At 71.5% G+C, this 53,229-nt stretch carries 51 protein-coding genes, 1 tRNA gene and 1 pseudogene; 30 read left to right on the top strand and 23 right to left on the bottom strand.

Annotated elements, in window-relative coordinates; genetic code table 11:
• The 3 genes from FYW95_RS25670 to FYW95_RS25660 all read right to left on the bottom strand — a co-directional run.
• On the bottom strand, positions 1 to 122 hold a 122-nt coding region (locus FYW95_RS25670; protein ID WP_159945637.1), incomplete at its 3' end, for a biotin carboxylase N-terminal domain-containing protein.
• 250 nt (positions 123 to 372) lie between these two features.
• A complete protein-coding gene (locus FYW95_RS25665; RefSeq protein ID WP_159944508.1) occupies positions 373 to 1,959 on the bottom strand; it encodes an acyl-CoA carboxylase subunit beta in 1,587 nt (528 codons plus the stop codon).
• A 317-nt stretch (positions 1,960 to 2,276) separates the two neighbouring features.
• Positions 2,277 to 2,549: a hypothetical protein gene (locus FYW95_RS25660; RefSeq protein WP_159944509.1), complete on the bottom strand. Its 273-nt coding sequence runs from the start codon at positions 2,547 to 2,549 to the stop codon at positions 2,277 to 2,279.
• Positions 2,550 to 3,034: 485 nt separating this feature from the next.
• On the opposite strand from FYW95_RS25660, the gene FYW95_RS25655 reads away from it, so the two are divergent.
• The 10 genes from FYW95_RS25655 (at position 3,035) to FYW95_RS25610 (ending at position 11,095) form a co-directional block, all read left to right on the top strand.
• Positions 3,035 to 3,379 carry a hotdog fold thioesterase gene (locus FYW95_RS25655; RefSeq protein ID WP_236567989.1) on the top strand — a complete coding sequence of 115 codons (345 nt, stop codon included), beginning with the start codon at positions 3,035 to 3,037 and terminating at the stop codon, positions 3,377 to 3,379.
• A 43-nt stretch (positions 3,380 to 3,422) separates the two neighbouring features.
• Positions 3,423 to 4,454, top strand: a complete 1,032-nt coding sequence (locus FYW95_RS25650) for an AvrD family protein (protein WP_159944511.1) — start codon at positions 3,423 to 3,425, stop codon at positions 4,452 to 4,454.
• Entirely contained in the window at positions 4,451 to 5,452 is a 1,002-nt protein-coding gene (locus FYW95_RS25645; protein WP_159944512.1) for a beta-ketoacyl-ACP synthase III, read from the top strand. Before FYW95_RS25650 ends, FYW95_RS25645 begins: the two co-directional genes overlap by 4 nt.
• 66 nt (positions 5,453 to 5,518) lie before the next feature.
• Entirely contained in the window at positions 5,519 to 5,761 is a 243-nt protein-coding gene (locus tag FYW95_RS25640) for an acyl carrier protein (protein ID WP_159944513.1), read from the top strand.
• Position 5,762: 1 nt separating this feature from the next.
• Positions 5,763 to 6,443 (top strand): histidine phosphatase family protein, encoded by a 681-nt coding sequence (locus FYW95_RS25635; protein WP_159944514.1) that lies wholly within the window; start codon positions 5,763 to 5,765, stop codon positions 6,441 to 6,443.
• Entirely contained in the window at positions 6,440 to 6,733 is a 294-nt protein-coding gene (locus FYW95_RS25630) for a putative quinol monooxygenase (protein WP_159944515.1), read from the top strand. Before FYW95_RS25635 ends, FYW95_RS25630 begins: the two co-directional genes overlap by 4 nt.
• A gap of 10 nt (positions 6,734 to 6,743) precedes the next feature.
• Positions 6,744 to 8,336, top strand: a complete 1,593-nt coding sequence (locus FYW95_RS25625; RefSeq protein ID WP_159944516.1) for an FAD-dependent monooxygenase — start codon at positions 6,744 to 6,746, stop codon at positions 8,334 to 8,336.
• A 103-nt stretch (positions 8,337 to 8,439) separates the two neighbouring features.
• Positions 8,440 to 8,982, top strand: a complete 543-nt coding sequence (locus tag FYW95_RS25620; RefSeq protein WP_159944517.1) for a carboxymuconolactone decarboxylase family protein — start codon at positions 8,440 to 8,442, stop codon at positions 8,980 to 8,982.
• Positions 8,983 to 9,083: 101 nt separating this feature from the next.
• Positions 9,084 to 10,064, top strand: coding sequence for an aldo/keto reductase (locus tag FYW95_RS25615; RefSeq protein ID WP_159944518.1), 981 nt, complete (start codon positions 9,084 to 9,086; stop codon positions 10,062 to 10,064).
• An 80-nt stretch (positions 10,065 to 10,144) separates the two neighbouring features.
• Positions 10,145 to 11,095 carry a 3-oxoacyl-ACP synthase III family protein gene (locus FYW95_RS25610; protein WP_159944519.1) on the top strand — a complete coding sequence of 317 codons (951 nt, stop codon included), beginning with the start codon at positions 10,145 to 10,147 and terminating at the stop codon, positions 11,093 to 11,095.
• A 52-nt stretch (positions 11,096 to 11,147) separates the two neighbouring features.
• Here the strand turns inward: FYW95_RS25610 and FYW95_RS25605 are convergent, their stop codons facing one another.
• Positions 11,148 to 12,002 carry a helix-turn-helix domain-containing protein gene (locus tag FYW95_RS25605; RefSeq protein ID WP_201295039.1) on the bottom strand — a complete coding sequence of 285 codons (855 nt, stop codon included), beginning with the start codon at positions 12,000 to 12,002 and terminating at the stop codon, positions 11,148 to 11,150.
• A 244-nt stretch (positions 12,003 to 12,246) separates the two neighbouring features.
• On the opposite strand from FYW95_RS25605, the gene FYW95_RS25600 reads away from it, so the two are divergent.
• The 5 genes from FYW95_RS25600 (at position 12,247) to FYW95_RS25580 (ending at position 18,031) form a co-directional block, all read left to right on the top strand.
• A complete protein-coding gene (locus tag FYW95_RS25600) occupies positions 12,247 to 13,692 on the top strand; it encodes an MFS transporter (protein WP_201295038.1) in 1,446 nt (481 codons plus the stop codon).
• Positions 13,693 to 13,740: 48 nt separating this feature from the next.
• On the top strand, positions 13,741 to 14,718 hold the full coding sequence (locus tag FYW95_RS25595; RefSeq protein WP_159944521.1) for an aldo/keto reductase: 978 nt from the start codon (positions 13,741 to 13,743) through the stop codon (positions 14,716 to 14,718).
• 407 nt (positions 14,719 to 15,125) lie between these two features.
• Positions 15,126 to 15,899 carry a class I SAM-dependent methyltransferase gene (locus tag FYW95_RS25590; RefSeq protein ID WP_159944522.1) on the top strand — a complete coding sequence of 258 codons (774 nt, stop codon included), beginning with the start codon at positions 15,126 to 15,128 and terminating at the stop codon, positions 15,897 to 15,899.
• Positions 15,900 to 15,930: 31 nt separating this feature from the next.
• Positions 15,931 to 16,812 carry a menaquinone biosynthetic enzyme MqnA/MqnD family protein gene (locus tag FYW95_RS25585; protein ID WP_159944523.1) on the top strand — a complete coding sequence of 294 codons (882 nt, stop codon included), beginning with the start codon at positions 15,931 to 15,933 and terminating at the stop codon, positions 16,810 to 16,812.
• Positions 16,796 to 18,031: a cytochrome P450 gene (locus tag FYW95_RS25580; protein ID WP_370463248.1), complete on the top strand. Its 1,236-nt coding sequence runs from the start codon at positions 16,796 to 16,798 to the stop codon at positions 18,029 to 18,031. The genes FYW95_RS25585 and FYW95_RS25580 overlap by 17 nt, the downstream gene beginning before the upstream one ends.
• A 397-nt stretch (positions 18,032 to 18,428) precedes the next feature.
• Here FYW95_RS25580 and betT read toward each other — a convergent pair whose 3' ends face one another.
• From betT to cysS, 6 genes are all read right to left on the bottom strand, one after another.
• The gene (betT, locus tag FYW95_RS25575; protein ID WP_159944525.1) at positions 18,429 to 20,555 is read right to left on the bottom strand and encodes a choline BCCT transporter BetT; all 2,127 of its coding nucleotides are present in this window, start codon (positions 20,553 to 20,555) and stop codon (positions 18,429 to 18,431) included.
• Between the two features lie 402 nt (positions 20,556 to 20,957).
• A tRNA-Thr gene (locus FYW95_RS25570) sits at positions 20,958 to 21,030 on the bottom strand.
• A 112-nt stretch (positions 21,031 to 21,142) separates the two neighbouring features.
• Positions 21,143 to 22,168, bottom strand: a complete 1,026-nt coding sequence (locus FYW95_RS25565) for a DNA topoisomerase IB (protein ID WP_159944526.1) — start codon at positions 22,166 to 22,168, stop codon at positions 21,143 to 21,145.
• A gap of 16 nt (positions 22,169 to 22,184) precedes the next feature.
• On the bottom strand, positions 22,185 to 22,496 hold the full coding sequence (locus FYW95_RS25560; protein WP_159944553.1) for a DUF8129 domain-containing protein: 312 nt from the start codon (positions 22,494 to 22,496) through the stop codon (positions 22,185 to 22,187).
• Between the two features lie 163 nt (positions 22,497 to 22,659).
• Positions 22,660 to 23,619: a 23S rRNA (guanosine(2251)-2'-O)-methyltransferase RlmB gene (gene rlmB, locus FYW95_RS25555; RefSeq protein WP_159944527.1), complete on the bottom strand. Its 960-nt coding sequence runs from the start codon at positions 23,617 to 23,619 to the stop codon at positions 22,660 to 22,662.
• Positions 23,620 to 23,752: 133 nt separating this feature from the next.
• On the bottom strand, positions 23,753 to 25,153 hold the full coding sequence (gene cysS / locus FYW95_RS25550; RefSeq protein WP_159944528.1) for a cysteine--tRNA ligase: 1,401 nt from the start codon (positions 25,151 to 25,153) through the stop codon (positions 23,753 to 23,755).
• Positions 25,154 to 25,458: 305 nt separating this feature from the next.
• Here cysS and FYW95_RS25545 point away from each other — a divergent pair, with 305 nt between their 5' ends.
• Positions 25,459 to 27,237 carry a DUF2637 domain-containing protein gene (locus FYW95_RS25545; protein WP_160050922.1) on the top strand — a complete coding sequence of 593 codons (1,779 nt, stop codon included), beginning with the start codon at positions 25,459 to 25,461 and terminating at the stop codon, positions 27,235 to 27,237.
• A gap of 106 nt (positions 27,238 to 27,343) precedes the next feature.
• Here the strand turns inward: FYW95_RS25545 and ispF are convergent, their stop codons facing one another.
• The 3 genes from ispF to phoU all read right to left on the bottom strand — a co-directional run bounded on the left by ispF (position 27,344) and on the right by phoU (position 29,423).
• A complete protein-coding gene (gene ispF, locus FYW95_RS25540; protein ID WP_201295040.1) occupies positions 27,344 to 27,814 on the bottom strand; it encodes a 2-C-methyl-D-erythritol 2,4-cyclodiphosphate synthase in 471 nt (156 codons plus the stop codon).
• 35 nt (positions 27,815 to 27,849) lie between these two features.
• Positions 27,850 to 28,332, bottom strand: coding sequence for a CarD family transcriptional regulator (locus FYW95_RS25535; protein ID WP_026129182.1), 483 nt, complete (start codon positions 28,330 to 28,332; stop codon positions 27,850 to 27,852).
• Positions 28,333 to 28,760: 428 nt separating this feature from the next.
• On the bottom strand, positions 28,761 to 29,423 hold the full coding sequence (gene phoU / locus FYW95_RS25530; protein WP_159944531.1) for a phosphate signaling complex protein PhoU: 663 nt from the start codon (positions 29,421 to 29,423) through the stop codon (positions 28,761 to 28,763).
• 124 nt (positions 29,424 to 29,547) lie between these two features.
• Between phoU and FYW95_RS25525 the strand changes: the two genes are divergently transcribed.
• Positions 29,548 to 30,741, top strand: coding sequence for a sensor histidine kinase (locus FYW95_RS25525; RefSeq protein ID WP_159944532.1), 1,194 nt, complete (start codon positions 29,548 to 29,550; stop codon positions 30,739 to 30,741).
• Entirely contained in the window at positions 30,738 to 31,433 is a 696-nt protein-coding gene (locus FYW95_RS25520; protein WP_159944533.1) for a response regulator transcription factor, read from the top strand. The genes FYW95_RS25525 and FYW95_RS25520 overlap by 4 nt, the downstream gene beginning before the upstream one ends.
• A 140-nt stretch (positions 31,434 to 31,573) precedes the next feature.
• Here the strand turns inward: FYW95_RS25520 and dtd are convergent, their stop codons facing one another.
• Positions 31,574 to 31,999, bottom strand: a complete 426-nt coding sequence (gene dtd, locus FYW95_RS25515; protein ID WP_159944534.1) for a D-aminoacyl-tRNA deacylase — start codon at positions 31,997 to 31,999, stop codon at positions 31,574 to 31,576.
• 65 nt (positions 32,000 to 32,064) lie between these two features.
• Entirely contained in the window at positions 32,065 to 33,912 is a 1,848-nt protein-coding gene (locus FYW95_RS25510; protein WP_159944535.1) for a DUF2207 domain-containing protein, read from the bottom strand.
• A 153-nt stretch (positions 33,913 to 34,065) separates the two neighbouring features.
• On the opposite strand from FYW95_RS25510, the gene FYW95_RS25505 reads away from it, so the two are divergent.
• The 3 genes from FYW95_RS25505 to FYW95_RS25495 all read left to right on the top strand — a co-directional run bounded on the left by FYW95_RS25505 (position 34,066) and on the right by FYW95_RS25495 (position 38,588).
• Positions 34,066 to 34,947, top strand: coding sequence for a neutral zinc metallopeptidase (locus tag FYW95_RS25505; RefSeq protein ID WP_159944554.1), 882 nt, complete (start codon positions 34,066 to 34,068; stop codon positions 34,945 to 34,947).
• 75 nt (positions 34,948 to 35,022) lie between these two features.
• Positions 35,023 to 36,027, top strand: a complete 1,005-nt coding sequence (locus tag FYW95_RS25500) for a neutral zinc metallopeptidase (RefSeq protein WP_160050921.1) — start codon at positions 35,023 to 35,025, stop codon at positions 36,025 to 36,027.
• A 98-nt stretch (positions 36,028 to 36,125) separates the two neighbouring features.
• Positions 36,126 to 38,588, top strand: a complete 2,463-nt coding sequence (locus FYW95_RS25495; RefSeq protein WP_159944555.1) for a hypothetical protein — start codon at positions 36,126 to 36,128, stop codon at positions 38,586 to 38,588.
• 13 nt (positions 38,589 to 38,601) lie between these two features.
• On the opposite strand, the gene FYW95_RS25490 is transcribed toward FYW95_RS25495, so the two are convergent.
• The 3 genes from FYW95_RS25490 to FYW95_RS25480 all read right to left on the bottom strand — a co-directional run bounded on the left by FYW95_RS25490 (position 38,602) and on the right by FYW95_RS25480 (position 40,388).
• Positions 38,602 to 38,901: a DUF2516 family protein gene (locus tag FYW95_RS25490; RefSeq protein ID WP_159944537.1), complete on the bottom strand. Its 300-nt coding sequence runs from the start codon at positions 38,899 to 38,901 to the stop codon at positions 38,602 to 38,604.
• Between the two features lie 174 nt (positions 38,902 to 39,075).
• Positions 39,076 to 40,020, bottom strand: coding sequence for a M56 family metallopeptidase (locus FYW95_RS25485; protein ID WP_159944538.1), 945 nt, complete (start codon positions 40,018 to 40,020; stop codon positions 39,076 to 39,078).
• A 5-nt stretch (positions 40,021 to 40,025) separates the two neighbouring features.
• Entirely contained in the window at positions 40,026 to 40,388 is a 363-nt protein-coding gene (locus tag FYW95_RS25480) for a BlaI/MecI/CopY family transcriptional regulator (protein ID WP_159944539.1), read from the bottom strand.
• A gap of 267 nt (positions 40,389 to 40,655) precedes the next feature.
• Here FYW95_RS25480 and FYW95_RS25475 point away from each other — a divergent pair, with 267 nt between their 5' ends.
• Positions 40,656 to 41,186: an O-acetyl-ADP-ribose deacetylase gene (locus tag FYW95_RS25475; RefSeq protein ID WP_159944540.1), complete on the top strand. Its 531-nt coding sequence runs from the start codon at positions 40,656 to 40,658 to the stop codon at positions 41,184 to 41,186.
• Positions 41,187 to 41,228: 42 nt separating this feature from the next.
• Here FYW95_RS25475 and FYW95_RS25470 read toward each other — a convergent pair.
• Positions 41,229 to 42,056: pseudogene (locus tag FYW95_RS25470) on the bottom strand (deoxyribodipyrimidine photo-lyase).
• 92 nt (positions 42,057 to 42,148) lie between these two features.
• On the opposite strand from FYW95_RS25470, the gene FYW95_RS25465 reads away from it, so the two are divergent.
• From FYW95_RS25465 to FYW95_RS25445, 5 genes are all read left to right on the top strand, one after another.
• A complete protein-coding gene (locus tag FYW95_RS25465) occupies positions 42,149 to 43,132 on the top strand; it encodes a YbgA family protein (protein ID WP_159944541.1) in 984 nt (327 codons plus the stop codon).
• 179 nt (positions 43,133 to 43,311) lie between these two features.
• The gene (locus FYW95_RS25460) at positions 43,312 to 44,307 is read left to right on the top strand and encodes an alpha/beta hydrolase (RefSeq protein ID WP_159944542.1); all 996 of its coding nucleotides are present in this window, start codon (positions 43,312 to 43,314) and stop codon (positions 44,305 to 44,307) included.
• Between the two features lie 110 nt (positions 44,308 to 44,417).
• Positions 44,418 to 45,716 (top strand): D-inositol-3-phosphate glycosyltransferase, encoded by a 1,299-nt coding sequence (gene mshA / locus FYW95_RS25455; RefSeq protein ID WP_159944543.1) that lies wholly within the window; start codon positions 44,418 to 44,420, stop codon positions 45,714 to 45,716.
• A gap of 18 nt (positions 45,717 to 45,734) precedes the next feature.
• On the top strand, positions 45,735 to 46,247 hold the full coding sequence (locus FYW95_RS25450; RefSeq protein WP_159944544.1) for a YbjN domain-containing protein: 513 nt from the start codon (positions 45,735 to 45,737) through the stop codon (positions 46,245 to 46,247).
• A gap of 52 nt (positions 46,248 to 46,299) precedes the next feature.
• On the top strand, positions 46,300 to 47,046 hold the full coding sequence (locus FYW95_RS25445; RefSeq protein WP_159944545.1) for a phosphoglyceromutase: 747 nt from the start codon (positions 46,300 to 46,302) through the stop codon (positions 47,044 to 47,046).
• A 98-nt stretch (positions 47,047 to 47,144) separates the two neighbouring features.
• On the opposite strand, the gene FYW95_RS25440 is transcribed toward FYW95_RS25445, so the two are convergent.
• Positions 47,145 to 48,299: an erythromycin esterase family protein gene (locus FYW95_RS25440; protein WP_160050920.1), complete on the bottom strand. Its 1,155-nt coding sequence runs from the start codon at positions 48,297 to 48,299 to the stop codon at positions 47,145 to 47,147.
• A gap of 90 nt (positions 48,300 to 48,389) precedes the next feature.
• On the opposite strand from FYW95_RS25440, the gene FYW95_RS25435 reads away from it, so the two are divergent.
• Positions 48,390 to 49,154, top strand: a complete 765-nt coding sequence (locus FYW95_RS25435; protein WP_159944556.1) for a TioE family transcriptional regulator — start codon at positions 48,390 to 48,392, stop codon at positions 49,152 to 49,154.
• Here the strand turns inward: FYW95_RS25435 and FYW95_RS25430 are convergent.
• Positions 49,148 to 49,510, bottom strand: coding sequence for a DsrE family protein (locus tag FYW95_RS25430; protein WP_159944547.1), 363 nt, complete (start codon positions 49,508 to 49,510; stop codon positions 49,148 to 49,150). The two genes, FYW95_RS25435 and FYW95_RS25430, sit on opposite strands and share 7 nt — an antisense overlap.
• A gap of 14 nt (positions 49,511 to 49,524) precedes the next feature.
• On the bottom strand, positions 49,525 to 50,292 hold the full coding sequence (locus tag FYW95_RS25425; RefSeq protein ID WP_159944548.1) for a hypothetical protein: 768 nt from the start codon (positions 50,290 to 50,292) through the stop codon (positions 49,525 to 49,527).
• A gap of 208 nt (positions 50,293 to 50,500) precedes the next feature.
• On the opposite strand from FYW95_RS25425, the gene FYW95_RS25420 reads away from it, so the two are divergent.
• Together FYW95_RS25420 and FYW95_RS25415 are read left to right on the top strand one after the other, a co-directional pair.
• Entirely contained in the window at positions 50,501 to 51,040 is a 540-nt protein-coding gene (locus FYW95_RS25420; RefSeq protein WP_159944549.1) for a nitrobindin family protein, read from the top strand.
• A gap of 322 nt (positions 51,041 to 51,362) precedes the next feature.
• On the top strand, positions 51,363 to 52,385 hold the full coding sequence (locus FYW95_RS25415) for a CAF17-like 4Fe-4S cluster assembly/insertion protein YgfZ (protein WP_159944550.1): 1,023 nt from the start codon (positions 51,363 to 51,365) through the stop codon (positions 52,383 to 52,385).
• A gap of 17 nt (positions 52,386 to 52,402) precedes the next feature.
• Here the strand turns inward: FYW95_RS25415 and FYW95_RS25410 are convergent, their stop codons facing one another.
• A complete protein-coding gene (locus FYW95_RS25410; protein ID WP_236572306.1) occupies positions 52,403 to 53,074 on the bottom strand; it encodes a DUF4352 domain-containing protein in 672 nt (223 codons plus the stop codon).
• Between the last annotated feature and the right edge of the window lie 155 nt (positions 53,075 to 53,229).

Here is a 53,229-nt window from a genome sequence, read left to right as displayed (position 1 = left end):
ACGTGCAGGGCGTCCAGGTCGGGTTCGGCGTAGACGGCGACGCTGGTCAGTCCGGCGTCGCGGCAGGCGCGCGCGACGCGCACGGCGATCTCGCCGCGGTTGGCGATCAGAACTTTACGCACGGTGGAGACCCCTTCCCTCCCGGCGCCAACTCGGGCCGACCCGCACACCGCCCTCGCGGTCCGGCCTCCGCCAGCGGACCTGCGGGCCCCGCCGCCTTCCCTGCGGCACCGGCGGGGGCGTGCCCGTCAGCACCGCCGCGAGGACCACCGCCACGGCCGCCTCCTCCTGGTCGGTCAACCCTGCGGCCTCGACCGTCGTGTCCGGACGCGCTCCCAGCGCCATGGGGACCGGTTCCATGCTTCCTCCGTATCACTGGGGCGGATTGCCGTGCTTGCGTTCGGGCAGGTCCGCGTGTTTGCCGTCCAACATCTCCAGACCGTCGATGAGCGCTTGGCGGGTGTCCCGAGGGTCGATGACGTCGTCCACCAGTCCGCGTTCCGCTGCGTGATAGGGGTGCGTCAGCGCGCCGCGGTACTCCCGGACCTTCCGCTCCCGGGTGGCCTCCGGGTCGTCGGAGGCGGCGATCTCCTTGCGGAAGACCACGTCGGCGGCTGCCTCCGCACCCATCACCGCCACTTCGTTGGTCGGCCAGGCGTAGGTGAGGTCCGCTCCGATGGCCTGACTGTCCATCACGATGAAGGCGCCCCCGTAGGCCTTGCGCAGAATGACCGATATCCGGGGCACGGTCGCGTTGCAGTAGGCGTAGAGCAGCTTCGCGCCGCGCCGGATGATCCCCCCGTGCTCCTGTTCGACGCCCGGCAGGAATCCCGGTACGTCCTCCAGCGTGACCAGCGGGATGTTGAAGGCATCGCAGAACTGGACGAAGCGCGCGCCCTTCTCGGAGGCGCCGATGTCCAGGACGCCGGCGAGGTGCCGGGGTTGGTTCGCGAGGATCCCCACCACCCTGCCGCCCACACGGGCAAGGCCGACGACGAGGTTGGGAGCCCACCTCTCGTGCAGTTCGAAGAGGTCCTCGTCGACGAGCTCTTCGATGACGGCCTTCATGTCGTAGGACTGGTTCGGGTTCACCGGAACCAGTTCGAGCAGGCGCTCGGGAGACCTCCCGTCCGCGAGGGGGGCGGTAAGGCGGGGAGGGCTCTCACGGTTGTTCGACGGCAGCAACGAGAGAAGGTAGCGCACCTCGCTCAGGCAGGTCTCCTCGTCCTCGAAGACGCGGTGACAGACCCCGGACGCCTCCGCGTGGACGTCCGCTCCGCCCAGGCCCTCGTGGGTGATGTTCTCACCGGTCACCGCCCTCACCACGTCCGGTCCGGTCACGAACATCTGAGCCGTGGACCGGACCATGAACACGACGTCGGCGAGCGCGGGAGAGTATGCGGCCCCTCCCGCGCACGGTCCCAGCATGACCGCTATCTGGGGGACGACCCCGGAAGCGCGCACGTTGCGCCGGAAGATGCCTCCATAACCCGCGAGCGCGGTCACACCCTCCTGGATGCGCGCGCCGGCACCGTCGTTGAGCGACACCACGGGAGCGCCCACGGCCAGTGCCCGGTCCATCAGCCGGTGGATCTTCTGGGCGTGCGCCTCCCCGAGCGAACCCCCGAAGACACGGAAGTCGTGGGCGTAGACGAAGACTGTCCGACCGTCCACGGTGCCCCAGCCCGTGATCACGCCATCTCCGTAGGGGCGGTTGGACTCCAGTCCGAACCCCTGGGCCCGATGTCGGCGAAGCGGCTCCAACTCCCGGAACGAGTCTTCGTCCAGGAGGAGCTTGACACGTTCGCGCGCGGTCAGCTTGCCCCTGGCGTGCTGGGCCGCTGTGGCCCCGGGACTCGGGCCCGAGACCACCTGCTCCCGGATACCGCGGAACTCACGGAGGAGCGGCTCGACGGTGTTCCGGGACTGGGAGGGACTCTCCGAGGAAGCGATCACCATGGTGCACCTTCCGTGGGCGGAATCGGTGGGAGAGGGGCTGGGGAAGGGGTCTTGGGAGTGCCGTGCGCGGTGGCGGGTTCCGGAGAGGTGCCCGGTATGCGGTTCCGGTCGGGCGGCACGCGGGGGGAGCAGGGGGGAAGGGGCCGGGCATCACGAGAGGAGGGTGGCCGGAGGAAGGTAGGGCGGGGGAAGGAGCGGGGAGAGGGCTCGGTCGCCGGGTTCGCGGCCCGGGGTGAGGCGCCCCGGAGGGTGTGGGGATAGCGGGGGCAGGGCTACGGCTGTCCCGACATGGGCTGTACCGGGTCCGACGGCCACCTCTACCTGGCCGCCCCCACGAGCGTTCTGCCGGTTCCCGACCGACGGGCGACCAAACCGAGGCCGCACGCGGCGACGCCCAGCGCATAGCGGTTGTTGACGGAGAGCAGCTCCATGAGTCTGGCGACCCTGCGCCGTACCGTCCGCACGCTCATGAGGGCGCGGCGGGCCACCTGCTCGTCGTTGGCGCACTCGGCCAGAAGGACCAGGAGGGTCCGGTCCTCCTCAGTGAGAAGCTCCGCGGCCGCCCCACCGCCGTTCACAAATTCATTCACGTGAGCAACTTTCGGAGATGTGCTTCGTAAATTAATTATGAAAACTGCGTTAAACACGGAGATTGGCCGTCCCTTCCAATGCAACCGCACCTGCAGACCCCGTGTGACTTGGATCACTCATTCGGGGCTGTTGGCTCACACGCATGCCTTGGCACACCCGGGCCAACGGAACCTGTCTACCTCACGCAAACCCGGTGCACAAGCAGATGCAGGACACATCAGAAGATTGGCATCATTAGGCCACATTCCCACGCGAAGCTTGACACCCCAACTGGCCGCATGCTCGACTGTATATGGATTAAGTGGGAATTTCTCATCGGAGCACCGAGAAGCCGACTGGCTAATCCCGTTCCAGAAAATTCCGCCCTCTTATTTCCCTTCCCTTTCCTTCCGCCTGACCCGGAATGAGGAAAGCCGTGACAAGCGCAACGCTGGAAGACTTTCTCCCGGCATCCAACGGTGCACACGACCATCTCGTGCGGCGTATGGGAATTGACATCCACGACTGCCGACCCGGGTACGTGTCCGGTTCGATGCCCGTCGAGGGCAACCACCAACCCCTCGGCATCCTCCACGGCGGCGCGAACGCCGTCCTTGCCGAGACTCTGGGCTCCCTGGCGGCCCTCATGCACGCCGGCGACGGAGGCAACGCGGTCGGGCTCGACCTGTCCTGCACCCACCACCGGTGGGTCTCCTCAGGGCGCGTGACCGGCGTCTGCACCCCACTGCGCGAAAGCAGAACCACGGCCACCTACGAGATCGTCATCAGCGACGACACAGGAAAGCGCACCTGCACGGCCCTGCTGACCTGCGCGATCCGAAGCAGGTAACAGCGCAAACCAGACCGCCCTGCCCCCAGAGAATGGAGCAGAAGTGCCCCCATATCTCACTGCACAGAAATCAATTTCCACGGTAGACGAAATACTGGGACCCGGAGAAAAAAGGTTCTTCGGCTCCGGGTTCCGCAGGGTCGACTACCGGTACCATGACACGAAGGTCTCCGCAGAACCCGACCAGCAAAAGGTCGAGGTAACTTCCGGAATGACGGTCCGGTATCCGGAGGACTGGTCTAGGAAGGGGACCGAGAGAAAAATAGTCCCCCACTTCAGCACCATCGACGCCCTCGTCGCGGCCGCCGAACTGAGTGAACTCTGTGTCACGGGCCGCAGCGGGAACGGTGACCCGGAGACGTCCTCGGCGTGGTTGCGGAGTGTACGGATCCTCGCGGGCGGCACTCCCATGGAGGAGCTGGACCGCATTCCGCTCCGGGCCGTGCGGCGCTCCCTCGCCCCCCTCGCGGAGGATCCCTCCTGGTCCGTCTCCGTCGTCGACGGCACGGTCGGCAACATGAGGGTCGGCTGCGAGGTGATCCACCGCACCGGAACGGGTCCCCGGGGAGAGCACGTCTACTCCTCACCGGACGACGTCCTGGGCGAGGCCGGCGACCGCTACTTCGGCAAGGGGTTCACGTCCAGGCGCCAGGAGATCCGAAACGTCGTCGTGGACCCCAACGGCCTGCGTGCGCGGGCCGACCTCTCACTGCATCAGGACGGCCCGTACGCCCGGAGCGGTACAGGCCTGGAAGCTGACTACCAGCCCTCGGTGAGCATGGTCGACGGTTTCGTCACGGCCCTGCAGTTGGCCCAGATCATGCTCTACGACCTCGACGGCATACGGCGCGAGGACAGCAACACCCTCTGGATGCGGCAGACGGTCCTGCGCGCGGCACGGCCGAACCGCCCGGCGGGCGCCGACAGGGTCGGGGTCACCACGACCATCACCGAACCCGCCCTGATCCGTATGGGCGGTTTCCCCTGGCGCACCGGTGACATCGTCGGCGAGTTCGACGGACTCCGCGTCACGTGCTCGGTCGCCCACCGCCTGAACGAAGGAGAGGACCGATGAGACGCACCGCCGTCATCGCCGGGGTCGGGGGAGCCGTCCCGTCCAGGATCGTCACCAACCACGAACTCAGCCGGAGGCTCGACACCTCGGACGAGTGGATCAGGACCCGAACCGGCATCCGCCAACGACACGTGGTGGAGCCCGGTGTGTCCACCGGTGACCTCGCGACGGAGGCGGGTTCCCGGGCCATGAAACAGGCCGGAATGACCTCGACCGACCTGGTCGTGGTCGCGACGACCACACCGGACCGACCCTGCCCGGCCACCGCGCCGACCGTGGCCACACGCATGGGGCTGGTGGACACGACCGCCTTCGACGTCTCCGCCGTGTGCTCCGGATTCGTCTACGGCCTGCAGGTCGCGACGGCGGCCGTCACCGCGGGCATGGCCGACTCCGCCGTGGTCATCGGCGCCGAGTCCTTCACCACGATTCTCGATCCCGACGACCGCACGACCGTCGCGATCTTCGGTGACGGCGCAGGGGCGCTCGCGCTCCGGGCAGGGCGCCGGGACGAGGACGGCGCGGTGCTGGACTTCGACACCGGTAGCGACGGGAGTCTGCGGGACCTGATCACCGTCCCGGCGGGCGGGTCCGAGCAGCGCGCGACGGGAATGCCCGCGCAACCCGACCAGGCCTACTTCCGCATGGAGGGACAGAGCGTGTTCGCCCACGCGGTGCGCAGGATGGCCGACACCTCGCGCAGGGCCCTGTCCACCACGGGGTGGGGCGTCGGAGAGGTCGACAGGTTCGTCGGCCACCAGGCGAACAGGCGCATCCTCCAGGCGGTGGCCGAACAGCTGGGCATCGACCCCGACCGGGCCGTGTCCAACATCGAGCGGGTCGGCAACACGGCGGCGGCCTCCATCCCCCTGGCCCTGGCCGACAGCGCGGCCTCGGGCCTCCTGGGCCAGGGCGACCGCGTGCTGCTCGCCGCCTTCGGCGGCGGCGCCACCTGGGGAGCGGCCACCCTCACCTGGCCGGGGCTTCCCGGCATCTGACCGCCGGAAGGCGGAGCACCACCCACCACCGGCACCACCGCAGAGACCGACTCCGAGGAGATGAACATGTCCGCGGCCATCACCGCTCTCATCACCGAGATCCTGACGAGCAAGTACGAGGTCCCCGCCGAGGAGATCTCCAACGAGTCCAGATTCGAGGAACTCCATCTCGACTCCCTGGCGCTGATGGAGATGGCCCTGGTCCTGGAGAGGGAACTGGGCGTCCGGATCGCGGAGGGCGTCATCACACCCGAGCAGAGCCTCCACGAAGCGGCGTCCACGCTCGTCTCCCTCAGCACGGGGGACTGACATGCGGTTGGCCCTGGTACGGCACGGACGCACCGCCCTGAACGCCGGGAACCGGTTCCAGGGGCAGAGCAACGCACCGCTCGATCCGTCCGGCGTCTCCCAGGCCCGGGGCATCGCGCGCTCTCTGACCCCGCACCGGTGGTCCGCCGTGTACTCGTCCACGATGCTTCGGGCCGAGGCGACGGCCGACATCATCGCCCGCCGCCTCGGGCTTCCGCACACCTGTCTCCCCGAACTGCGGGAGCGCGACTTGGGCGTCCTGGACGGCACCGACCGTGAGGAGTTCGCCCGGCGCCACCCCGACGCCGTGCGCAGGCTGCTGGCTGACCCCGGATTCGCCCCACCGGGCGGAGAGAGCGGCGAGGTCGCGCTCGCGCGCCTTTGCCGGGGCCTGGACCGCGTCGTCCGCGCCCCCGGGCACCCCCCCGACCAGACCGTGCTCGTGGTGACGCACGGGGGCGTCCTCGGCCTGCTGGCCCGGGCGCTGCCCGGTCCGCACGACGCGGGCGTGGTCGGCAACGGCCGTGCCGCCTGCGTGGACGTCGAGCCCACGGGGGACGGCGACCTGTCGGCCGCCCTCCTCCTGTGGGACGTGGAGCCCTCGGACTGCGAGCACCCGCCCGGCACCCCGCCCGTTCCCCCCTCCCCCCTCCTCATCCCGAAGGGAAACGCACTCACATGAGCATCCAGATCGTCGTGGTCTTCGACGTACTGCCCGAGCGGTTCGACATGGCGGTGGACGCCTTCCGCGAGCTGGCCTCGCGGACCTCCGAGGAGGAGGGCTCCCTGCGGTTCGACGCCTTCGTCTCCGCGGAGCGGCCGAACACCGTCGTCCTGGTCGAGGAGTGGGCCGACCAGGACGCGATCGACCTCCACATGAAGGAGGACTGCGTACGGGACTTCCTCGGCAAGGTCGAGGGCGCCTTCCGCGGAGAGCCCCAGGTCCACCGGCTGAGCCCCATCGACGGTTGACGGAGGTCCGATGAACGAGGACACGGAACACCCGAGGATCCTCATCGTGGGAGCGGGTCCGGTGGGTCTCGTGCTCGCGTGCGAACTCCTCCGCTGCGGCGTGGACGTGGAGATCATCTCCAAGACCAAGAGGGAGAGCCCGCACTCGCGCGCGACGATCCTGTGGCCCCGCATCCTCGAGCTCCTCGACCGGGTGGGCGTCGCCGAACGGCTCGTCACGGGCGGCCACTACTTCGACCAGATGAACTACTACTCCGACAAACGCAGGATCGGGCTGATCCGCTTCGACCGCCTGCGCGGGGTCGGCTACCCGTTCGCGATCACCATCCCCCAGTGGCGGACCGAGAGGATCCTGGAGGACCACCTCGCCTCCCTCGGCGGAGCGGTCGGCTACGGCCGCACGTTCCTCGGGGGCGCACAGGACGCGGACGGGGTCACCTGCCGCGTGGCGGACCCGGACGGCCGTGAGCGGACCCACAGGTTCGACTGGGTGATCGGCGCCGACGGGTACAACAGCACCGTCCGCGAGGTCTTCGGCTTCCGGTTCGCCGGCAGGTCGATGCGCACCCGTCTGGCCATCACCGACGCCGAGCTGGTCGGTGAGGCCACCAGCAGCGAGGTCGGCTACTACCTGACCCGGACCGGGAACATGGTGCTCGCCCCCCTGGGCGACGGGGTGTTCCGCGTGGGGGCCAGCGTGCCCGACGGACACGAGGGGGACACGGCGGACCGGGCCTTCTTCGAACGCCTGCTCAGGGAGCGGGTGCCCGGCGTCCACGGACTCGGCGCGATGCGGTTCAGCGGGATCTTCACCGCCCACGTGCGGTCCGCCGACAGCTACCACCGGGGGCGGGTGTTCCTGGTGGGAGACGCCGCGCACGCGATGAGCCCGTCCGGGGCCCAGGGGATGAACACCGGGATCCAGGACGCTGTGAACCTGGGCTGGAAACTCGCCGGGGTGGCGGGCGGCCGGTACCGGCGGCACCTGCTGGACACCTACGACAGCGAACGCAGACCAGCGGTGAACGAGGTCGCCGCGCTGTCGACCCGGCTCGCCAGGATCGGCCTGTACTCCACGTGGAGCCAGACGGCCATCAGGGACACCGCCTACCGGATCGGCACCGCGACCCGGCTGTTGGAGAACGCGCTCGCGCCCCGGCTCGCCCAGCTGGACACGCACTACGGACGGCGCGGACGGGGACGGCGGCGACTCCCGACTGCGGGAGAACGCCTCCCCCTCGGGTGGCGGCCGTCCAGCACCACGCCCTCACTGGCCGTGGAGCGGTACACCGTCCTCCTCTGGCCCGGACTCCAGTACCAGTTCGACCAGTGGACCGCCTTCGTCGCGCGGATAAGGGACGAGGTGGCCGGGGTCACCGTCACCGACCTGGGAGGGCGGCCCCCCGGACCGCTGTCGGACCGGTTCTCCGAGGAGCCCCTAGCCCTGCTCGTGCGGCCGGACGGGCACCTCGAATCGCTCCTCCGGCTGGGGAGCGGCCCCGCGGAGCACCACGTGACGGAGCTGGGACGCCTGGTCTCCCAGTACACCGCGGAGACGGCCACACCCGACCCGCACCCGCTTCCGGCGGCCGTGGGCTCGTGAGCACACGCGCACCGACCACCCGCCCGCCCGACGCACGGGTCCCGAGGGCCCGGGCACGTACGACCGCCAGCACACCGAACACACCATCCGAAGGAGAGTGGGCATGTCCCAGCGCGTAACCCTGACCGAGGTCTCCGACATGTCGGCCGAAGAGCTGAACGTGTACGAGAAGTTCCAGTCCAACCTGACCCGTGCGCTCCTGCTGACCAAGGGCTCGGCCGCACCGCACCTGGCGCTGGGGGCCTCCTTCACCGTCGGGCTGCTCAGCGACCTGGACCGGGAGGTCATCGTGATGCGGGTGGCCAAGCTCCGCGAGAGCGCTTTCGAGCGGCAGATCCACTATCCGTTGGCGCTGAAGGCGGGACTCGACGAACTGGAGATCGAGGCCATCGAGGAGGGCGACTTCGCCCGCATGGACGACAAGCGCGCGGCCCTGGTCCGCTACGTGGACGAGTGCATGCTGCGGCACCGGGCCAGCGAGGCCGCCTTCCGGGCCCTCAACGAGCACTACTCCCAGAACGAGATCGCCGAGGTCACCCACCTGGCGGGCCACTGCGCCATGACCGCCATGTACCTCGACAGTCTCGCCATCCCCCTCGACGAGGAGAACGCCTCCTGGGGGCGGCTGACCGAGATCCAGAACTGACCCCCTCCGCCGCGGAGTACCCCGAGGCGAACGGACGCCCGGGTGCTCGCTCCGACCGGTGCGGGCACCCGGGCGGTCCGGGGTCGCCGGGAAGGAACAGAGTGCAGTACACGAGACTGGGCACGTCCGGCCTCAAGGTGTCACGCCTGGCGCTGGGGTGCATGAGCTACGGCGACCCCTCCCTGGGGACCCACCCCTGGTCCCTTCCGGAGAAGGAGGGCGCCCGGTTCATCGCCGAGGCCCTGGACCTGGGAATCAACTTCTTCGACACCGCCAACATCTACTCCCTGGGAAGCAGCGAGGAGATCCTGGGCTCAGCGATCAGGCGTTCGGCCAGACGTGAGGACGTCGTCATCGCCACCAAGGTCTACGAGGCGATGCACGAGGGGCCGCTGGCCAAGGGCCTGTCCCGCGGAGCCATCCTCAGGGAACTGGACGCGAGTCTGCGCAGGCTCGGCACGGACTACGTCGACCTCTACATCATCCACAGGTGGGACTACGAGACGCCCGTGGAGGAGACCATGCAGGCCCTGCACGACGTCGTGCGGTCCGGAAAGGTCCGCTACATCGGCGCCTCCTCGATGCACTGCTGGCAGTTCGTCAAAGCGCAGTACGTCGCCGACCTGCACGGTTGGACGCGTTTCGTCAGTATGCAGAACCACTACAACCTCCTCAACCGCGAGGAGGAACGGGAGATGCTGCCCTACTGCCTGGAGGAGGGCGTCGGCGTGACCCCCTGGAGCCCGCTGGCCCGAGGCAAGCTGACCCGGGACTGGAACGCGCGGTCGAGGCGGACCGAGGGCGACCCGATCCAGGAGCGCTTCTACGGGCCCACGGAACGGGCGGACCGCGAGGTAGTGCGGGCGGTGGCCGAGGTCGCCAAGGCCCGGGGCGTGCCGCTTGCCCAGGTCGCCCTGGCCTGGCTGCTCCAGCAGCCCGCCGTTGCCGCGCCCGTCATCGGGGCGACCCACAGCCAGCACCTCTACGACGCCGTTGCGGCGCTGGACCTGGCCCTGGAGGAAGACGAGATCGCTCGGCTGACCGAACCCTACGTCCCCCACGCGGTCGTGGAATACGTCTGAAACGTCTCCGCCCGCCCCATCCGCCACGACACACTCCCGGCCCGCCCCAGAGCGTCGGCCGCCCCCCATCCGGAGGAAACATGGGAATAGCCGGTTTCACCATCGAGATCCCCACCAGCACACGCGGTGTCGACGAGATGAGCCGCCAGTCCGGACACAGCGTCGAGAAGCTCACCCGCATCATCCCCGCCGGACGGATCTCCGTCCTGGCCGACGACCAGACCTCCTGGAGCATCGGCCGGGACGCCGCGGCCAAACTCCTCGCCCAGAACCCGGTACCGCGTGAGGACATCGGACTCGTCATCTACGCCGGGTCCAGCGAGTGGGGAACGCCCTTCTGGTCCCCGGCCGCCAAGATCGCGCTCGAACTCGGCATCCACCGGGCGCACTGTTACGAGCTGTCCAACTTCTGCAACGCGGTCACGGCTGCGCTGGCGGTGGCCGACGCCCAGGTTAGAGCGGGCACGCACAGGTACGCCCTGGTCGTGGTCGCGGACCCGCTGAGCCGGCTGGTCGACTACGGCACCGGTTACGAGGAGCTCTTCAACTTCGCCGACGGCGCGGCGGCCGTCCTGGTCTCCGCCGAGGACGCACGGTACGAGATCCTCGCCTCCGCCCTGCGCACCGATCCCGTGTGGGTGGACTACTACTACGGCGAGATCCACGACGGCGGGGTGAGGGTGGAGAGGACCGAGAAACGCGAAGGGCTCGGGGAGGCCTTCACCGAGAACTTCACGGAACTGACCCGGTCGGTCCTGGCCGAGGCGGGCACCACCGCGGACGAGGTCGCCTACTTCCTCGTCACCCACGGGAACCAGGACCTGCACCGCGACTACCTCGCCGCGATGGGGGCGGGCGCCGACAGGAGCGTGTTCAACTACGACGTCGACGGCCACCTGGGCGGTGTGGACCCCCTGCTTGCCCTGGAAGGGCTGGAAAGGGAGGGCAGGCTGTCCGCGGGGGACGTCGTGGTGGTCGCGACCGCTGGTTCCGGATTCAGCTGGGGGGTCATGGCCATCCGGGTCACGTGACCGCCACCGCTCGTCCCGTGCGGGGGTGCGCACGGGACGAGCGGCACCGGGGTCAACGTGACGGGGCCCCGTCCATCCCGGGGTCCATGGTGAGCAGCCTCAGCCTGGCGTCGTTCGGGGAGTCGGGCTCGGCGAAGTAGAGCTTGAGGAAGTGACCGCCCTGGAGGTCCGCGGTCTGATACATCAGCTCGACGCAACCGACGGCCGGATGGTTGAGCACCTTCACCCCGTCGGTGCAGTTGGCGACGTGCTGGTCCGTCCACAGGTCGACGAACTCGCGGCTGCCGATGGTGAGCTCACCGACCAGTTCGGCGAACCGGGGGTCGTCGCGGTGCTCCGCCGCGATGAAGCGCAGGTAGGAGACGTTGTGCAGTGACTCTGTCTCCCAGTCGTCGTACAGACCACGGACGTTCTCGTCCAGGAAGTTGAGCTTGATGACGTTGGGCCGGGTGGCGGGGTCCTCCGGAGCGCCGAAGTCCAGGTGCGGTGCCATGAGCCGGTGGTACAGGGGGTTCCACGCGAGGATGTCGCACCGGTAGTCGAGTACGGCGCCGGCCGTGTTGCCCAGTGAGGAGAGCAGGGCCCTCGTGCGCGCGTCCAGCCGGTCGGGAGGCGCTGCCCGTACCTTCCGGGCCTGTTCGGGTGTACCGATCCGCAGCAGGTACTCCTGCTCGTCGGGGCTGAGCTCCAGGGCCCGGGCGATCGACAGCAGCACGGAAGAGGAGGCGTGCCGTACCTGGGACTGCTCCAGCCTCGTGTAGTAGGGCTGGCTCACCCCCGCGAGAGCGGCGACCTCCTCACGGCGCAGGCCGGGGACCCGGCGCGAGCCCCTGCGCACCAGACCGATGTCCTCCGGCTGGATCCGCTCGCGCATATGCCGTAGGTAGTTTCCCAGGTCAACTTCCATGCGATCGTCCACGCCGCTCATTCTCGCACGCCGGCTTTCCTTCCAGAAGGAACTTCGGAGATTTTCTTTTCTTTCCGGCAGGTTTCCACTGGGTTTCTCCCGACTTTAGTTTTACTATGGGAACGGAACCTTCTCCCGCCTCCCATGTCAATCAGCGGAACTGACCACGCTAGGGTTACCCATGGCATGGCTATCCACGGTTGAGGGATGGCTGACTCCCGCGTCTTTGGCCGAACCTGGGGGTATGACCACCCAACAGTCGACGGCGGCCGCGCCGTCTCCCACCATGACCCCCCGTCAGGTCGCCGTCCTCGTCGTGCTGCTCGCCTCGCAGTTCCTGATGGCCGCCGACTTCTCCATCCTCAACGTCGCCCTGCCCCGTGTCGGGCTGGAACTGGGATTCAACGCCGGTGACCTGCAGTGGATCACCACGACCTTCGCGCTGTGCGCGGCGGGGTGCACCCTGGTGTTCGGCCGGATCGGCGACTACCTCGGACGCAGGCGCATCTTCGTCTTCGGCATGGTCATCCTGGCCGTGGCCTCGGTCATCGGGGGTCTGGCCACCGACCCCGCCCTGCTGCTCGTGGCCCGTACCCTCCAGGGGCTGGCGACCGCAGCGGTCACACCCGCCGCCCTGGCGCTGCTGACCACCACGTTCACCGAACCCGGCCTGCGGGCCAAGGCGCTCGGGCTCAACGGCGTCATGATGAGCTCGGGCTTCAGCGTCGGCGCGGTGCTCGGCGGTGTCCTGACCGACGCGCTCTCGTGGCGCTGGGCCTTCTTCATCAACATCCCAGTGGCCATCCTGGCAGTCATCGTCGTGCTCCTCGTCGTACCGGAGAGCAGGGCGGACAAGCGCGGACGGATCGACGTGCCCGGGGCCGTCCTGATCACCCTCGGCCTCTTCAGCGGCATCTACGGCGTCACCCAGGCCGCCGAGACCGGGCTGGGCACCGTCCCGGTACTGGCTCTGGTCGCCTCGGCGGTACTCCTGGGCGGATTCTGGGTCGTGGAGAACCGCACCAAGGACGCGCTGGTCTCCACACGTATCCTGCGTCGGCGGGAGGTCGCGTTCAGCAACCTGTCCGCGCTGTTCATCTTCGGCGGTGAGACGGCGCTGATCTTCTTCACCGGCCTGTACGTGCAGAACGTCCTCGGGTTCACGCCCTTCCCGGCGGGCCTGGTGCTGCTGGCGATCGGCATCGGCCAGATCCTCGGCGGGATGGTCGGTCCACGCGTCATCAAGAAGGTCCCCGCCCGCGTCCTGCTCGGGCTCTCCCTGGCCGGCCAGGGAGCCTTCATGCTGCCGCTGCTCCTGCTGCCGCCCGCCTCCGGCTGGGTCCCGGTGCTGCTCGCCACCCAGTTCGTCAACGCGATCTTCTCCATGCTGGCGATGCTGGCGTTCATGGTCATCGCGACGTCGGCCGTGGACAACGACGAACAGGGCATGGCGACCGGTATGGCCACGCAGAGCCAGCAGGTCGGCATCGCGATCGGCATCCCGCTGATGAGCGCGGTCTTCACCGCCGTGGTCGGCGCCGACGCGGTCGGCACCGAGCAGCTGCCCGGCATCCACACCGCGGTCGGGGCCGACGGCCTCCTCCTGGTCGCCATGGGCCTGCTGCTGCTGTTCGTCCTGCGCCGCCGGAGTCCGCGCGACACCGAGACGGCCCCCGCACAGGTCCCGTAGGCATCCAGGCCGCGGACCGGAAGAGAACGAGGAAAGGACCCGAAACTGATGCGCAGAGCCGTACTGGCGGACCTGGAGGTCGGACGCATCGGCCTCGGCGCCATGTCGATGTCGGACTACTACACCGGAGCGGGTGCGGACGAGGCCGAGGCCGTGCGCACGATCCACCGGGCCCTGGACCTGGGCGTCACCCTCATCGACACGGCCGAGATCTACGGGCCGTTCGTCAACGAGGAACTGGTCGGCAGGGCCGTGCGCGACCGCCGCGACAGCGTGGTCATCGCGACCAAGTTCGGACTGGTCTCGCACGCGGGAGGAGGGCCCAACACCCTCGACAGCACGCCTGGGAACGTACGGGCGGCGGTCGAGGGGTCGCTGCGGCGCCTGGGCACGGACCGGATCGACCTCTACTACCAGCACCGGGTCGACCCGGACACCCCGATCGAGGACACGGTGGGTGCCCTGGCCGAACTGGTCAAGGAGGGCAAGGTCGCCCACATCGGCCTGTCCGAGGCGGGAACGGAGACGATCCGGCGCGCACACGCCGTCCACCCGCTCACAGCGGTCCAAACGGAGTACTCCCTGTGGAGCCGGGAGCCCGAGGAGGAGCTGCTCCCCCTGCTCCGCGAGCTGGGCATCGGATTCGTTCCCTACTCCCCCCTCGGCAGGGGGTTCCTGACCGGCGGGATCCGGTCCACGGAACAGTTCGACGCGGACGACTTCCGGATGTCGATCCCGAGGTTCGCGAAGGAGAACTTCGAGCGCAACCTGGGCCTCCTCGAAGAAGTGACCGACGTGGCCGCGCACGTGGGAGCCACACCCGGCCAGGTCGCGCTCGCGTGGCTGCTGGCCCAGGGCGGGGACATCGCCCCTATTCCCGGTACCCGGCGGGTCGCCCGGGTGGAGGAGAACGCCGCGGCCGACGCGGTCGAACTGCCGCCGAAGGCACTGGAGAGGCTCAACGCCATGGCGCCCGCCGTCGGTGCACGCTACGCACCGGGGGACCTCGCCCGCGTCAACCTCTGAGGCGACACACGGAACACCCGTACCAGAGCAGGCCCAGGTCACACCGTCCCGGGGCCTGGGCCTGCTCTCGTGCGGGTGTTTCGCTTTTTCCGGGCCTGTCAACCGGCAAACGTGGTCCCGTTTTTGTTATTCACGCCGGAACCACCAACAGGCCGGGCTGGTTCCGTTCGGTGGAAAAAGAAAGAATGTCATTGCTGGACGACGGTGTTCCGACCGTCGCGTCCTCCGTTTTGCACGGCGGAACGGAAGAAGTTTTTCCAGCGGGTCCGGGTGAGCTCACCCATATGGAGTCCCCGGGCGGGTTTTCCACCGCCGTGGCCCCGCGTTCGGAGAACACCGCCTGCGCCGGTTCGGCGCGGATTCCGCGCCGAACCGGTGCGGTCCAGGCACAGCGAGGAGAGGTCCGAATGGAGAAATACGGGGAAACCCTGTTCGTACGCGACGACCGCGAGGCCCACCGCTTGGAGGTCCTCTGCGAGGTGTTCGACCCCCTGACCACGTCGGCGTTGGAACGGCTGGGCGTGGGTCCCGGCTCCCGCTGCCTGGAGGTGGGCGCCGGTAACGGGTCGATCGCGCGCTGGATGGCTCAGCGCGCGGTGGACGGGGAGGTCGTGGCGACCGACATCGACGCCTCGGTCCTGGACGGCCTGCGGGACGACCGCGTCACCGCCCTGAGGCACGACGTGACCAGAGACGGGTTCCCGGACGGCTCCTTCGACGTCATCCACGCGCGCCTAGTGCTCAGCCACCTGCCCCAGCGGGACGAAGTCCTGCGACGGATGAGGACCTGGCTGGCCCCGGGCGGAGTCGTCCTGATCGAGTCCTTCTGCTGGTTCCCCATCGACAGTTCCCCGCACCCCGTTTACCGGCAGGCCCTCCGGCGCTGGAGCGACCTCGTCCGCCAGACCCTGGGCACGGACAGCTGGTGGGCCCGATCACACCCCGCCTCGTTCACCCGGTTCGGTTTCCGTGACGTGGGGGCGAACACGGTCACGCACAACCTCCGTGGCGGTACGCCGCTCGCCGACTTCTGGCGGCTGACGATCAGCATGTCCCACGAACAGCTCGTCCGCAGGGGTTACCTCTCGGCGGCGGAGCTCAACGCCGCCTACCGGTTGCTGGAGGACCCCGACTTCTGGGACCTGTCGCCCGCGCTGGTCCAGGCCTGGGGCCACAGGTAGACACTCGACTACAACCCGCAGGAGCCCAGCCATGCCCCCCTCCTCCCCCCGAACCCTCGTCCGTACCGGGCACATATCCTTCCTCAACTGCTATCCGCTGTACTGGGCGCTGAACCGGATGGGTGCCCTCAAACACATGGAGATCCACCCCGGTCCGCCCCAGATCGTCAGCGACCACCTCGCGGAGGGCGCACTCGACCTCGGTCCGATCTCCCTCATCGAATACCTCCGGAACGCGGACGACCTGCTGCTGCTCCCCGGTCTGGCGGTCGGCTGCGACGGTCCCGCCATGTCCTGCAACCTGGTCAGCGCCGTTCCGCTCGCCGACCTCGCGGGACGCCCGGTCGCACTGGGCTCCACCAGCAGGACGACGGTGGAGCTGGCCCGCTTCCTGATCGAGGAGGAGGCGTCGGGCCTACCCCGTTACCACACCTCGGTCCCGGACCCGACGGCCATGCTGGACCGGGCCGACGCCGCGGTCGTCATCGGCGACGTGGGCCTGAGCGTCCACTTCCACCGCGGTGCCCTCGTCGGCCACCGCGTCCACGACCTGGGCGAGCTGTGGAAGAGAAGGACCGGCCTGCCCATGGTGTTCGCGGTCTGGGCGGTACGGCGCGAACTCGCCGAGCGCGAACCGGAGGAGGTCGCCTTCGTCCACTCCCTGCTCACCTCGGCCAGGGAGTTCGCCGTTCGTGAGGTGTCCGCGATCGCCCGCGAGGCGGCCCGGTGGTCACCGTTCTCCCCGGAGCAGCTCGAGGTGTACTTCCGTACCCTGCGCTTCGAGCTCACGGGGTCGATGTTCCGGGCGATCCTCGAGTTCGGCGGCGTGGTGGCCGGACGCGGCCTCATCGACGCCGCCCCGGTTCCGGTGGTGTTCCGAGGACGGGAGGGGGACCGTGGACACGGCGGCTGAGCGGATACTCTCCCCTGAGGAGCGTTCGTGCCCGTACCCCCTCTTCCAAGAACTCCGGGACAGCGGCCCCCTGTGGGTGGAGGGACGGCCCGTAGTGGTCCTCAGCTCCCACGCCGCGTGTGAGAGCGTGCTCCGCGACCCGCGAGCGAGCAACGACCGCGGCCACGCGCTCATCCACGCGGGTTCGGAGACGGCCGAGCTGCCCTCCTTCCTGTTCATGGACCCTCCCGAGCACACACGGCTGCGGCGCGCGGCGGCGCACGCGTTCACGCCCCGCTCGGTCCGCTCACTCGAACCCATGGTCAGGGAACTCGTCGACGACCTGATCGACGCGGTCGCGGACCGCGGAAGCATGGACGCGATCGACGACTTCGCCTCCCCCCTGCCGGTCACCGTCATCTGTCGGATGATCGGCGCGGAACTACGGGACCACACGTGGTACCGGCGGCGCTCCTCGCGGTTGGGAAGATCGGTCGACCCCTACCTGGCGCTGACGGGGGCACCGGCGCCGGGATTCCGCGAGCGGTCACGGTTCGAGGCCGAACTGGAGGGCTTCTTCACGGACCTGGCCCGGCGGCGTCGCGCCGATCCGCGCGACGACGTCATGTCTGCGCTCCTCGCCGCGGAGGAGGGTGGACTGACCGAGCACGAGATCGTGACCACATGCCGACTCCTCCTCAACGCGGGCCATGAGACCACCGTCAACCTCATCGGTAACGGGCTGCTGGCACTGCTCAGAACACCGGAGCTGCTACCAGCCCTGGCACACGGCGGGGCCGCCGCCGAGCAGGTGGTGGAAGAGGTGCTCCGGTACGACCCACCGCTGCAGCTGGTGCACCGTCATGCCGCGGAGGACATGGACGTGCTGGGTATGCCCGTTCCCAGGGGCACGACGATGGTCCTCATCCTCGCCGGAGCGAACCGGGACAGCAGTCGCTTCGACGACCCCGAGCGCTTCCGCCCCGGACGGGATGACGCGAACGGCCACCTGGCCTTCGGCCGCGGAACCCATGTCTGCCTCGGAGCGCACCTGGCGAGGCTGGAGGGGCGCCTGGCCTTCTCCCGGTTCGCGCAGCGCGTCATCAGACCCCGGCTGTGCGACGCTCCCCTCGGCTACCGGGAGAACGTCGTCCTGCGCGGGCTCCGGGCCCTACCCGTCAGAATGGAGGGTGTCCGGCCCCGTAGCGTGCCCTGGGGCCCGCCAGCGGCCACGCCCTGAGGCCTGCGGACACAAGCGCTCGCTCTCCGGTCACGCGATCGGACCGCCGGGATGATCGCGCCCGGAGGCATCACAGATCAGGCCATGGGAGAGCTGGCGAGGGGAATCGGACCCCCGGCTCGTTGACGGGGATTCGGTGTCCCGGTCAGTGCCCGTGAGCGATCAGCGACCGCTGGACCGGGGTACCGGTCAACCGGTCGTGCCGGATCGCGGGGCGTTGAACGCGCAGAAGAGGGAACGGATTCAACGCCGACGGTCAAGATCCTCGGCTCCCCCGGCACGGCGGCCAGGTCACGGACGTACAGGAGGGGAGCAGCCAGGCGTTCGCCTCGGATGAGGACTGCCACCGCGACCGGCTCCGTCAGCGCGTCGGGAACCCGTAAGGCCCCTCCCCGGCTCAGCCCCCTTCCTCGCCCTGGATCTCGGCCGTCCCGGGGCCGTGGTCGGGCAGTGCGGAACGGGCCGACGCCTCCCGGTGCAGGCGCAGGAACTCCAGGTGCCGCTCGTACTCGTCGAGGATGTTGCCGATGAGCTGTTCCCTGGTGTAGCCCATCACGTCGTAACCCTGGCTGCCCTCGGTGAGGTAGACCTCGAAGCGGACGTAGGTGTCGTGTTCGGCGAGCGACCGCATGGCGAAGGCGGGTGTGGGGACCTCGACCGGCCGCACGCGGTAGGTGAAGTCCTCCTCCGAACCCATCGGCACCCTCAGGGTCAGGTACGGGAGCCCCACCTCCTCGTCGGCCCCCTCCGTGACCGCAGCCTCCACGCCCTGTCGGCGCAGCTCCTCCACCACGTCCCGGAACGCGGGGCGGCACACCTCCTGGACGAACCTGTCACCCGCGCGCCTGCCGGGGAAGCTCACCGCCCGGGTGAGCCGCTGGCGCCAGTTCCTCTCCACGCTCGGGCGCTCCGCCGTGGTGCGGTCCGACAGCGACGACGTCAGGGTGGCCCGGAACGCGTCCTCACGGAAGCGTTCGACCCGTAGCGCCTTGTACAGCCCCCAGATGACCAGCAGCATCACGAACGAGAACGGCAGGCCCATGATGATGGTCGCGTTGGTCAGCGCGTCCACCCCGCCGACGATGAGCATGGCCAGGGTGAGCAGACCGGTCACAGCGGCCCAGAAGATGCGCAGCCAGGGTTTGGCGTCGGTGATCGGTGTCGGCAGGTGGGAGCTGAGGTTGCCCATCACCAGCGCACCGGAGTCGGCGGAGGTGACGTAGAGCAGCAGCCCGACGAAGGTCGCCAGCCCGGCGCTGAACCACACCCCCGGGTACTGCATGAGCAGCGTGTAGAAGCCCTGCTCGGGCACGTTCATGGCGACCTCGCCGAACGCGGTGTTGCCCCGCCGCACGACCCCCAGCGCGCTGTTGCCGAAGACCGACAGGAACGTCAGCGTGTACAGCAGCGGGACGACCAGGGTCGCCGCGACGAACTGCCGGATGGTGCGCCCCCGCGAGATCCGGGCGAGGAACAGCCCGACGAACGGGGCCCAGGCGATCCACCAGGCCCAGAAGAACAGCGTCCAGGCGTTGAGCCACTCGGTCGGCTGGTCGTAGGCGAAGGTGTTCAGCGTCATCGAGGGGAAGCGGCTGACGTAGTCGCCGATGTTGAGGATGAGCGCGTTGAGCAGCTGGGCGGGGTTCTCGGCGATCATCACGTACAGCATCAGGACGATGGCCAGGATGACGTTGAGCTCCGACAGGCGCCTGATGCCCCTGTCGACGCCCGCGACGGCGGAGGCGGTGGCCATGAACACGGCCACGAGGACCAGGCCGATCTGCGCCGCGAGCCCCTCCGGGACGCCGAAGAGGAAGTTCAGCCCGTAGTTGAGCTGGACGACGCCGATGCCGAGTGACACGGAGATGCCGAAGACCGTACCGATGATCGCCGCGAGGTCGACCGCGTCGCCGATCCGCCCGTGGATGCGTTTGCCGATGAGCGGGTACAGGGCCGACCGGATGGCCAGCGGCAGGTGGTAGCGGAAGGCGAAGTAGCCCAGTGCCATGCCCATCAGCGCGTACATCGCCCACCCGGTGACGCCGTAGTGGAAGAGTGTCCACACCACGGCCTGGCGGGCCGCCTCGACGGTCTGCGGATCCCCCTCGGGCGGGGCGAGGTAGTGGCTGACCGGCCCGGCGACGGAGAAGAACATCAGGTCGATGCCGATGCCCGCCGCGAACAGCATGGTGGCCCACGCGAACACCCCGTAGTCCGGCGTGGAGTGCTGGGGTCCGAGCTTGACCCTGCCGTACCGGGACGCGGCGACGAACACCACGAAGGCCAGGTACAGGGTGGCGACCAGGAAGTAGTACCAGCCGAACACCTCGGAGATCCACGCCACGACCGTACCGATGGTCTCCGCGGCGCCCGTGGGCGTGATGATCGCCCAGATCGAGATCGCCAGGATCAGCACGGACGACCCGAAGAAGACCACGGGTTTGAGCCTGCTCCGGCCTGGGTCGGCCTCTGTCCTCGGGGTCCGCGGCTGCGCCGCGCCGTCCCGTTCCGCGTCGCTAGACATCCGTCGCATCCCTCATCCGTACGATGTCGGCAGTGCATGGCCAGGACCGCACCGTAACGCAGAGGGCCGCGTCGGCCCCAACACCAGCTCCGGAGGCCTTCCCGGCGGTCGGGAGGCGCACCGGGGCGTCCGGGCAGTCCTGACCTCATCCTTCACGACCCGCCGCCCCGGGCACGGTAACCCACGCGCGACAGCGAGCCCTTCCCGGGCGGAGGCGCGCACGGGGGCCCCGCGAGGGCACGGAACACGGCGGGTCGGCGCTGCTGCCGGCGTCGGCGCACGCGGTGGGGGCGGATGCGGGCCGCACGGCCGCACCGGAGCGGCACGGGCGATCGCCCCCGGTCCCGCGGGCGAACCGGCGGAACGGCCCGACCAGCGTCACCGCAGGTCAGGCCAGTTGAGAGCCAGCGAGGGGAATCGAACCCCTAACCTATCGCTTACAAGGCGATTGCTCTGCCGATTGAGCTACGCTGGCGGGCCGCCGTGACCGTGGTCCCGGCTGCGTCCTCCGAAATGGTACCGGTTCAGAGCCCGCCGGGCCTACTCGGATACTCCCCGCACGCGGAACGTGTCCGCCCCGGGACGGGTCAGGCGTCGCCGTGCTCGCGCAGCATGCGCAGCACGGCCTCCTCCACCCCGCCCCGGGTGGCGAGCTCCCCCGGGGCCGTCGCGCCCTCGCCCAGGTCCGGCAGGGAGTCGGCGATCGTCACGCCGCGCTCGTACAGGCGGAAGACCCGCGGGTCGACGTAGGACTCCCGGGCCACCGCCTCGGTGTTGCCCAGGTAGTCGGCCACCTCGCGGACCACGTGGGCCTTCAGCCTGGCGCGGGCCCGCTCGTCGTCGGCGGGCACGGCCACCGCCACGCCCACGGCGGCCAGGACCGTCGCGTGCCATGTGCGGAACTCCTTGACCGTGTGCTCCTCGCCGCAGACCTCCCGCAGGTAGGCGTTGAGGTCGTCGGTGTTCACGTCGTGCCAGCCGTCGCCGACGCGGTAGGCGAACAGGTCCTGCCCCGGTGAGCGGGCCCGCTGCAGTGCGGCGACCACCCGGCAGACCTCGGGCTCGGAGCACTCGACGCGGTGCTCGCGGCCCGACTTGCCCCGGAACTCGAACACGACCGTGCCGCGACTGCGGTGGACGTGCTCGCGCAGGAGGGTCGCCACCCCGTAGGAGTCGTTGCGGGCCGCGTAGGCCTCCCCGCCCGCGCGGAGGAAGCCGAGGTCGACCAGCCGGACCGCCGCGGCCAGGACGCGTTCGCGCACCAGTCCGCGCAGGCCCATGTGGGCGGCCACCGTCTCCCTGACCTCGGGCAGCAGCGCGGCGAAGTCGAGCATGCTGTCGTACTTGGCCTCGTCGCTCCTGCGCCGCCACTCGGGGTGGTAGAGGTACTGGCGCCGGCCCGCGTCGTCGGTGCCGCACGCCTGGATGTGGCCCTCCGGTGACGCGCAGATCCACACGTCGTTCCAGCCGGGCGGCACGACGAGTTCCCTGATCCGCCGCAGCTCGTCCGGGTCGGTGACGGGTTCGCCGCCGGGGCCGTAGTAGCGGAAGCCGCGCCCGCGCCGGACCCGGGTGATCCCCGCCCCGGCGGGGTCGCTGCGCCGCAGCCTCATGTCCCGGCCCGTCCGCTCAACAGTGGTCCGGACCGCGGTCGGGCGGGCGCTCCGCGCTGTGGGGCACCGCGTCCGCGTCGGGCTCCTGGCCGTCGGGGTCCGCTTCTCCCTCGGGGCCGGAGCCCCCGAGGAACCCGTTCCGGCCCTCAAGCTTGGTGAGCCGGTCCTCCAGGACTTCCAGGACCTCCATGCGCTCGGCGTGGCTCTCCTCGTAGGCGATCAGCTCACGCACCCGCTCCGCTGGCAGTGAGCGCACCCGCTCCGACAGGTCCTGGAGCGACAGTTCCTCGTAGTCGGGAAGGGGGGGCCTGGTCCTTTCCGCCGACATGTCCTTCACCTGCGCTTCCTCTGCGGACAGCACGGACGTAGCCCTCCAGCTACCCCCGGGCCGGGGCGGGAAACAGGCGGGCCGCCGCCGTCGGACGTGCTGGGGAGGACGGCCGGAGGCGGGGACTCCTCCGCCCCGGCCCACGCGGCGGCCGGCGGTCGCGTTACCGCGCGGCCGAGGACCGGCGGCGGGCCACCTCGTAGAGGGCCACCCCGGCGGCCACGGAGGCGTTGAGCGACTCCGCGTTGCTGATGGGGATGCCCGCGACCACGTCGCAGGTCTCGCGCACCAGGCGGGACAGGCCCCGCCCCTCCGAGCCCGCCACGATGACCAGGGGGCCGGTGGCCAGCTCCAGCTCCGGGACCGGGGTGTCGCCCCCGGCGTCGAGGCCGACGACGAACAGGCCGGCCTTCTTGAAGCCCTCCAGGGCCCGGGTCAGGTTGGTGGCCTGGGCCACGGGCAGCCGGGCCAGGGTGCCCGCCGAGGTCTTCCAGGCGGTCATGGTGACCCCGGCCGAGCGGCGCTCGGGGATGACCAGGCCGTGCGCGCCGAAGGCGGCGGCCGAACGCGCGACCGCGCCCAGGTTGTGCGGGTCGGTCACCCCGTCCAGCGCGACGATCAGCGGCGGGGTGTCGGAGGCCAGCGCGCTCTCCAGAAGGTCCTCCGGCATCCGGTACCGGTAGGGGCGCACCTGGAGGGCGATGCCCTGGTGGGCGGCGCCGGGCTGGCCGTTGCTCTCGCAGCGGCGGTCGAGCTCGGCGCGGGTCACCTCCAGCACCTCCATGCCGCGCTCACCGGCGAGGCGGGCCGCCTCGTTGACGCGGTCGTCGGGGTCCAGGCTGTTGGCCAGGAACAGGCGGCTCGCGGGCATCCCCGCGCGCAGCGCCTCCACCACCGGGTTGCGTCCGACCAGGAGTTCGGAGCTGTCCGGGCGGCGGCGGTCGGAGCCCGCCCCGCCGCGGGAGGGAGCGGCGCCGGGGCGCCGGGCGGCCTTGGCCCGCTGCTTGCCGTCGTACCAGTGCCGCTGCTCGGCGGGCAGGGTGCCGCTCTTGCCCTCCAGGGAACGGCGGCCCTTGCCTCCGCTGCCCTTGGTCGGACCCTTCTTGCTCTTCTTCGCCGGCATGGTCGCCGCCTCCCCGTACGTATCGCGAGCATGCCGGAGGCTCGGGGCGTCCGGCTGGTGGAATGTCGCCGACCGGCGTGAGCGCGGCGGCAAACTCCCAGCCTATCGCCGCCGCGCCACCGCGCGTGTCGGATCAGCCGCGGCGCAGGTCCCAGCGGGGGCCCTGCGGGGTGTCCTCGACCACGATGCCCGCCTCGGCGAGCTGGTCGCGGATCGCGTCGGCCGCCGCGTAGTCCTTGCGTCCGCGGGCCGCCTGCCGCTGCTCCAAGGCCACCGCCACCAGGGCGTCCACGACCTCGCGCAACCCATGCTCGCCGGTGGCCCACTGCTCGCTGAGCGGGTCCAGGCCCAGGACGCCGAGCATGGTGCGCAGCTCACCGGCGATCTCGGCGGCCTGCTCCTTGCCCCCGGCGGCCAGGGCCGTGTTGCCCTCGCGCACGTGGCCGTGCACGACGGCCAGGGCCTGGGAGACCCCGAGGTCGTCGTTGAGCGCGGAGGCGAACTCGGCGGGCACGTCGGCGGCGGGGAGGACCTCCCCCAGCACCTCCGCGGTCCGGGTGAGGAAGCCCTCGATGCGCTGGTAGGCGGTGGCCGCCTCGCGCAGGGCCGCGTCGGAGTAGTCGATGACCGAGCGGTAGTGCACCTGGCCGAGGTAGTAGCGCAGCTCGACCGGGCGGACCTTGCGCACCATCTGCGGGATGAGCAGGGAGTTGCCCAGGGACTTGCTCATCTTCTCGCCGCCCACGGCGAGCAGCCCGTTGTGCAGCCAGTACTGGGCGAAGCCGTCACCGGCGGCGCGTGACTGGGCGAGCTCGTTCTCGTGGTGCGGGAAGACCAGGTCCAGGCCGCCGCCGTGGATGTCGAAGCTGGGTCCCAGGTACTTGGTGGCCATGGCCGAGCACTCCAGGTGCCAGCCCGGGCGCCCGCGTCCCCAAGGGGTGTCCCAGCTGGGCTCGCCCGGCTTGGCGCCCTTCCAGAGGGCGAAGTCGCGGGGGTCGCGCTTGCCCCGGCCCGGGTCGGTGTCCTCCGACTCCATGACCTGGTCCAGGCGCTGGTTGGACAACCCGCCGTAGGGCGGGTAGGAGCGCACGTCGAAGTAGACGTCGCCGGAGCCGTCACCGGCGGCGTAGGCGTGGCCCGCGTCGGTGAGGCGGCGCATGAGGTCGATCATCTCGGGCACGTGTCCGGTGGCCCGGGGCTCGACGGTGGGCGGCAGGCAGCCCAGGGTCTCGTAGGCCTGTGTGAAGGCGCGCTGGTTGCGTTCGCTGACCTGCCACCAGGGCACGCCCTCCTCGGCCGCCACCCGGATGATCTTGTCGTCGATGTCGGTGACGTTGCGGCAGAAGGTGACCTCATACCCCAGGTGGGTCAACCAGCGGCGCAGGATGTCGAAGTTCACCCCGGAGCGGATGTGTCCGATGTGCGGAGGTGCCTGCACCGTGGCACCACACAGGTACAGGGAGGCGGTCCCCTCCCGCAGCGGGACGAACTCGCGGACCTGTCGGGCACTGGTGTCATAGAAGCGCAGACTCACGCTGTCAAGCCTATCCTCTTTCCCCTCACTCACACGTCACAAACCAGGGCCGCCGCCCGGGCGCACAACCCCTTCGCCGCCTTCTCGGACATCCTCAAGTGCGGATATGTGATTAGCCGTATTCGGGTACGCGACACGGGTGTTTCCCCGTTCCGGAACTGCGTCCTCAGCGGACGCCGCGTCACCACATCCTGCATATTCCGACAGAACACCACAGAACACCCCCGGGGTGGCGCGTCGGGAAGCGACCACAATCATCCGGAATCTCGTGTTCGCGGCCTCGCCTCGACTACGCTGCGAAGGCGATGGCCCCTTACAACAACGCCCCCGAGTCAAGGACACGGAGCGGTCGGCCCGCAGCAGGTCGCGGCGCGGGAGCCGGTGCTCCCGTCGGTGGCGCCCTGTTCGTCGGCGTCATCGCGCTGTGCGCCCTCGTCATCTCCTACAACGGCATCTACCAGCTCGCCGAGTACGGCGGGCACGAGGGCAGCCTCCTCGCCCACGTGTTCCCGGTGACCTACACCCTGCTGCTGATCATGGCGTGCTGGGTGAGCTACCTGCTGCGCGGAGCGCACCCGCGCGAGCGCTTCTGGGTCGACCTCGTCCTGATCCCGTCCCTGGTCCTGTTCGCCGCCCTCGCGATGCTGCTGAGCCACCTGGGACTCGTCGAGAGGATGAACCAGGGCGTCGCGAACGTGATCGTGGCGGTGGCGCCGCTCGCCGCGCTGCTCGTGGCCCTCCTGCTCTGGATGAGCCTGCGCGCGCACATGCGCGGGCGCGGGCGCGGGCGGGAACCGTACGCGCGGCCGCGGCCGGCGAACGACCCCACCACGGTGCTCCACACCCGCTCCGCGGTCCCGCCGACGGGTACGGGCGACCGGGCCCGAGCGCCCGCGCCGGAGGACGACCGGGAGGAGCTCACGACCCGGCTGCTGAGCCTGGGGACCGACGGGGAGACGGACCGGGAGGGACCGCGGACGGGCACCGCCGACGGCCCCGACGAGGACGCCACCGACACTGAGGCGTTCACGGCGGTCCCCGACGGCGTCCCCGAGGACCCGGAGCGGGACCGGAACCTCCCGGAGGGCGGGGCCGCGCCGGAGCCGGGGACGGCCGCGGAGGCCGCCGCGTCGGCCGCCGCCCTGCCCCGGCGCTCCCGGACGGGGCACAACCCGATCAGGCGTGCCGTCGAGCAGGCCCCGGTGGTGCCCGGCGCGGCGGCGCCCACCGCCGCCGGGCCCGAGGCGGAGCCGGTCGTGGCGGTGCCGGACCACCTGGCCGACGAGGGCTTCGTGCACGAGCCCCCCTACGGCGATCCGGTCTCGGACGAGGCCGACGCACCGGCGGTCGCCGGGGTGCCCGTCGCCCCGGCCGGACCGGAGGAGGCGGCCGCACCCGGACCGGAGGCGGCCCGGGAACCGCTGACGCGCACCCGGACCGGCACCGACGCGCCGTCCGCCGTCGCCCCGGAGTACCGCACGGAGCCCGAGAGTGCCGAGGGGTCCGAGGGGCTGCGGGAGCCTGCGGCGGACCTCCCGGACACCCCGCTCTGGGAACCGCCCGAGGACGACTCCGAGGCGGTCAACCGCGCCCTGGCGGACTACGTGCCCCCGGTGTGGACACCGCCGGAGGACACACCCTCCCCCGAGGAGGAGCGCGAACCGGACCCGGCCCCCGTCCTGGACCACGACGCGGGCGCCGACGTGCGCGCCGCCCTCCGGGTCGGAAACGTCCCCCCGGGCGCCGCGCGCCCCTCGGACGAGCCCGTGGAGCACGGGAAACCCGGGGAGCGGATCGGGGCGGGGACGGCCCCGACCGCCGTCCCGGAGGAACCGGAGACGGACGCCGATCCCCTGCCGGAGCCGGAGGCGCTCCCCCGGGCCGACGCGGCCCCGGACGAGACCCGTGGCTCCGATCCCGACCCCACGGCCGGGCCGCGGGAGGAGTCCGACCCGCGGCGGCACGGGCCCCAGCTGGAGAAGCGCCCCATGGTGCTCAAGCCGCCCCGGCCGCCGATGCCGGACTTCGTGTCGGGCCCGCCCTCGCGCCGCGTCCGCAGTGAGCCGCTCCGGCCCGACGAGTGAGCCGGAACCGGTTCCCGCGCCCCCGGGCCGGCGGGCGGGCCGTGCACGCACGCCGCCCGGCCCTCCGCGTCCTGGAGCGGGGGGCCGGGCGGCGTGGAGTGAAACGTCAGCCGACGGGGGCGCACAGGGCCGTGGCGACGGCCGCGATGCCCTCTCCTCGTCCGGTGAGGCCCAGCCCGTCGGTCGTGGTCGCCGACACGCTCACGGGCGCTCCCACGATCCCGGAGAGGGTCTTCTCGGCCTCCGCCCGCCTCGGGGCGAACCTGGGCCGGTTGCTGATGATCTGGATGGCCACGTTGCCGACCTCGAAACCGGCCGCGCGCACGCGCGCGACGGTCTCGGTGAGCAGGGCGGCCCCGGAGGCGCCCTTCCAGCGCGGGTCCGAGGTGCCGAAGTTGGACCCGAGGTCCCCCAGCCCGCACGCCGACAACAGCGCGTCGCAGGCCGCGTGGGCGGCGACATCACCATCGGAATGACCGCTGACACCCTGTTCTCCCGGCCATTCCAAACCGGCGAGAAAAAGTGTGCGTTCAGGAGAAAACGGGTGGACGTCTGTTCCGACGCCCACCCGAGGCATTTTCGTCATGAATTACGTGATTCCCAGACCTGACTTCAGTTCGTGAGAACCTCGTCGAGGAGGGCTTCGGCCTTGTCCTCGTTGGTCTTTTCGGCGAGGGCGAGCTCGCTGACGAGGATCTGCCGGGCCTTGGCGAGCATCCGCTTCTCACCGGCGGACAGCCCGCGCTCCTTGTCCCGGCGCCACAGGTCCCGAACGACCTCGGCGACCTTGTTGACGTCGCCCGACGCCAGTTTCTCCAGGTTGGCCTTGTAGCGCCTGGACCAGTTGGTGGGCTCTTCGGTGTGCGGCGCGCGCAGCACCTCGAAGACCTTGTCCAGGCCCTCCTGCCCCACCACGTCACGAACCCCGACATCCTCGGCGTTGGCGGCGGGCACGCGCACCGTCAGATCGCCCTTGTCAACCCTCAGAACGAGGTAGGTTCTGTCCTCGCCCTTAATGGTGCGAGTCTCGATCGCTTCAATACGAGCAGCCCCATGATGGGGGTAGACAACAGTGTCGCCGACCTTGAAAGCCATGTGACAGGTACCCCTTCCGCTACCACAAGGATACCACGAATCTGTGACTTAACGTACCTATTAGGTTTGCGAACACGCAGGTCAGGCCACACTTTTTAGGGCTTGACAAAGTGTACCCGACGGTCGCCGCGTGCCTGGTCAGACCCTGCATGAGAGGGCTTGCGCGGCTTCGCCGCACGGCATCGCGAGGCCTTCCGCCGGGCGTTCTCGCGCGCGTCGACGTAGCGCTGGGTGTGGCGTATACCAGACCCCCGGGCGACCGATCTCACGTCGGCCCTCCCGGCCCGGAACGGGTCCCGGACGCCACCGTCCGGACCAGGCCCGAAACCGGCCGGTACGGCCCCGAACGGCGCGGGCCACCCCGCGGGGCGCCCCGCGCCGGGGCCGGGCCCCGACGCGGGGGCGGCTCCCGCCTCCGACCCGCGCGGTCAGCCCTCGGGGTCGTAATCCTCGCGCTTCTCGCCCGTCACCATGTAGACGAGGTTGTCGGCGACGTGCACCGCGTGGTCACCGAAGCGTTCGTAGAACCGGCCCACCAGGGTCACGTCCATGGTGGCCTCCACCCCGTACTCCCAGCCCGGGGAGAGGATGCGCTGCAGCAGCTTGCGCCGCAGCCGGTCCATCGTGTCGTCGTCCTTGTCCAGCTCCAGCGCGGTGTCCGGGTCCCGCTCGGTGATGACCTCGCCCGCCTTGGTCACCAGCAGTTCGGCCTGGTGCCCCATCTCCAGCACGATCGACCGCACCGGCTTGGGGATCGCCGAGTCCGGGTGGCGCCGCCGCGCGATCTTGGCCAGGTGGACGGCGTGGTCGCCCATCCGCTCCAGGTCACCGCGCATGTACAGAGAGGTGATGATGGTCCGCAGGTCGGAGGCGACGGGCTGCTGCCGCGCCATCAGGCTGAAGGCGGTGTCCTCGATCTCCTGGTCCAGGCGGTTGATCGCCTCGTCCCCGGAGATGACCTCCTGGGCCGCGTCCAGGTCACTGTCCAGCAGCGCAGTCGTGGCACGAGCGACGGCGTGCCGGGCGAGCCGGGTCATCTCGACCAGGCGTTCACTCAGGCTGTCAAGGTCCTCGTGGTAGGTATCGCGCATAGTGTCAATGCTCCCAGTGGTTGTTTGAAGGATCGGCCAAGAATTGGTGAACGGTGGAAGAACCTCGGTTGTGTCGCGTGCCCTGACCGGGTAAAGATCCAGTCCACACGTTTACGATCGAAACGTGCAAGGGGAACTTCTCGCCGCGGTAACCGGCATCATCGGGCTCGTCACGGGCGTCGTCATCGGCGTACTCGCGGGTTCCTTCTTCCGTACGGGCGCCGCCACGCGGCAGGCACCGGAGCCGCAGCGCCGCGACGGCGGCGCGCTTCCTCCGGGCATCGCCGAGGTCCTCTCCGCGCTCCCCTCCTCCGCCGTGGTGCTGGACCCCGCCGACAGGGTCCTGCGCGCCTCCTCCGCGGCACGCGCCTTCGGCATCGTCCGGGGCGAGGAGCTGGTGATAAACGAACTCCTGGCCCTGGCCCGGCAGGTGCGGCGCGACGGCGTCATCCGGGAGACCGACATCGAGGTGGCCGTGCGCAAGTTCGGCCCCGACGCCACGTCCTTCGCGGTTCGGGTGGCCCCCCTCGGCGGAACCGGCCTGGTGCTGGTCCTGGCCGAGGACCAGACCGAGCACCGGCGCGTGGAGGCCGTGCGCCGCGACTTCGTCGCCAACATCTCGCACGAGCTCAAGACCCCGGTCGGCGCCCTGTCACTGTTGGCCGAAACCGTACAGGACGCCAGCGACGACCCCGAGGCCGTGCGCCGCTTCACCGAGCGCATGCAGACCGAGGCCGCCCGGCTGACCGCCGTCATCCAGGACCTCATCACGCTCTCGCGGATCCAGGGCGCCGAACCGATGGCCGAACCCACCAGGGTCGACCTCGGCCCCGTGGTGGAGGAGGCGTTGGACGCGGTGCGGATGGCGGCGGACTCCAAGGGGATCGAACTGGTCAGCAGCGGCGCCGAGGGCGTCACGGTCCTGGGCGACGAGGGGCTGCTGGGCACCGCCCTGCGCAACCTGGTCGCCAACGCCGTGGCCTACAGCCCCAAGAACACCCGGGTCGCCGTGTCGGTCGGGGTGTCCAGGTCCAGCGTGGACATCAGCGTCGCCGACCAGGGCATCGGGATCCCGCAGCAGGACCTGGAGAGGATCTTCGAGCGGTTCTACCGTGTGGACGCCGCTCGGAGCCGGGCCACCGGAGGTACCGGGCTGGGCCTGGCGATCGTCAAGCACATCATGACCCACCACCGTGGAGAAGTGACCGTGTGGAGCAAAGAGGGGTCTGGGTCGACGTTCACTCTGCGTCTGCCCAGGACCGATAGCCGGGGACCCGAGGTCGCCCGGAACACCGACCGTCAGGAGGCGGCACAGTGACTCGTGTACTCGTTGTCGAGGACGAGGAATCCTACAGCGACGCCCTGTCGTACATGCTGCGCAAGGAGGGTTTCGAGGTCGCCGTGGCGCCCACCGGGACCGTGGCGCTGGAGACCTTCGACCGTACCGGGGCCGACCTGGTGCTCCTCGACCTGATGCTTCCCGGGCTCTCGGGCACCGAGGTGTGCCGCACCCTGCGGCAGAAGTCCAACGTTCCCGTGATCATGCTGACCGCCAAGGACTCCGAGATCGACAAGGTCGTCGGTCTGGAGCTCGGCGCCGACGACTACGTGACCAAGCCGTTCTCCTCCCGCGAGCTGGTGGCGCGGATCCGCGCGGTGCTGCGCCGCCGCGGCGAGGACGAGGTCGTGCTGCCCGCCGCCCTGGAGGCCGGTCCGGTCCGGATGGACGTGGAGCGGCACGTGGTGACGGTGCGCGGCGACAACGTGCAGCTTCCCCTGAAGGAGTTCGAGCTGCTGGAGGTGCTCCTGCGCAACGCCGGGCGGGTGCTCACCCGGATGCAGCTCATCGACCGCGTGTGGGGCGCCGACTACGTCGGTGACACCAAGACCCTCGACGTGCACGTCAAGCGGCTGCGCGCCAAGATCGAGGAGGACCCCAGCAACCCCAAGTACATCGTCACCGTGCGCGGCCTGGGCTACAAGTTCGAGCCCGTGACCGCGGACGTCTGACACGCACCCCTCCGGTCCCCGCCCCTCGCGCCTCCCGGGCGCGGCGGGCCGGGTCGGCGTTCCCGGCCCCGGGGCGGCCGGACCGCGGTCCGGTCCGGTGCCCGGCGGCCACGGGGCCGCGACGGCGGCGCCGCCGCGGTTCAGGCCTCCAGGATGACGGTGAACGGACCCTCGTTGGTGAGGGCGACCGACATCCTCGCCCCGAACACCCCCGTGGCGACCTCGGCCCCCAGCGCGCGCAGCTCCTTGACGACGGTGTCCACGAGCGGCTCGGCCACCGGGCCGGGCGCCGCCGCCTGCCACGTGGGCCGCCGCCCCTTGCGCGCGTCGCCGTAGAGCGTGAACTGGCTGACCACGAGCAGGGGCGCACCTGTGTCGGAGCACGACCGCTCGTCCTCCAGGATCCGCAGCGTCCACAGCTTCCGGGCGATCCTAGCCGCCTCCTCGGCGGTGTCGGTGTGGGTCACCCCCACCAGCGCCATCAGGCCGGGTTCGGTGATCCGCCCGACCACCTCGCCGTCCACCGTCACCGACGCGTGCGACACGCGTTGCACGACCGCGCGCATGGTCCCTCCCTCGTGTTGCCCTCGCGCCGGACGGCTCCGCCGCCCGGCCCTGCCAGCGGACGTTCCTACCTCCGCTGGAGCTGGTTGACCACCCGCAGCCGCCGGGCGTTGGCGATGATCCCGGTCAGGGTCACCACGAACGTGCTGATGGAGTCCGCGAAGTCCTCGATCCGCCACTCCCGCGGGCCCGTGTACCAGGCCAGGCCGTCACCGGTCAGCTCGTCGGGGGTCAGGTCGGTGAGCGCGGCCGAGGCCAGGATGTTAGCCCAGCGGTCGACGTCGTCGAAGATGACCGCGTACGGCAGGTAGCGCGAGTACAGCTCCACGCGCTGGCCCGGCGGCGCGGTGGCCGAGCGCTGGCTCAGCAGGTAGTCGCGGAAGCCCACCGTGTGCGCGTACACCGAGCTGCCCAGCGCGGTCTTGGCGGGCATGTACTGGGCTCCCGCCGTGACGGCGGCGCCCGCGATGACGACGGCCAGGCCGGTGAACGCCGCCGTGGTGAAGGCCGCGAGGAGACCGGTCAGCAGCACCCCCGCGGCCGTGACCGCCATCCCGGCGGTGCTCCAGCGCGTGCGCACCTGGCTGGGCGAGCGGGCGAACCACTTCAGCCGCACCATGTCCCGGTACAGCTCCTCGCGCACCCGGTCGATCCGGGCGGGGAAGTCGGGGCAGACCCCGGGCGAGCCGACCTGGGACAGGCGCACCGTCCGGCGCCCGCCGAACAGCGCGTCCAGCAGCATCCACTCGTAGGACAGGAGGGTGTCCTCGGCGGGACCGTCCAGGCGCACCAGGCGCCAGTCCACGGACGTGAAGCTCTCGTGGGGCAGTTCCTCCAGGCGGACGTAGCCGCGCACCGCCAGGTCGACCACGGCGCCGGTCAGGTCGGTGATGTCCACCGTCTCGTTGACGAGCGTGCCGATCTGGCCGGGGTGGACCCCGTCGGGAGGGGCGAACCTCAGGCGCCCCCGCTCCCCCTCGGCCACGGGCACGTGGTCACCGGCCCGGGCCTGCCTGCGCAGGGCCCGCTCGTCGCGGCCGCGGACGCGGATCAGCACCGCCAGACCGCCCACCAGCACCGCGAGGAGGAGGCCGAACACGCTGGCGGTGGCCGGGGTGACCGCGAAGGCGGAGACCAGCGACCAGCGTCGGGTGAGGATGGGCGCTCCCTCCGCGGTGCCCGGGGGGTAGTTGACCACGATGTCGAGCCGGTCCTCGGGGCCCATGTCGGCCTGCAGGAAGTGCGCCACCCCGGCCTCGGGGCCCATGTCCGACGCGGTGCAGTACATGGCGCTGCGCCGCTCGCCCGCCAGGCAGGACAGCGCCTCGGGCGGCAGCGGAGCGGTGACGGTCACGTTGGTGGACTGGACGGTGTGGCTGTAGGCGCCGACCGCCCGCCACTCCATCTGGACCCCCTGGGAGACCTCGCTGACGGTCCCGCCGACCCGGTAGGTGAGCACCACCCCGGCCGTGGCCGCGGTCGGGATGTCGACGAAGAGGGCGCCGTCCTCCTTGCGCAACCGCGCGTCGAGCGCCCGGCCCTCCAGGTCGGTGGCGCGGACCCCGCTGATCTCGAACTCCCGGTCGTAGTCGGTGTCGTACAGCATCGTCTCGGTGAGGGCCCGGGTGAAGACGGCCGGGGCGCCTCCGGAGAAGGTGATGGTCTCCTCGCCGCGCAGGACCCCCACGCGGTCGAGTTCGAGTCGGATGTCGTTGGTGACCACCGGTTCCGCGGCGAGGCGGGCAGCGGAACCGACGGGAGACACGCCCGGTACTGTGGGGGCCGGTGCCGCCACCGTCGCGGCGCGGGCCTCCCCCCTCGGCCACGCGACGACGAGGCCGGTGACCAGCGAGAAGAACACGAAGACGGCCGTCGCCAACGCGACGGCCGGGCGCCAGGAGCCAACCCACCACATGACGCGAGAGCCTATCCGGTCCCCCGGTGTCCCCGTCCTGCCGGGCACGGCGTCCGACGTCGTGCCCGGGTGCCTCCGGGAGCGGCCGTGGTGAGACGCAGACCCGCGCCGACCCCCGGGTTCTGGTCCGAGCAGCCCGGATTCTTCCAGCGTATGGGGCTCGGTGTGTCCCTGACACTGGGCACGGGCCTGGCCGCGGTGGCGATGACCGGTTTCCTCGGGATCTCGGCGATGCTGCCCTCCTCGGAGGCGTGGTCGCACCCGACCGCCTCCGGCGGGGGCGGTGCGGTGTCCACGGCCTCGGAGCAGCAGTCACTGGCCGGAAGCGGCCAACAGGACCCGCTGGGCGACAACCCGCTGTACCGGGTCGGTGAACTCGGCGAGGTGACCTGCCAGGTACCCGAGCTGGACCAGGAGGACCCCGCGTCGGTGGAGGCCTTCGTCCACGCGGTCGCCGACTGCCTGGACCAGGCCTGGAGCACCTACTTCGCCGAGGCCGGGATGGAGTTCGCCTCCCCCAACCGGGTGTACTGGTACGCCGCCGGTCACAGCCCCTGCGGGGCGTTCCCCACCGAGGGCACCGCGGCCTTCTACTGCCAGGCCAACCGGGGCCTGTACCTGGGGGTGGAGGACATCGTGGCGGCCTCCGGCGGCACCGACGAGCCGGAGGCGTACACGTTCCTGCTCAGCCACGAGTACGGGCACCACGTGCAGGGCCAGTCCCGCATCCTCGCCCGGTTCCACAGTGCGCGCGCGGGTGTGGACCAGGACAAGGCCGACGAACTGACCAGACGCAACGAACTCCAGGCCAACTGTTTAGGAGGGGTTTTCCTGGGCGCGGCGGACGAATCACTGGGGCTGGGCGGTCGCGGGCGCGAGAATATCCTCGACGACGTCGGGCTCCGGGCCGACCGGGGCGGCGACCACACGCACGGGTCGGTGGAGAACGGGCGCCTGTGGACGGCACACGGCATGGACCGCAGGGATCCGGCCGCGTGTGACACGTGGGACGCCCCCGAGGAGCTGGTGCGGTGACGGACGGGCGGATTCGGGTGTGGGGGCCGCTGGGCGCGGCCGGGTGGACGGCGACGACAGGGCGGGCGGACAGGGGTGTACGCAGGGTTCGGTGAGTCGCCGGCGTCCGCGGCGCGCCGCGCCGACCGGCGGGCGTTCGGTCTGGTGACCGCCCTCGTGGTGGTCCTCCTGGTGTTGGCCCTGCTGTCGTGGACCACGGCTGAGGGCCACGACCCCGGTTCCGGCGCGTCCGTGGACGGCGCGGCCTCCGGCACCGGCCCCGGCTCCGACGACAAGCCCGGCCAGAGCGCCCCGGACTGGGCCGGCGGGCAGGGCCAGCCGGGTCTGTCGGAGCGGTTCGGGCAGCCCGAGCGGCCGGCGGGGCACACGGCGCTGGTGGCCAACCCGCTGTACGAGACCGGCCGCCTGAGCCCGCGCCCGTGCCCGGTGCCCGGGCTGGACGTCGACGATCCGGCGTCGATGGAGGCGTTCCTGAACACGGTCGCGGACTGCCTGGACGACGCCTGGCGTACCCAGTTCGAGCGCGCCGGCATCCCCTTCACGCCGCCGGAGCGGGTGTTCTGGGAGGAGCCCGGGGTGAGCCCCTGCCGCCCCTACCCGTCGCGGGCGGGCGCCTTCTACTGCCGGGCGAGCACGAGCATCTACATCGGCACCTCGGACGTGGTGCGGAAGTGGAACGCCGCCGCGGACAGCGTGGTGTACGCGTCCCTGCTGGCCCACGAGTACGCGCACCACGTCCAGGGGGAGTCGGGCCTGCTGGAGTACTACCACGAGCAGCGCCAGCTGGAGACGGACGCGCTGAAGCGCAACGCCTGGACGCGGCGCAGCGAACTACAGGCCAACTGCCTGGCGGGGGCGTTCCTGGGGTCGGTCCGGGTGAGCTACCCGCTGGACGGGGACGACCTGGACGCCCTGCTGTCGGACGCCGCGGCCACCGCCGACCGGCCCGGCGGCCCGGCGGAGGACCGCACGCACGGTTCGGCGGACAACAGCGTCCTGTGGACCCGCGAGGGCTGGGAGCTGCAGACCCCGGGGGCGTGCAACACCTGGGACGTGGCCGACGAGTCCCTGGTCGGCTGACCGTACCGACGGGAGGGGTCCGTCGGCCCCGGACACCGTTGTGCACAGGTTTGATCGAGTGCTGCCGTCCGGGCACGGAGCGTGGCAGGATGCTGGATATGTCGGACCTCGCCGAATCCCTCCCCGCACACGGACCTGACCCGACCGCCTCCGCTCCCGGTTCCTTCCCCCCGTCCCCCTACCCCGCCGCCACCGGGAACCGCACGGCCCCGTCCGGGCCGGATGAGCGCTCCGGCCCCGCCCGTCACCGCGTGGAACTCCGCGTCCACGGCGTCAGCGGTGGACAGGCCGAGGAACTGCTGGACGTGGAGCCGGCGATGCGGGTGGGCGGCGACGGTCTGGCGGGCTTCTTCCGCTGGCGGCGTGAGCCCGACACCGAGACCGTCCCGGGGGTGCGCCGGGAGATCTTCGCCTGGGGCAACCTCACCTCCGGGAGCTCATCCCGGGCCCTGTGGCTCCTGCTGCTGCCCTTCATGCTCGTCAACGTGGCCTACTGGATGCGTCCGGGGCGCATGGACCGCCAGCCCACCGGGGTCCGGCTGCTGGCCAACAACGCCTACGGCGCGGGGGTGCGGCTGATGGCGCTCTCCCTGACCGTGCTCATCACCCTGGCCGCGGCCGGGGTGGGCATGGACCTGGTGGCCTGGCAGTGCGCCGCCGGGCAGGGCGGGGCGTGCGTGCGGGCGCTCCCCTGGATGGCCTTCCTGGCCTCCCCCTCCTCGGTGCTGTCCGCGACCGGACCGGCCCTGGTCACGGGAGCGGTGGTGCCCGTGACCGTGGTCCTGGTGCTGTGGCGGCTGTCCCGGCGCACCGCCGCCGAGTACGAGGTCGTCTCCAGCCCGGTGCCGCCCCGGCCCAGCGACGCGGCCCCGCTGAGCCACGCCGACTTCTGGCGCAACAGCGAGACCATGGGACGGCTGCGCTCGGCGCACATCGCGGTGGCTCTGGGCACGGTCGCCGCGCTGCTGCTCCTGCCCGCGCTCCGGTACGACCTGGCGGGAGCCGCTCCGCTCCGGCTCCCCGACGGCCCCGGCCCGTGGGTCGCCGGAGCGGTGCTGGCCGCGCTGCTGGCGGGGGTGGTCGCGACGAGCTCGGTCAGCGTGCTGGTCCCGGGCGGAGACCCGCGCTGGAACGCCCGCGCCGACCTCGTCTGCCGCCTGCTGCGCGACGCCGCCCTGGTCCTGGGGGCGGCGGTGGTGGCCTACACGCTGTGGCCCCGCCCCGGGTGGACGGCCAGCGGGCGCCTGCCCGGCAACGGCGCGATCCTCAACACCCTGTTCTCGGTCCAGGTGGCCCTGGCCTTGGTGATGCTGGTGGCCGCCCTGGCGCTGTACTCCCTGGACCGCGCGCACCCGGACACGGCGATGGGCGGCATGGCCGGTCCGGCCACGGCCTCCCTGGGCGCCCTGCTGGGCGGCGGGTTCTCGGCCGCGATCGTCTACCAGGGGTCGCTGCTGCTGAGCGGCTGCGGCTCGCTGTCCGCACCGGGGGCGGACTGCCTGCCGTTGACGGTCCCGACCGCCTACTCGTGGCTTCAGCTGGCGTTCGTCCTGGAGGCGGGTATCGCGCTGGCCGCGGTGGTGCTGCTCGCCCTGGTGCTGCGCCGCGGCACGCGAGCCCACCTGGACGGGGTCACCGAGGACTACAAGCGCAGTGTGCGCGACCGCCGGACCTGGGAGATCGCGCGGGCTCGGGCGGCGGGCCGGATGACCGAGGTGCTGCCGTCCGTGCTGGCGGCCTTCCTGCTCCCGGTGGTGGCGTTGGGCGCGCTGGCGCTGTACTCGTTCCTGTCCGGGGGCCCGGCGGCCGGTCCGGCCTCGGCGGCGACCGCCGTGTCCAGCGAGGTGCGGGGGCTGCCGCAGGGGACCGTGTCGGGGCTGATCGGCGTCGGCTCGCTGCTGGGCGGCGCCGCCCTGGTGGCGGTGGCGTGGATCGGACGCAGCGCCTACCGCGACCGTCCCACCCGGCAGGCTGTGGGCGCGGTGTGGGACGTGGGGACGTTCTGGCCGCGGGCGGCGCATCCGCTGGCGCCGCCCTCCTACGCGGAACGGGCGGTACCGCAGCTGTCGGCCCGGGTGGCGCTGATGTGCCGGGAGGGCACGGACGTGGTGCTGTCGGGCCACTCGCAGGGCTCCGTGCTGGCCGCGGCCACGGTGTGGCAGCTGCCCACCGACTGCCTGGGGCAGATCGCCCTGATCACGCACGGCTCCCCGCTGGACCGCCTGTACGCGCGTTACTTCCCGGCCTACTTCGGTCCGGAGCCCTTCGCCGACCTGCGGGAGCGGGTGACCGCGTGGCGCAACCTGTGGCGGACCACCGACGCGATCGCCGGGCCGGTGCGGATGCGCGACGCCTCCGACGGGGCCACGCGCCCCGTGCGGGAGGCCGCACCGCTGCCCGACCCGCGTTCCTACGACGCCCCGCCGGGCGAGGCCCGACGGCCGCCAGTCCTGGGCCACTCCCACTACACGGGCGACCCCGCCTACTCCGAGGCGCTGCGGGAGGTCCTCCGGACGATGCGGGAGGAGGAGCCGGCACTCGGGCGGGCCGCCACGGGATGAGCCCGGAGCGGGCCTACCAGGGGCCGTAGGGGCCGTTGTTGCTGTTGCCGCCCACGCCCTTGACCGCCGGACGCACGTCGAGCAGGAAGACGAGGGTGGCGACCAGTCCGAGGATGACGAACATCCCCCGGCCGGAGAACACCGCCAGCAGGGACAGACCGGTGGCCAGCCCGGTGAGGACGACCCACAGCTTCTTGGTCTGCTTGTCCATCAGCTCGAACGCCGCCGCCGGCGTGCGGACCGCCTCGATCAGGGCGTACAGACTGGCCACGAAGGTGACCAGGTAGATGGCCTGCCAGATCAGGTAGAACACAACACACTCCCGACGACGCTTCGAGCGGGGGTTCCGCCCGCTCCCCACCGTAAACGGACCACGGGCACCGATCGTGCCCGAGGGGGCGCGGATCACACCCGCGCCGCCTTGCGGCGGCGCACGGGGCCGGGACGGCCCGGGACCGCGGGCGGAGGGGGCCCGGGGCCGTTCGGGTCACAGGGGGATGTGCCAGAGGCAGGTGACCGTGGCCAGGAGGAAGGCGGAGCCGCCCATGATGAAGGCCCCCGCGTGGTAGGAGAGCTCGTCGTCGGGGCGCAGGAGGCGGTTGACCCGCCGCATCACGCCGGGCTCGGCCTCGGGGACCGCGGCCATCGCCCCCGCGGGGACCGGCGCCGGTCCGGCCGCGCCGAAGCGCAGCAGCGCCATGGCCAGCTCACGCGAGGAGCTCTTGCGGCGGGCCTGGTCGTCGGCGCACATCTCGATGAGCAGGGCGACGCTCTCGTAGTAGGTGCGCACCAGCCGGACCCGCGGGAAGGCCCGCTTGAGGGAGGAGAACGGCAGCAGCACGAGGTCGTGGCGCTGGCGCAGGTGGGCCCGCTCGTGGGCCAGGACGGCCGCCAGTTCCCGGTTGTCGAGCACCGCGAGGGCGCCGGCGCTGATGACCACCTGCGAGCGCAGGACGCCGGGCAGGCAGTACGCGGCGGCGGCCGGGTGGTCGACCACGCGCGCTCCGGGGACGTCGGGGTGGTCGCTGGCGACGAGTTCGAGCAGGTCGTGGTGGCGCCGGCGGACGCGGACGACGTGGACGAAGGAGGAGACCAGGCCGTAGAAGAGCACGAGGGTCAGCACGACCGCCAGGACCACGGCGGCGATGTGCACGACGCCCTGGAATCCCTGGGAGAGTTCGGCCAGCAGCAGTTGGCCGGTGAGGATGTCGGAGGCCAGGGCCATGACGCCCCCCGCCGCTCCGAGCTGGTAGGAGGAGAGACCGAAGGCCAGCAGCGCGCCGATCGTGGACACGCCCCACGCCAGGCCGAGCGCCTGCCAGGTGATCACGGCGGTGTAGGGGCCCCGGGAGGGCCACTTGGCCCGGTGCAGGGCCTCCATGGCGGTGAGGCAGCAGACCGCGACGAGGGTGAGAAGTGCGGCACTGACCATACGGGCTAGTTCCTTGGCTGCTCGATTTCCGCGAGTGCGCGCCGGAGCGCTTCAGCCTGCTCGCCGTCCATGGACTGGACGAAGGCGGCCAGGGCTGCGTCGCGGTCCCCTGTCTGTCCGAGCGCGTCGAACATCAACTCGGAGACGTATGCCTCGCGGCTGGCTGCCGGGCGGTAACGCCACGCACGACCCTCACGTGCCCGGGCGACGACCTTCTTCTTGGCGAGCCTGTCGAGCACGGTCATGACGGTCGTGTGCGCCAGGTCGCGTTCGGCGAGTGCCTTACCGACCTCACGAACCGTCATGGGTTCGTTCCGTGCCCACAGTACATCCATCACCGCGCGTTCAAGTTCGCCAAGCCGATTCATGCCTTTGAGTCTACTGGCGGTCGTACTACGGACTGTCGTACCCCCAGGTTAAATCCTCATCACCTGCGGGACAAGGGATAACGCCTCCCAGGTGAGACGAATCCGAACACCGCCGGAGGGGACGGCGGCCCGGCCGGAGGCGCTCCCGGTGCTCGGACTCACGTGGTGGTGCGCGCGGAGGGACCGCCCGGATCCGCGTCGCCGGTCCCTGCCGGCCCCCGCGCCCGGGTGCGATACTGCCGCCAGGCACCGGCAAGGAAGGACCCCATGGGCTCCCCCAACCTCTCCCGGATCAGCGTGGTCCGGGGCGACATCACCGAGCAGAGCGTCGACGCGATCGTCAACGCCGCCAACAGCTCCCTGCTGGGCGGCGGCGGTGTCGACGGCGCCATCCACCGCAGGGGCGGCCCGTCGATCCTGGAGGAGTGCAAAAAACTGCGCGCGGGGCACTACGGAGGCGGCCTGCCCGTCGGTGCCGCGGTGGCGACCACCGCCGGGAGGCTGCCCGCCCGGTGGGTGATCCACACGGTCGGCCCGGTCTACAGCGCCACCGAGGACCGCAGATCCCTGTTGGTCTCCTGCTACGGCGAGTCCCTGCGGGTGGCCCACGAGCTGGGCGCGGAGTCCATCGCCTTCCCGGCGATCTCCGCGGGTACCTACCGGTGGCCGGTCGAGGACGCCGCCCGCGTCGCGGCCTGGGCGATCCGCTCGGCTCAGCTGCGTGTGCCCGAGATCCGCGTGGTGCTGTACAACGACGTCGCCTTCCGGGCCTTCGAGAGGGCCTTCGCCCAGCCCTGACCCCGCCGGTCCCGGCCTGGCGCCCCGCCCCGGGGTCCCGGATCAACGGCCGGGGTCGGCGATGGGCGGCGGGTAGTTCGGCGGGTGCTCCTCGTGCCAGGGCGTGTGCGCCCTGGCCCCCCTCCAGGCCGGCCAGCTCCGGCACGTAGCGGCGGACGTAGGAGCCGTCGGGGTCGAACCTGCGGGCCTGGCGCAGCGGGTTGAACGACCGGTTGGGCCGGGTGTCGTTGCCGGTGCCCGCCACCCACTGCCAGTCGCCGGAGTCGTCGGCGACGTCCCCGTCCACGAGGAGGGCGTGGAAGTGGTCGGCCCCGCGCGGCCAGCGCGACCTCCAGCGGTGACAGGCAGCCCAGGCGCAGGTCGGCGGACAGGCACACCCGGCCCCGGCGCCGGGGCCGGATCGCGCCAGGTGTGCGCCTCCCACGCCCTCCAGCAGGGCGTGAACACCTTGTCGTGGTCCCCCTTGGCGGGGGTGATCTCCCCGGGCGGGATGACGGTGAGGCCGGGGAAGGAGCGCACCCCCAGGCCCGTATCGCGCAGGCGGCGAGCACGGCGGGCGGCCAGGGAGCTGACGCCTCCGGTGAGGTGCACGGTGTCGGCGCCGGTCTCCTCGGCCAGCGCGGTGACCCGCTCGACCGTGCCGCCCCGGAGCAGAAGGAGGTCGCCGCCGCGGTCGCGCAGGGCTGACCGCAGGTCGGCGAGGGCCCCGGTGAGCAGGACGAGGCGGTTGCGCGAGGAGCGCCCCGCCACCGCGGGGTCCAGGACGAGCACCGGCAGGACCGGCCCGGAGCGCTCGGTGGCCGCGGACGGAGCCGGGTGGTCGTGGACGCGGAGGCCCTGGGTGAACAGCACGATGGCGGGCGTCGCCAAGCTGGACTTCCTCACTTCCCGTGTCTGTGTGAACACTTAGATCCCCTGGGGAAAAGCCGGTGCCGGGGCCGGTGGCCGGGTAGGAAGGACACATGACCACACGTCTCCCACCTGCGCCGACCACCGGGGTCCGTCCCCGGATCGGGGTGTCCAGCTGCCTGCTCGGTGCCCCCGTGCGCTACAACGGCGGACACTCGCGCTCGCGCTTCCTCACCGACGAGCTCGACCACCACGTGGACTGGCTGCCGGTCTGCCCGGAGGCGGAGATCGGCCTCGGCGTTCCGCGCCCGACCCTGCGGCTGCAGCGGAGGGAGGACGGTGACCGGGTGGTCTCCAGCGCGGACGGGGCCGACCACTCCGACGACCTGGCCCGTACCGCCGACCGCCACCTGGAGCAGCTGCGCCGCCTGGACGGGTACGTGCTCAAGAACAAGTCGCCCAGCTGCGGCCTGTTCGCCCTGCCCGTGTTCAACCGGAACGGCGACCGGGTGGACGGCAGGGGCCGCGGGGCCTTCGCCCGGCGGCTCACCGAACTGCTGCCCGCCCTGCCCGTGGAGGAGCAGGGCCGCCTGATGGACCCGGTGCTGCGCGAACTGTTCGTGGAGCGCGTGTTCGCGCACGCCCGGCTGCGGCGGCTGTGGGAGTCGCCGTGGCGGCCGCGCGACCTGGTGGCACTGCACACCCGGCACAAGCTCCAGCTGATGTCGCACTCCCCGGAGGGCTACCGGGAGACGGGGCGGATCGCGGCGCGGGCGGGGGTGGACGAGCCCGAGGAGCTGCGGGCCCGCTACACCGAGGCGTTCCACCGGGCGATGGAGGTGCGGCCGAGCCGGGGCAAGCACGTCAACGCCCTGCAGCACGCCTTCGGCATGCTGAGCCCGCTGCTGGACGACACGCGCAGGCACGACCTGCTCGCGGCGATCGACGACTACCGCAGGGAACAGGCCCCGCTGAGCCTGCCGGTGGCGCTGCTGCGCCACCACTGCGCGGCCGAGGACGTCGAGTGGGCGCGCGAGCAGACCTATCTGCGCCCCTACCCGGACGAACTGCGCCTGCGGCACGCGGTCGCGGTCTGAGCGGGTTCCCCGCGGCCGCACCCACGGAGGGAGCCGCCGGGGGGAGGGTTTCGGACGATCGGGCGCGGAAGGGCGGTTCGAGGGCGCATCGCGGACACTCAAACTATACGGTCGACTACAGCAAGTGATATTCCCTGGTTCTCGACCGGACTCCGGTGACCCGACCCTGAGGTTTCGGTGTGTTCGCGACTTTCTCCAGACGAGCCGTCGTGCTCGTCTCCTCCTGCGTGGTCGTCACGGCCGCGGCGGCGCTCGCCGCGGTACCCCCCGAGGGGCTGGCGGAGCGGATCGGCCGCCACCTCGACCTGTTCGACGCCGAACCGCACCTGACCCACAGTGAGCTGCGCCTCCCTCCGGAGCGGGGGGCGCCAGCGCCCCTGCCCCATCCCGGCCAGGTGGCCGTGTGCGAGGAGCCCGGCAGAGACGAGGTCGTCACCCTGCCCGACCCGGGCGCCCCCGACGGCGGCCGGCCCCTGTGGATCCGCCGCCCGCCCGGACCCGACAGCGCCGACCTGCCCGTGCTCTACCTGCTGCACGGTTCCGCCTCCACGCACGAGACCCTCATGGACGAGGGCGTCGGCGAACTCCTGGACCGGGAGATGTGCCGGTCGGGGGTGGAGTTCGTCGTCGCCGCCCCGCACGGACAGGAGCGCTGGGGCACCACCACCGAGTGGGGTGACGCCGCGCACGGGCGGTTCGCGCTGGAGAGCTTCGTCACCGGACCGGCGGTGGAGGCGGTCGAGGGGGAGCACGTGCGCCCGCGAGCGCTGCGCGCCGTGGGCGGCTTCTCCATGGGCGGCTACGGCGCGGCGGCGCTGGCGCTGCGCAACCCCGGCCTCTACTCGCAGGTGGCCTCCTGGGCCGGGTACTTCCGCGTGGACGACCCGCACGGCACCTTCGGCGGCGACACCGCACCCCACTCCCCCGACCTGCTGCTGGGGGCGGCGGACGTGCGCGACATCAGGTTCGTCCTGGTGGAGGGCACCGACGACCACACCCCGTTGCAGCGGGGGAGCATCCACGGGGAGGCCGCGCGGTTCGCCGCACTGCTGGACGAGCGCGGTATGACGGTCACCACTCTCCACCCGCGCGGGGGCCACGACTTCGCGACGTGGCGGCGCTCCTTCCCCGACACCGTCGACTTCCTGGTGTCCGGCTGGACCTCTACACCCTAGAGGGAGGCGGCGTCAACGCCCGCCCCTCGAACAGATCGGTGGGGAACAGTGTGTACCTTCGTCGCTGTTGACGACAGCGGCTGTACACGCGACCTGAAGGGACCCCTCCGGTGTCCGGAATCGTTCCCGTGGGAGAACAGGCGGCGGTCCCCGACCGGGTGGCGACCGTCAGCCTGCACACCTCCCCGCTCGACCAGCCCGGCACCGGAGACGCCGGGGGCATGAACGTGTACGTGGTCGAGGTGGCCCGGCGCATGGCCGAGCGCGGCGTGGCCGTGGACGTGTTCACCCGGGCGGCCAGCCCCGACCTCCCCCCGGTGGTGGAACTCGCCCCCGGGGTGAACGTGCGCCACGTGCCCGCCGGACCCTACGGCCACCTGGACAAGAACGCCCTCGCCGAGCACCTGTGCCCGTTCATCTTCGGGATGCTGCGGGCCGAGGCCCAGGGCGAGCCCGGCCACTACGGCCTCGTGCACGGCCACTACTGGCTCTCCGGCCAGGCCGGTGTGGTGGCCGCGCGGCGCTGGGGCGTACCGCTGGTGCAGTCCATGCACACCATGGCGCGCGTGAAGAACGCCGCCCTGGCGGAGGGGGACGAGCCCGAACCCGAGGCGCGGGTGCGCGGGGAGGACCAGCTGGTCCGCCAGGCCGACCGGCTGATCGCCAACACCGAGGACGAGGCCCGTCAGCTGCGCGACCACTACGGCGCCCGTGACAACCAGATCAGCGTCATCCCACCGGGTGTGGACCTGGAGGTGTTCACCCCCGGCTCCCGACGGGACGCGCTGGCCGGGATCGGACTGCCCCCCGACGCCGAACTGCTGCTGTTCGTGGGGCGCGTGCAGCGGCTGAAGGCTCCGGACGTGCTCATCCGCGCCGCCGCACGGCTGCTGGAGCGCGACCCCGCGCTGCGCTCGCGCCTGGTGGTGGCTGTGGTCGGGGGCCTGTCCGGCGCGGGCAGACGCGAGCCCGGGCTGCTCGCCGACCTGGCCGACTCCCTGGGGGTGTCGGACGTGGTGCGGATCGAGCCGCCGCAGAGCCGGGAGCGGCTGGCCGACTACTACCGCGCGGCCACCGCCACCGTGGTCCCGTCCTACTCGGAGTCGTTCGGGCTGGTGGCGGTGGAGTCACAGGCCTGCGGCACCCCGGTGGTGGCCGCCCGCGTGGGCGGGCTGACCACGGCGGTGGCGGACGGCGTGTCCGGGATCCTGGTGCGGGGGCACGACCCGGACGACTACGCGGCCGTGCTGCACCGCATGATCGCCGAACCGGCGTGGCGGGCGAGACTGGCGATGGCGGCCCCCCGGCACGCCGCCACCCTGGGCTGGTCGCGTACCGTCGACCAACTGCTGGACGTGTACCGGGCGAGTACCGCCCCCCGCGCGCTGCCGATGGCCGCGTGCCGGTGACCGAGGAGGGATGTGCGAGTGGGTAGGGAAGCGGCCCGCGCCGCCGCGGCCGAGGCGATCACCACCGCCGTGGCCGAGTCCGGCCTGGAGCTGGAGCGCCCCCGTGAGGGGTCGTTCCTGGTCACGCTGCCGGGGAAGGCCAAGCTCAAGACCCTGGTGTGGCTGGAGGTGGGGCCGCACAGCCTCACCCTGACGTCGTTCTTCTGCCGGCAGCCGGACGAGAACCACGCCGACTTCTACCTCTGGCTGATGCGCCGGAGCGCGGACATGTACGGGATGGCGTTCGTGGCGGACGAGGTGGGTGACGTCTACATCCGTGGGCGCCTGCCGCTGGAGGGGGTCACCCCGGAGGAGGTCGACCGCCTATTGGGCTGTGTGCTCACCTACTCGGACGAGAACTTCAACGGGGCGCTGGAGCGCGGTTTCGCCTCGGCGATCCGCAAGGAGTGGCACTGGCGGGCCGAGCGGGGCCATGACATGCGCAACCTGAGGGCCTTCGCCCACCTGGTGGATTCCCCCGACGCCCCCTAGGAGTTCCGGGTGGCCTCACGGGCGCGGCGGCCGGGTGGCTAGGCTTGCCCCCATGGGAACTCTGGTACTGCTGCGACACGGTGAGAGTGTCTGGAACGCGAAGGGCCTGTTCACCGGTTGGGTGGACGTCGACCTCTCCGCGACGGGTGAGGAGGAGGCCCGCCGGGGCGGTGAGCTGCTCAAGGAGGCCGGTGTCCGCCCGGACGTGGTCTACACCTCTCTGCTCAAGCGCGCCATCCGCACCGCGAACCTGGCGCTGGAGACCGCCGACCTGCACTGGCTGCCGGTCGAGCGCACCTGGCGTCTGAACGAGCGCCACTACGGCGCCCTGCAGGGCAAGGACAAGGCGCAGACGCGCGAGGAGTACGGCGACGAGCAGTTCATGATCTGGCGCCGCTCCTACGACACCCCGCCGCCGCCGATCGCCGACGACGACACCTACTCGCAGTTCGGCGACGCCCGCTACGCGGAGCTCCCGCCGGAGCTGCTGCCCCGCACCGAGTGCCTCAAGGACGTGCTGGAGCGCGCCCTGCCGTACTGGTACGACGCGATCGTCCCGGACCTGGCCGCGGGCAAGACCGTGCTGGTCGCGGCGCACGGCAACTCGCTGCGCGCCCTGGTCAAGCACCTGGACGGCGTCAGCGACGCCGACATCGCCGGACTGAACATCCCGACGGGCATCCCGCTGCGCTACGACCTGGACGAGGACTTCAAGCCGACCAACCCCGGTGGCACCTACCTCGACCCGGAGGCCGCCGAGGCCGCCATCGAGGCCGTCGCCAACCAGGGCAAGAAGTAGCCGCCACACCCGTTCCCGTGCCCGCGCCGCCGTCGGCGGCGCGGGCACCGTCGTGTCCGGGGCCGGGAGCCGTCCCGTCCGCGCGCGGGGCGGCGGGGTCAGCTCAGGGCGGCGACCGCGGCCGTTCCGCTCCCGATGTGCAGGACCGCGTCGGCCGCGTCGAGTGTGTCCTGGTCCAGGGGGAAGTAGCCCTGTTGAGGGTTGGTGTCGGTGCGGGTGCGGGCGGGTCCGGCCTCGGTGGCGGCCACCAGGCCCCACGCGGTGACCCGGCGCCCCAGGAGGCCCTCGTGGGTGTCCGGATCCGGTTCGCCGAGCCCGAGGGCCTCGCTGCGGCCCAGGCTCCCGGCGACGAAGGCGTACTCCTCCTGCGACAGCGACGTGACGATCTCCCCGGCACCGGCCCAGGCCGTGTCCATGTCCGCCACGCGCATGGTGCTCGTCCCCCGACGCAGGTGGAGGTTGTGCGCGCAGACCAGCGTCGCGCCCCGCCGCGCCTCCTCCCCCCGGAGGTCGAGGAGGTTCTGGGCCATGAGCGCGTCCCGGCTCGCGAGCAGGCCGGTCATCCGGGCGCTCCGTTCCAGGGGCACCGCCGCCTGCCGGTGGTAGCGCAGCAGGCCGCGACCGGCGGTGAGGTGCGTCCGGGCCCGCAGCCAGTCGGCGCGCGAGGTCGCCGCGACCAGCTCCGGTGCGCGCGTGTACAGGGCGGTGAGCATGTCGTCGGCGATCACGCGCAGCCGCTCCGCCCCGGCCGTGGCCCCGGGCGACATCGCCGGGTCCAGGACCGCCTCCTCGCTGCTCCACCGGTCGTCGGCGCCGGCGGGGCCGCTGAGGTCGAGGTCCAGGCCCAGGTAGGCGCGGACGTGTTCGAGGTAGGGCCGCGGGCTGGGCGCGCTGGTGTTCTCCGTGGGGGTGTCGAAACCGTGGAGGGCCAGCCGCTCCCCGGGAGGAAGGTCCTGGTTGCGCTCACGCATCCACGCGACCAGTTGGCGGTTGGCGTCCAGTCCTCCGAAGCCGTGGGAGAAGCCCTCGCGCATCACCGCGTCGAGGGTTCCCGCTCCCCCCTGCACGAAGTCGTTCACGCTGAGCGCGGCCACGCGGTCGGTCTCCAGCGCGATCGACCGGAAGCCCCGGTCCACCAGCCGGACGAACAACGCGTTGCGCACCCAGCCGAAGGCCGGTTCGCGGTGCGCCGGCTCGCCGAGCGCGAGCAGGTCACATGACGGGCGAAGGATGTCCTGTATGTCCTGGGTCATGAGCCTTTATCGTATCCTTGAAAATGCGGTTGAGACTTTAGAGCCCCTGACCGCCCTTTCATCCCGGAAAGCTTCAAACAGGGAGTGAACCTGCGCCCCTCCGACCTCGCCCGTGGGCACGGCATCTCGACCCAGGCGGTCCGCAACTACGAGCGGGCCGGTGTCCTCCCGCCCTCCGAGCGCACACCGAGCGGCTACCGGATCTACACCGGGGTACACGCGGCGGCGCTGCGCGCCTACCTCTCCCTCATCCCGGCCCACGGGCACGCGGCCAGCGGACAGATCATGACCGCGGTCCACGAGGACCGGCTCGACGACGCCCTGGTGGTCATCGACCGCGGCCACGAGCAGCTGCTCCGCGACCGGGGGACCCTGGAGGCGGTGCGTGCGGCGGTGGAGCACCTGGCGGAGGAGGGGGACACCGCCGCGGACCCGTCCACGGGCACAGGCGGCCGGACCGTCGGCGAACTCGCGCACCGGCTCGGCGTCACCCCGGCGACCCTCCGCAACTGGGAGGAGGCCGGGATCCTGCGCCCGGCGCGGGACCCGCAGACCGGGTACCGCCTCTTCCGGGCGGCCGACGTCCGCGACGCCGAACTCGCCCACCTGCTCAGGCGCGGCGGGTACCCGCTGGAGCACATCCGCACCGTGGTCGACCAGGTCCGGACGGCGGGCGGCACCGGCGCGCTGTCCGCCTCGCTGGAGGAGTGGCGGCGGAGGCTGACCGCGCGGGGCCTGGCCATGCTCGACGCGGCCACCCGGCTCAGCCGGTACCTGGAACTGACCGGCCGCACCGGAGCCGGGGGGACCGGGGGCTCGCGGCCCGCGGAGGGCGGACCGCCGGGCCCTCAGTAGACGAGGGCCTGCGCGCCGTCCTGGACGGCCTCCTCGACGAAGGTGGGCGCCCCGGCGATGCGCACCCCGGCGATCAGGTCGTCCTGTCCCAGGTCGCGGCGGGCGGCGCACTGGGTGCACACCGTCACCCGGCCCGCGGCGAGCACCGCGTCGAGCAGATCCTTGAGGGGGGCGGCGTGCGGCAGGGAGAAGCCCTCGGCACGACCCGGGACCGCGAACCAGGCCGACTCGCCGGTCAGCCACAGCGAGACGCCGACCCCGCTGGCCAGTGCCGTCGCGGCCACCGTGAAGGCCTGGTTGCACCGCTCGGGGTCGTCCTCCCCGGCGGTGACCTTGATCACCAGTGAACGGGACATGGCCGCCAGCCTACTCAGAGCGCGGCGGCGGTGAGGACGCAGCCCGCCAGGGCGCAGACGGCCAGGGACGCGGTGAGGACCAGGGCCTCGACCCGGCGCGGGGGGACGCGCGCGGGCTGCCCGCCGTTCTCGACGGCGAGTGCGCCGTCCTCGGAGGCGGCCAGGACCACGCGGCCGTCACGCACCTGGACCCGGCCGGTGACGCGCACCCGGGTACCGGACCGGATCACCCACTCACGGTACTCGAACTCGATGGTCTCGCCGCGGAAGACACCCGAGATGCGGCCCCGCACCCGCGGCAGCAGGTCGTCGGCCGGGGAGGCCACGCCCTGCTGGGGGCGTCCGACCAGGCGCTTCAGGCACAGCTCGGCCTCCCGGGGCCGGACACCGCGCGGATCGACGAAGACACGGTCGCGGTCGCCCCGCCGGCCCTCGGCCACGATGCCGAACAGCTCCTCGGAGCCGTAGTCGGCGATGGAGTCACAGGCCCGCTCGCGTACCACGCCCTCCTGGGGGTCGCGGCTGAGCGGCCGGTAGTGGCGCAGCACCTCGTGGCCGTGCCAGACGCACTCCGTCCCGGCCAGGCCGGAGCTGAGGGGGCCGTCGGGGCCGGGCGCGGCCATGCCGGTGAGCGTGACGCGCTGACCCCGGTGTGCGGCCAGGGCGCCCGGCCGCAGCTGGGCCAGACCGCGCTGGCGCAACCAGCGCCGCAGGGCGAGCACGGTCAGGGGAAGCAGGACCACCGCGGCCACGAGCAGCGCCGAACCGATCACCAGTAACACAGGCCGCCCCTTTGGAAAGTGCGTGAGGTCTTACGAGAACGGCTGGCTCGTCTCCCCGGGGCCACACCGCGTCGCTGACCATCTTTACCAGTTCTCCGGGAAAGCGGGGCCAATTGGGCATGTCCAGACCGGGGCGCACGAGTGGCGGTCGCCACGTGCTCCCGCGGGTGGTCACCGCCACCCCCGGGCGCCGCTACGCTCGTGGACTATGGACGCTGAGGTACACCCGGATCTGGCGAAACTGTCCTTCCTGCTCGGCCGCTGGGAGGGCGTGGGAGTCGCTGGCTACGCCGACGTGGAGGAGTTCCAGTTCGGCCAGGAGATCGAGTTCGCCCGGAGGGCGGACCTGCCGTACCTGGCCTTCACCAGCAGGGCCTGGCGGATGACGCCGGAGGGCACGCCGGGTGAGCTGGTCGCCGAGGAGTCGGGGTACTGGCGTGTGCGCCCGGAGTCCGACGCGCAGAAGCGGGACCAGGACGAGCCGGTCGTGCACCTGGAGGCGCTGATCTCCCACCCCGAGGGCTTCACCGAGGTCTACCTGGGGAACGTGTTCGCCCACCGGGTGGAGATGTCCACCGACGCGGTGGTGCACACCGAGACCGGGATCGACGCGACGGCCTCGCACCGGCTGTATGGCCTGTTCGGCGACAACCGGGAGACGCTGGGATACGCCTGGGATCTGGCCGCGCGCGGCCACAGCCTGCGCTCGTACATGTCCGCGCAGCTCAAGAGGGTCGACGCCGCCTAATCGGGGCCGGGTCCGGGCACGGACAGACCCCGGGCTCCTTCCCGCCGCGGGGGCGGGGCCGGTCGGACGAGTCCGGCAGCCCGGGGTCCGGGTGTCCGTTGTGGATTCGCTGCGAACGACATCGCGCGAACGCGTGTGTCGTCCTAGCGGACGGCCACCTCGCCAGTCCTGAGATCAACCATCTGTCGGACCACCTCCTTTCCTGCGTGCCCCTGACAGTACGTCCCCTGCCGGACGTGGGGCAAATGCTTTTTCTGTGCGCGAAACCGCAGGTGGGAGCAGGGTTTTCGAGCTTGCCCCCGGGGCGGCTAGTCTCGGCGGTATGACTTCGCCGCTGCTGAGCACACCGGGCGCCGTGAGCGCCGAGTCCCCCGACTCGGAGGTCGCCGCGCACTACGGGGATCCCTCGCACGAGGGCCGCGCCATCGAACGTTCGAGCGCGTGGGTCGACCGGAGCAACCGGGGGGTGGTACGGGTGTCCGGGCCCGACCGCCTGGGCTGGCTCAACGACCTCACCAGCCAGCTGACCCAGGGCCTGGCCCCGGGGACCGCCACCGAGGCGCTGGTCCTGGACACCCGGGGCCACCTGAGGCACCACCTGTCCCTGGTGGACGACGGCGAGGCCACCTGGATCCACACCGAGCCCGGGGGCGGGGCCGAACTGGCGGCGTTCCTGGACTCGATGCGCTTCATGCTGCGCGTGGAGGTCGAGGACCTCGGCGACTCCCGCGCGATCCTGACCGTGCTCGGACCCGACCGCGCCGCGGTGATCGGGCGGGCCGCCCTCGGCGACGTGCCCGTACGGGCGGCCGAGGGCGAGAGCGACCTGTTCCTGCCCGCCGGGCGCCTCTCCGAGGCCGCCGAGGCGCTCACGGCGGCCGGGGCGCGCCCGGCCGGGATGTGGGCTTATGAGGCGAACCGGATCGCCGAACACCGGGTGCGCCCGGGCCTGGACACCGACGACCGCACGATTCCGCACGAGGTCGACTGGGTGAACCGGGCGGTGCACCTGGAGAAGGGCTGCTACCCCGGGCAGGAGACGGTGGCGCGGGTGCACAACCTGGGCCGTCCGCCGCGCCGCCTGGTGATGCTGCACCTGGACGGCACCGTCGAGCGGCTGCCGCAGGTGGGCGCCGCGATCGAACTGGAGGGGCGCCCGGTGGGGCGGGTGGGCACGTCGGCCCGCCACCACGAGCTGGGGCCGATCGCACTGGGTGTGGTCAAGCGCGCGGCGCCGACCGACGCCGACTTGGTGGTGGACGGCATCGCCGCCGGCCAGGAGGTCGTGGTGGACCCGGACACGGGGGCCAACGCGCAGATCGACCTGCGCCGCCGTCCGCGCTGAGGGTCCGCGGCCCCGCGTCACTCGGCCGGTTCGAGAACCGACCGCCCGCCGACCCTGACCTCGGCGAACTCGGTGCCCTCCGGGGCGAGGAAGACGATGTGCGTGGTGACGGTCTCACCGGGGTTGATGTCGTCCCAGAAGTAGTCCCAGGCCACCACGTACTCGGCGTCGGTGTCGTTGGCGTACTCCAGGCCGTCGGTGGTCAGGCCGAGGGTGCCGTAGGTGTCGAAGAACGCCGGTCCCGTGCCCTGGTTGGTGACGTTGATCCGGTAGACGTGGTACTCCATGCCCTCGGGAGCGGTCTCGGAGGTGTACACGCCGTCGGTGATGGTGGTGTCGGTGTGGGCGGTCTCGACCTCCACGAGGAAGACGCCGAACTCGGTGGAGGCCCCGTTGTAGGCCTCCGGTGGGACGGGCTGGGGACGCGGTCCCGCCTCGTCCTGCGCGGTCGCCGGCGGGTCGCGCGGAGGGGAGGGTGAGGGCTCGGGCTCCCGGCCGCCCCCGGGCCCGGGGTTCCCGTTCTCCTGCTGCGCGACCACCCGGATCTCGGAGACCGGGAGGTTCACCAGCGCGACGACCAGGGCCAGGCAGCCCGCCACCGCCAGGAACACGGCGACGGGGATGGCCAGGGCTCGCGCGGGGGAGCCCCTCCGGGGAGAGGACGGCGGACGCGGACCACGGGTACTCATATCCGTGTGACGCACGCCATATGTGGTTCATTCCGGTGGAGCACGGTTTTTACCCGCCCGCGCGGTCGGGCACGCCGTGGGGCCCGGCCGCTCCCCGCGGCCGGGCCCCACGACGGAGCGGCGGCGCCGGGGGGCACGCGCGTGGCGCGGGGGCG

It is taken from the genome of Nocardiopsis sp. FR4 (assembly GCF_009830945.1).
Taxonomy (GTDB): Bacteria; Actinomycetota; Actinomycetes; order Streptosporangiales; family Streptosporangiaceae; genus Nocardiopsis.
The sequence above is the reverse complement of the archived record's forward strand: the minus strand, read 5'-3'. Positions and strand labels throughout refer to the sequence as shown.

Coding starts and splice junctions, on each gene's coding strand:
- FYW95_RS25485 (WP_159944538.1), bottom strand. CDS start 40,020: ATGGTCAGTGCCGCACTTCTCACCCTCGTCGCGGTCTGCTGCCTCACC.
- FYW95_RS25665 (WP_159944508.1), bottom strand. CDS start 1,959: ATGGTGATCGCTTCCTCGGAGAGTCCCTCCCAGTCCCGGAACACCGTC.
- FYW95_RS25495 (WP_159944555.1), top strand. CDS start 36,126: ATGTCGGACCTCGCCGAATCCCTCCCCGCACACGGACCTGACCCGACC.
- FYW95_RS25655 (WP_236567989.1), top strand. CDS start 3,035: ATGGGAATTGACATCCACGACTGCCGACCCGGGTACGTGTCCGGTTCG.
- FYW95_RS25440 (WP_160050920.1), bottom strand. CDS start 48,299: ATGACCCAGGACATACAGGACATCCTTCGCCCGTCATGTGACCTGCTC.
- FYW95_RS25545 (WP_160050922.1), top strand. CDS start 25,459: ATGGCCCCTTACAACAACGCCCCCGAGTCAAGGACACGGAGCGGTCGG.
- FYW95_RS25420 (WP_159944549.1), top strand. CDS start 50,501: ATGGACGCTGAGGTACACCCGGATCTGGCGAAACTGTCCTTCCTGCTC.
- phoU (WP_159944531.1), bottom strand. CDS start 29,423: ATGCGCGATACCTACCACGAGGACCTTGACAGCCTGAGTGAACGCCTG.
- FYW95_RS25410 (WP_236572306.1), bottom strand. CDS start 53,074: ATGAGTACCCGTGGTCCGCGTCCGCCGTCCTCTCCCCGGAGGGGCTCC.
- FYW95_RS25620 (WP_159944517.1), top strand. CDS start 8,440: ATGTCCCAGCGCGTAACCCTGACCGAGGTCTCCGACATGTCGGCCGAA.
- FYW95_RS25585 (WP_159944523.1), top strand. CDS start 15,931: ATGCCCCCCTCCTCCCCCCGAACCCTCGTCCGTACCGGGCACATATCC.
- FYW95_RS25565 (WP_159944526.1), bottom strand. CDS start 22,168: ATGAGGCTGCGGCGCAGCGACCCCGCCGGGGCGGGGATCACCCGGGTC.
- FYW95_RS25510 (WP_159944535.1), bottom strand. CDS start 33,912: ATGTGGTGGGTTGGCTCCTGGCGCCCGGCCGTCGCGTTGGCGACGGCC.
- FYW95_RS25605 (WP_201295039.1), bottom strand. CDS start 12,002: ATGGAAGTTGACCTGGGAAACTACCTACGGCATATGCGCGAGCGGATC.
- FYW95_RS25505 (WP_159944554.1), top strand. CDS start 34,066: ATGGGGCTCGGTGTGTCCCTGACACTGGGCACGGGCCTGGCCGCGGTG.
- FYW95_RS25415 (WP_159944550.1), top strand. CDS start 51,363: ATGACTTCGCCGCTGCTGAGCACACCGGGCGCCGTGAGCGCCGAGTCC.
- FYW95_RS25475 (WP_159944540.1), top strand. CDS start 40,656: ATGGGCTCCCCCAACCTCTCCCGGATCAGCGTGGTCCGGGGCGACATC.
- FYW95_RS25630 (WP_159944515.1), top strand. CDS start 6,440: ATGAGCATCCAGATCGTCGTGGTCTTCGACGTACTGCCCGAGCGGTTC.
- FYW95_RS25625 (WP_159944516.1), top strand. CDS start 6,744: ATGAACGAGGACACGGAACACCCGAGGATCCTCATCGTGGGAGCGGGT.
- FYW95_RS25430 (WP_159944547.1), bottom strand. CDS start 49,510: ATGTCCCGTTCACTGGTGATCAAGGTCACCGCCGGGGAGGACGACCCC.
- FYW95_RS25640 (WP_159944513.1), top strand. CDS start 5,519: ATGTCCGCGGCCATCACCGCTCTCATCACCGAGATCCTGACGAGCAAG.
- dtd (WP_159944534.1), bottom strand. CDS start 31,999: ATGCGCGCGGTCGTGCAACGCGTGTCGCACGCGTCGGTGACGGTGGAC.
- FYW95_RS25645 (WP_159944512.1), top strand. CDS start 4,451: ATGAGACGCACCGCCGTCATCGCCGGGGTCGGGGGAGCCGTCCCGTCC.
- ispF (WP_201295040.1), bottom strand. CDS start 27,814: ATGCCTCGGGTGGGCGTCGGAACAGACGTCCACCCGTTTTCTCCTGAA.
- FYW95_RS25635 (WP_159944514.1), top strand. CDS start 5,763: ATGCGGTTGGCCCTGGTACGGCACGGACGCACCGCCCTGAACGCCGGG.
- FYW95_RS25590 (WP_159944522.1), top strand. CDS start 15,126: ATGGAGAAATACGGGGAAACCCTGTTCGTACGCGACGACCGCGAGGCC.
- FYW95_RS25465 (WP_159944541.1), top strand. CDS start 42,149: ATGACCACACGTCTCCCACCTGCGCCGACCACCGGGGTCCGTCCCCGG.
- rlmB (WP_159944527.1), bottom strand. CDS start 23,619: ATGCCGGCGAAGAAGAGCAAGAAGGGTCCGACCAAGGGCAGCGGAGGC.
- betT (WP_159944525.1), bottom strand. CDS start 20,555: ATGTCTAGCGACGCGGAACGGGACGGCGCGGCGCAGCCGCGGACCCCG.
- FYW95_RS25600 (WP_201295038.1), top strand. CDS start 12,247: ATGACCACCCAACAGTCGACGGCGGCCGCGCCGTCTCCCACCATGACC.
- FYW95_RS25595 (WP_159944521.1), top strand. CDS start 13,741: ATGCGCAGAGCCGTACTGGCGGACCTGGAGGTCGGACGCATCGGCCTC.
- FYW95_RS25610 (WP_159944519.1), top strand. CDS start 10,145: ATGGGAATAGCCGGTTTCACCATCGAGATCCCCACCAGCACACGCGGT.
- FYW95_RS25560 (WP_159944553.1), bottom strand. CDS start 22,496: ATGTCGGCGGAAAGGACCAGGCCCCCCCTTCCCGACTACGAGGAACTG.
- FYW95_RS25445 (WP_159944545.1), top strand. CDS start 46,300: ATGGGAACTCTGGTACTGCTGCGACACGGTGAGAGTGTCTGGAACGCG.
- FYW95_RS25480 (WP_159944539.1), bottom strand. CDS start 40,388: ATGAATCGGCTTGGCGAACTTGAACGCGCGGTGATGGATGTACTGTGG.
- FYW95_RS25535 (WP_026129182.1), bottom strand. CDS start 28,332: ATGGCTTTCAAGGTCGGCGACACTGTTGTCTACCCCCATCATGGGGCT.